The organism is Kitasatospora sp. NPDC127035 (genome assembly GCF_042726075.1).
Lineage (GTDB): Bacteria > Actinomycetota > Actinomycetes > Streptomycetales > Streptomycetaceae > Kitasatospora.
In genome coordinates this window covers 110249-165365 of record NZ_JBHXDN010000015.1, presented here as the reverse complement: position 1 = coordinate 165365, position 55117 = coordinate 110249, and the positions used below count along the sequence as shown (strand labels likewise).

Below are 55117 nucleotides of genomic sequence, written 5' to 3'. Positions count from 1 at the left end.
CACGAGCGCGCCCGCAAGGAGAACGCGCAGGCCATGAAGTCGGCCGGCGAGCGGGTGGACGCGCTGGTGACGGCCGCCCAGGAGCAGCTGACCGAGGCCGAGGAGCAGGCGGTCGCCACCGTCGCCGAGGCCGAGGAGCGGGCGGCGGCGCTGGTCACGGGCGCCGAGGACCGCGCCAACGAGCTGACCTCGGTGGCGTCCGCGGAGGCCAGCAAGGTCCGGATCTCGGCCGTGCGCAAGGCCGAGGGCCTGCTCAAGGAGGCCGAGACCAAGCTCTCCGACTCGACCAGCCGCGCCGAGGCACTGATCATCAAGGCCGAGGCGAAGCTGAAGTCCTCCCAGGACGAGGCGGAGGAGCGGCTCGACTCGGCGGCGGCCGAGGTGGAGAAGCGGCTGCGGGCCGCCGACGAGGCCGCGGACGAGCAGGTCGAGCTGGCGAAGGCGGAGGCCGAGCGGCTGCTCGCCGAGGCACGGGCCGAGGCGAAGCGGGTCACCGACGAGGGCCGTCGCGAGTTGGACGAGCTGGTGCGCCGCCGCAAGGACATCAACACGGAGATCTCCCGCGTGCAGGACGTGCTGTCCGCGCTGGAGGCCTTCGAGGCGCCGTCGCCGGTCGCGCAGGCAAACGGGGGAAGCACCACCAAGAAGGACGGGGGTGCCAAGGCCGGTGCCGGAGTTGGCGCTCCCCGGTCGAGTGGCAATCGCTCCAAGAGCGCACCACCCGATTGAGCGGACATTGTCCGCGAGACAACGGCGTTTCGCCGTCGACACTCCGGTACCGTGTCAGGATTCCCTCAACCACCTCAGCGGTTTGACGACAGGAAGCCCAGAACCCCATGAGCGACAGTCACTCCCCTCACGGCTTCGACCTGGTGCGCCGTGGGTACGAGCGCGCCCAGGTCGACGAGCGGATCACCAAGCTGGTGGCCGACCGTGACAGTGCCTTGACCCGGATCAGCGCACTCGAGAAGCGCATCGAGGAGCTCCACCTGGAGACCCAGACCGCCCAGGCGGCGGTCGCCGAGGCGGAGCCCTCGTACGCGGGTCTCGGCGCCCGGGTCGAGAAGATCCTGCGGCTCGCCGAGGAGGAGGCCAAGGACCTGCGCGACGAGGCGCACCGCGCCGCCGAGCAGCACCGCGAGCTGGCCGAGGCGGCCGCCCAGCAGGTCCGCACGGAGGCCGAGAACTACGCCAAGGACCGCAAGGCCAAGGCGGAGGACGAGGGTCTGCGGATCGTCGACAAGGCCAAGAGCGACAGCGCCCAGCTGCGGGCCGAGGCCAACAAGGACGCCCAGAACAAGCGCGAGGAGGCGGACGCCCTCTTCGAGGAGACCCGCACCAAGGCCGCCCAGGCCGCGCTGGAGTTCGAGACCAACCTGGCCAAGCGCCGCGAGCAGTCCGAGCGCGACCTCGCCGCCCGTCAGGCCAAGGCCGAGAAGCGTCTGGCCGAGATCGAGCACCGGGCCGAGCAGCTCCGCCTGGAGGCCGAGAAGCTGCGGACCGACGCCGAGCGCCGTGCCCGTCAGACCGTCGAGACGGCCCAGCGCCAGTCCGAGGACATCGTGGCCGACGCGAACGCCAAGGCCGACCGGATCCGCAGCGAGTCCGAGCGCGAGCTGGCGGCGCTCACCAACCGCCGCGACAGCATCAACGCCCAGCTGACCAACGTCCGCGAGATGCTGGCGACGCTGACCGGCGCGGCCGTGGCCGCCGCCTCGCTGCCGGGCGACGACTCCCTGGGCGTGCCCGCCCAGCAGTCGCGCTGACGCCCTGACCGACGGGCCCCCACCCTCCGGGGTGGGGGCCCGTCGTGCTGTCCGGGACCGGCTCCCCCGTTTCCGGGGCCGCCTCCGGGGGCCGCCTCCGGGACCGGCGTGACCGCCGGCGTCACAGGGGCCCCGGAGGCCCCCAGGAAGCCCGGGAGACGGCCGGGGGCTTCCCGGGCCGCCCCGGGGCGCGTTCAGCGCGGGTACGCGCCGTCCGGCCGCTGGTGCCCGCAGCTCAGTTGGTTGCCGTCGTCGTCCGAGACGGTGCCGAACCACGAGGTGCACCAGACCGACACCGAATCGGGCCAGTACTGCACCTCGAACGGGTGACCCGAGCCGAAGTCCCCGTACGAGGAGACGATGAACGTCTCCCCCGGACGCATCCAGTAGTCCTCTCCCAGCGGCTCCAGGGTCAGTTCGAGCAGTCCCTCGCCCCGGTTGGTCACCGGCATCCGGCCGGTCACCTCCAGCGCCGAGAAGTCCCAGCGCTCCCGCTCGTCCTTCATCCGGCGGCCACCCGGACCAGCAGCCGGCGCACGGCCGCGTTGAACGCCTCCGGCGCCTCGATCGCGCTCAGGTGACCCACCCCGGGGAGCACCGTCAGCTCCGCGTCCGGCCGGGCCCGCGCCATCAGCTCCGCCTCGGCGAGCGGCACGAGGCCGTCCTCCGCACCCGCCACCACCGTGGTCGGCACCCGCAGCCCGGCCAGGACGTCCAGCGTCTCCGGCCGGGCCGCCATGGCCCGCTGCGCCCACGCGACGGCGGCCGGCGGCGCGGCGGCGATCAGCGTCTGCACCCGGTCGGCCAGGTGCTGCGAGTCCGGGCCGAGCTGGCCGGCCGCCATCCGTTCGTCGAGCAGCAGCCGGACGCTGTTGCGGGCCAGCACCGCGGAGGCGATCCGTTCCCGGTTGGCCCGGGCGGCCTCCGTGTCGGCGGTGGCCTTGGTGTTCGCCAGCAGCAGGCCCGCCAGCCGGTCGGGGTGGCGGCGGGCGAAGGCCAGCGCCACGTACCCGCCCATCGAGAGGCCCCCGAGCACCGCCCGGTCGACCCCGGCCGCGTCCAGCAGCAGGGCGACGTCGTCGGCGACCGCGTCCAGCGAGGGCTCGTCGGTGCCCAGCACGGTGCCTCCGAAGCCGCGCTGGTCGGGGGCGATCACCCGGGCCTCGTCCCCGGTCGGTCCGGGCAGCTCGTCCAGTTGGGAGGACCACATGGCGGCGTTGAGCGGAAAGGCGTGCAGCAGCACGAGGGGAGTTCCGGTACCGCTCTCGCGGACCGACACTGCGGAGGGGAGCTGGGTCATGGGCACACCGTATTCCGGTGCGCCCGGCGGGCCCACTCAGCGGGCCGCATTGTCCCCTTTGTCATAGCCTGACGGAGAGTAAGGGAGCGCGAATGATCGAGTTGCACGAGCTGACAAAACGTTACGGCAAGACCCTCGCCGTGGACCGGCTGAGCTTCAAGGTCCCCCAGGGCGTGGTCACCGGGTTCCTCGGCCCCAACGGCGCCGGCAAGTCCACCACCATGCGCATGATCCTCGACCTGGACCGGCCCACCGGCGGCCGCGTCACCATCGACGGCAGACGGTACGGGCAGCTCAGCGAACCGCTCAAGTACATCGGCGCGCTGCTGGAGGCCAAGGCCGTCCACCCGGGGCGCACGGCCCGGGACCACCTGCTCTGGCTCGCCCAGAGCAACCGCATCCCCACCCGCCGGGTCGACGAGGCGCTCGCCCTCGTCGGTCTCACCCCGGTCGCCCGCAAGCGCGCCCGGGGCTTCTCGCTCGGCATGGGCCAGCGGCTCGGCATCGCCTCCGCCCTGCTCGGCGACCCGGAGATCGTCATGTTCGACGAACCGGTCAACGGACTCGACCCGGAGGGCATCCTCTGGATCCGCAACCTGATGAAGCGCCTCGCCGCCGAGGGCCGGACCGTCTTCGTCTCCTCCCACCTGATGAGCGAGATGGCCGTCACCGCCGACCACCTGGTGGTCATCGGCAGGGGCCGGCTCCTCGCCGACCTGTCGATGGCCGAGTTCATCCGCCGCAACTCCCGCTCCGCCGTCCGGCTGCGCACCCCCCAGCCCGAACGGCTGCTCGACGTCCTGGCCGGCGCCGGAGTGCGGCACGAACCGGGCCCGGACGGCTCGTACGAGGTCGTCGACGGCAGCCTCGCCGCACTCGGCGAGCTGGCCGCCGCACAGGGCGTGGTGCTGCACGAACTCAGCCCGCAGCAGGCCTCCCTGGAGGAGGCCTTCATGCAGATGACGGCCGACTCGGTGGAGTACCACGCCGGGGACGGCCCGGGCCGCGACGCGGCCGGCGCACCCGGCGTCTGGGGCGCCGACTGGCAGGGAGGCAAGGCGGCGCAGCCGGCGGCCCCCCGTACCGAGGAGAACTGAGATGGCGTCCTTCCCCGCGATCCTGCAGTCCGAGTGGACCAAGATCCGCAGCGTCCGCTCGACGATCTGGACGCTCGCCCTGACCTTCGTGATCACGCTCGGCATCGGCGCCCTGCTGTCGCTGCTCACCCGCAACAACTTCGAGGAGTTCCGGAGCGACGACAGCCCCTTCGACGCCACCGGCACCGCCTTCTCCGGCATCATCCTCGGCGAGCTGGCCATCATCGTCTTCGGGGTGCTGGCGGTCGGCAACGAGTACAGCACCGGGATGATCCGGGTCACCCTGGCCGCCGTCCCCCAGCGCGGCACGCTCCTCACCGGCAAGGCGGTGGTGCTCGGCGGACTCGCCCTGGCGGTCTCGCTGGTGACGGCGTTCCTCACCTTCTTCGTCGGCCAGGCCCTGCTCGGCGACCACTCCACCGACCTCGGCGAACCGAACGTCCTGCGCGCGGTGTTCGGGGCCGCGCTCTACCTGACGATGCTCTGCCTCTTCTCGGCCGGCGTCACCGCGATGCTGCACAACCAGACGCTGGCGCTGGGCGTGCTGGTCCCGTTCTTCTTCCTGCTCTCGCCGATCCTGTCGGCGGTGCCGAAGGTCAAGACGCTGGCCCACTACTTCCCCGACTACGCGGGCTCCCGGATGATGCTGGTGTACGAGCAGAACGGCCAGCCGTACGGGCCGTGGACCGGCTTCCTCATCTGCCTGGCCTGGACGGTCGCCGCCCTGGCCGGCGGCGCGCTGGTGCTGAAGCGGCGGGACGCCTGACGGCGCGCGCCGCCTCCACCGCCGCCCCCGCACGGTCCACGCCCCTTCCCCCTCCCGAGCCGCGGCCGGCCGGGGGGAAGGGGCGTCGCCGTCAGTACCGGGGCGCGCCGCGGCCGCGGAGCAGGTTCGAGGCCCGGCGTTCCCTGGCGCCCCAGCACGCCCGGTGCCAGTGCCGGCGGTCGTCCACCCCCGCGCCGTGCATCGGCCAGGCCACCACATGGCCGACACCGGGCGGGATCTCCTGGTCGCACCCCGGGCAGCGGTAGTGCCGGCCCGCCGTACCCGCCACCGTCTGCACCACCCAGTCCTCGCCCTGGTAGTTGTCGGTGCGGCGCAGCGCACCCCCCGGCGGGGCGGCCTGCTCGGCCGGCTCGCGGTCGGCTGCGATCTTGATCCGGTTACGGCGGGGCGACACGGCGGGCTACCTCTCTACGGTGGTCGCGGAACCGTTCAAGCCTACGGCCGGGGGCCGCCCGCCGGGTCTCTATCACGGCATCGGACCGTGCTCCGGTGTTTCCCGTGATATCCACCCGTTCTTCTGGGAAATTGGTGGTTCGGCGTGCCATTGGCACATGACATGGGCTACTCACGAGGGGACAGGCGGGGCCCGCAGACCCTGCGCGCACCCGAGGAGGCTCTCAGTATGACCAGAACCAGCGCCCGCGCCGAGACCCGCCGACCCGTCGGGGTCCGCCCGCCGGCACCCGGCCCGGCGCTGACCACCACCGCCGCGACGGGCACCGCCGGCACTCCCCTGCCGACCGTCCAACGGGCCGGTGCCGCACCCGCGGACACCGCTCCCGTGCTCGTCGGCGCCTTCCTGCTCTCCGCACAGTTCCCGGGCCAGACCCACGGCGAGGCGCTGGACCGCACCGTCCGCGCCGCCGTCGAGGCCGAACGCGCGGGGCTGGACAGCGTCTGGCTCGCCGAACACCACTTCGTCCCGTACGGGGTCTGCCCGAACGCCGCCACCCTGGCCGCGCTGCTGCTCGGCCGCACCCGGCGGATCGGCATCGGGACGGCGGTCAGCGTGCTCTCCACCGCCCACCCGGTGGCCCTCGGCGAACAGGCCGCGCTGCTCCACCTCACGTCCGGCGGGCGGTTCACGCTCGGCGTGGGGCGCGGCGGGCCCTGGATCGACCTGGACGTGTTCGGTGGCGGCGTGGAGGCCTTCGAGCAGGGGTTCCCGGAACGGCTCGACCTGCTGCTGCGCTGGCTGCGCGGCTCCCGGGTGGGCGCGTCCGGACCGCAGTTCGAGTTCCCCGAAGTGGCCGTGGTGCCCCGGGCCACCGAGCCGCCCCGCCGCCCCGACCTTGGCGCCTGGCTCGGCGTCGACGAACGCAGCGGGCTGCTCCGGTTCCCCCGCCAGCGTCAGGACGCCGACGGCCCCGGCGAGGAGCTCACCGCCGTCGGCCGACCGGTCGCCGGCCCGCCGGTGGTGGTCGCCTGCACCTCGCCGGGCGGGGTGCGGAACGCCGCCGAACGCGGCCTGCCGATGCTGCTCGGCATGCACTCCGGCGACGACGACAAGCTGCACATGCTGGAGCTGTATCGTTCCGCCTGGCTGGCCGCCGGGCGCAGCGAGGAGCAGCTGCGGCGGGTCGGCCGCCAGCACGTCGCGGCCGGCGTGGCCCAGGTGGACGACCGGACCTCGGCGGCCCGGGCCACCCTGCTGCGCGCGATGCCCGGGTGGTTCGAGTACGGGCTCGGCGCCCACCGCACGGTGGACGGCCGGGAACGCAAGATGCGCGACCCCCGCGAGTACACCGAACTCCTCTGCGACCTGCACGCGGTGGGCACGCCGAGGCAGTGCGCGGACCGGCTGCTGGCCACCGCCGAAAGGACCGGCATCCGCCGCTTCGCGCTGCTCGCCGAGGGAAGCGGCGACCACGAGGCCACCCTGCACAACATCGCCCGGCTGGGCTCCGAGGTGCTGCCGCAACTGAGCTGAAGCCGGTCGGACCCGGCCGCGCGCACCGAACCGAAGCAACCCGGAGGCGAGCGGGCGACACCCGCCCCGAGCAGGCCCGAGGCGAGCGGGCGACACCCGCCCCGAGCAGGCCCGGAGGCGAGCGGGCGACACCCGCCCCGAGCAGGCCCGGAGGCAAGCGGGCGACAACACGGCCCGGGCCGCCCGTCCCCCTTCGTGGGGGCGGGCGGCCCGGTGGCGTATCCGGCGCGAGCCGACCGGTGCTCAGCAGTCCCGCAGTTCCTCGGACTGGTTGAGCAGCTGCGCCCGAACGGAGGTGAACCGCTCGTACCGCTTCTTGTTGGCGGACGACGGCACGAAGACCGCCACCCGGTGACAGTTCTGGAAGGCCAGCTGGACACCGAAATGCCGCTGCAGGGCACCCCGGATGGCGTCACTGGCGAGCGCCCGAAGGAGCTGGCCGCGGGCCTGCTCGCTGGGCGGAGGTACCTGGTTGTCGGCGAAGTCGGTGCCGTCGACCTTCGCCTGGGCGACCAGCGAGCTGATCAGGTCCCAGGCGTACGGCAGGGAGACGCGGACGCAGTCGACGAACTCCCGCTCGTCGACCTCGTCCCGCTCGGCCTTCTCCAGCAGGGCCGGTGAGACGTCGAGCGACATGGATTCTCCTCTCGCGGTCCACCCGCGCGGCGCACGGGTGGTGGTGCGTAGTCCAAGTCCGAGCTGAGGGTGAGGGTGAGGGTGAAGCGCGGGATGTCCGGAACACCGTCGGACGGGTGTGACGCCGTCGGACGGCCTTGTTTCCGGCACCGCGCCGAGGCGGGGGCGCCGAGGACCCGTTGAGGGACGTGGTCGGGGGCGCCAACCGCTCAGAACAGCGTGGCAGTCAACGGCGGACCGGACCGGTGGTTCCGGCTGATTGCTCCGGGAATGAGCCCCGGTGCACCAGATTGGCCGGATCCCGTCGGATCGTTCATCTGAAGTCTCCATCCCCGTTGACAGCGATCCCGCAAGCAAGCCGTCACACACCGTAGCTGCCAATGGTGGTGGCCGCCAGGGTGCCGACAGGCTTTCGAGGGATCGCAGGGCATCCATGTTCGCGGGGTTCGCGGATTCTTCACCCGGCCGTCGCGGAATCGCATCAACTGGCCCCGGTGGGCTAGCGTGGTCGACCGTGCGTCTCGTAATTGCCCGCTGCTCAGTCGACTATGCCGGTCGGCTCTCCGCCCATCTGCCCTCCGCCACCAGGCTCATCCTGGTCAAGGCCGACGGCAGCGTCAGCATCCACGCCGACGACCGCGCCTACAAGCCGCTCAACTGGATGTCCCCGCCGTGCGCCCTCAAGGTCGCCGACGGGGTCTGGACGGTGGAGAACAAGGCCGGCGAGAAGCTCATCATCACGCTGGAGGAGGTGCTGCACGACTCGTCCCACGAACTCGGAGTGGACCCGGGTCTGATCAAGGACGGTGTCGAGGCACACCTCCAGGAGCTGCTCGCGGACCGGATGGAGGTGCTCGGCGCCGGCTGGTCCCTGATCCGCCGCGAGTACCCCACCGCGATCGGACCGGTCGACATCCTCTGCCGCGACTCGGACGGCGCGACCGTCGCCATCGAGATCAAGCGGCGCGGCGAGATCGACGGTGTGGAACAGCTCACCCGCTATCTGGAACTGCTCAACCGGGACCCCCTGCTGGCCCCGGTGAAGGGCGTCTTCGCCGCGCAGGAGATCAAGCCGCAGGCCCGTGTGCTGGCCACCGACCGGGGCATCGGCTGCGTGGTCCTGGACTACGACGCGCTGCGCGGCATCGACGACGACAAGCTGAAGCTGTTCTGACCCGCACCTGACCTGACCCCACCCGCAGACCCGACCCGGCGTCGCCGACCGTCAGCCGGTCGGCGACGCGGACGTCGTGGACGCCGTCGGACTCCCCGAGTCCGGCGGCGTCGTCGTGGTCGAGGGGACCGTTGTCGTCGGGACGGTCGTCGGGGTCGCCGGGGGCTGGGTGGCCGGCGGCGTGCCGCCTCCGGGGGGCTGCGTGGACCCTCCGCCCGCCGTTCCCCCGTTCGTGGTGCCGTTCCCGCCGGTGCCGCCTCCGCCGCCCGTGCCGCCGCCCGGGGGCGGCGGGTTGCCGCCCGTTCCCCCCGCGCCGCCCGCCGGCTGCGACTGGCCCGGGGCCGTGGACTGCGGGGCGGTGCTCGTCGTCCCCGTGCTCGGCGACCGGCTCGGCCGCTTCGACGCCGACGGCGAGGCCGACCGTGACCGCGAGGCGACGGCGCCCGTCGAGGGCCCGTCCTCGGGCTCCTCGGCCGTGGGCGGGGCCGTCGGGGCGGAGGTCTCGGGCGCGGCCGTGGAGGAGGGTCCCGAGGCGGTCGGCCGGGGGCTGCCGGAGCGGGGCGACGGCCGGGTGCCGGTCGGCAGGGAGCCGTCGTCGCTGCTGCTGTGCGGATCCGTTCCCTTCGGCTCCCCGTCGGCCGTCATCGCGACCGCCGTACCGAGGACGCCCAGCGCGAGCACGGCCGCCGAGGCGGCGATCACCGTGCGCCTGGTGCGGCCGGGGCCCGTGGTGGTGGCCCTGAGCCGCAGGGGCACCTGGGCGATGGCCCGGATGACGGGCCGGCGGGCGGACCCGGAGCCGGCCGGCGCGGCGGGCGGCAGCTGCCGGCCGTCGGCGCGCAGCAGGTCGAGCATCCGCCGGGCGCCGGGCGCCCCGCGCTGCTCGCCGAGGGCGGCCCGCAGGGCGAGTGCGGCCTCCAACTCGGCCGTGGCCCGGCCGGGTTCCCGCACGCAGATCGCGTAGACGCCCAACTCGTGGTGGAACCACGCCTCGTCGACCCGCGCGCCGGTCTTCCGGGCGGCTTCCAGACCCAGTTGCAGGGCGCGTTCCCAGGCCCCCCAGCGCAGCGCCAGCGCCAGCGCCGGGGCGGCCGCCCGGGCCAGCCGCAGTACGGAGGCGTGCCGTCCCGCGGCCCGGTCGGCCAGGAGTACGCCGATCACCACCTCGGCCTCGGCGGCGATCTGCGCCAGCGAGACCGAGGAGTGGCCGACCCACCAGGCGAAGTGCTGCGCGGCGCCGTCGACGCTGCCGCGGGCGGGCCAGTGCGGGGCGAGCAGCTCCAGCGCCCCGGCGGTGAGCCGGTGGTGGCCGCCGATGGAGACGGCGAGCCCCGCGTCGGCGAGCTCGGCGAGCGCGTTCTCGCCCTGGCCGACGTCGATCAGCGCGGGCAGGTGCGGGGCGGTCGGGCACTCGCCGCCGAGCGCCACGGCGAGCCGCAGTACGGCCTGGGCGGTCTCCCCGAGGCCCTCGGCGAGCCGGACGGCGGGGAGCGTGGACTCGGCGACCGAGGGCAGTGGGACGTTCCCGCGCAGCGCGGCTTCACGGACCGCCGGGTCGGGGTCGTGGACCGGCTCCCGGACTGCTCCGAAGACGTCCATGCGGTCGTCCTCGGCGGCGACCAGGGCGTCCACCGCGACGTCCCGCTGCCGCAGCAGCGCGGCGGCCTGGACGAACCGCAGCGGCAGGCCCTCGGACTCGAACCAGAGGTCCACCGCCCAGGCCTTCTCGGCCGCGTCCAGGGGCCGCCCGGCCAGCCGGGCGGCGAGTGCCAGGCAGGCGGGCCGGGAGAGGCCGGCGACCAGGTGGTCGCGGAGCCGGGAGTCCGGCGTCAGCTGCGGGCTGTCGGGGGCGACGGAGATCAGGAAGGCGCAGTCGGGCGCGGCGGCGAGGAACTGCTCCAGTTCCGGCCCGGAGGGCTCCACCTCGTCGACGACGACGATCGCGCCGACCCGGGCGAGGTGCTCGGCGAGCTGGGCCGGGTCGGGGCGGAAGCCGGGGGCGTGGTGGGTGGCCGCGAAGAGGTCCTGGAGCAGGTCGGCGGCGGTGCGGCGGTGGCCGCAGAGCTGGACGACGCCGCCGGGGGCGAGGTCGCCGGCCGACTCGGCGACGGCCGACAGCAGGGCGCTGCGGCCGGATCCGGCCTGGCCGACCAGGCGTATGGAGCGGCCCTCGGCGAGCAGGCCGAGCAGCTGGGCGACGTCGGCCTCGCGGTCGAGCAGCGGCAGGTCGGCGGGCCCGGCGCCGAGGGCGAGCGGACCGACCTGGCGGCCGGCGTCACCGGACGGGCCGCGGGCGGGGCCGCTGCGCTCGGTCCGGCGGGGGCTGGGGCGCCACTCGTCGGGGCAGGGGCGCACCTCGGATCCCTCCGGGGTGCCGACGGTCACCAGCAGCCCGCCGGTGACCAGCTCACCGCTCCGGGCCCGTACGGCCTCCTGCCGGAACTCACCGGATGGCTGTCCCACGATCTGCTCCGCCCCACGCTCGCGCCGACGACTTCGTCCGGCCGCCCGCGGACCGGGGGCACCTCCCGGTCGAAGGCCGGGGGGGCCGGGCTCGGCCCCGGCGGCCGTTTCCTGACGCCAGACTCTCGCACATCCGCGCCCGCCCGCACAGCGGCCTCCCGGCACCGGGCGTCCGCGGCCGCGCGACCGCCGGTCAGAGCACCGGCAGGGTGGCACCGCGGGGTTCGGCGATCATGCCCTCGACGGCGAGGATCCGGTGCAGCCGGGTGGCCACCAGCAGCCGCTGGAGCTGGGCCGGGACGGAGCGGAGCACCAGGCGGCGGCCGATCCGGCCGGCCCGGCGGTGGGTGCCCATGATCACGCCGAGGCCGGTGGCGTCCCAGAACTCGAGCCGGGCGAGGTCGAGCACGAGGTCGCCCAGGCCGCCGTCGACGGCCTGGTGCAGCCGGGCCCGCGCGTCGGCGGCGGTGCGCACGTCGAGGCGGCCTTCGATGGCCAGCGCCACGTGGTTGCCGGTGATGCGCATGCTCTCCTCCTCCGCGTGGCGGACCTGCGTGGCGGATCTGGTCGGGGTCGTCCCGCTGCGTCCGCCCCGGCCGTGCCGGGTCAGGATGCGGGGGTGTCGGTGTCGGTCGGTGGTCGATGTCGGTATCGATGACGGTGTCGATTCGGGCGGGCCTTCGGCCCCACGCCCGGCCCCGGCCGGAATCCCGGGTTCCCCCTCATCTGACGGCGAACCAGCCCCGCGGGTTGCTGGTTCCGGCCAGATCTGAAGCAACTTCACTCGTCCGAGGGAATATACGCAGGAACTCTCCACACCTACGCTCGATTACCGCCCAAATCACCCGTCTGCGACACCGGCGTGAGGAAACTCACCCACCCCGGAGCGGGGCCGTGCGGTGCTCCGACCGCACGGCCCGCGGGCTCAGCGGCGCCGACCGGTCACTTGGCCGGGTACGGGTAGAAGCCGCGGCCGCTCTTGCGGCCCAGGTCGCCGGCGGTGACCATGCGGGCCATGATCTCGGGGGCGGCGAACTTCTCGTCCTGGGTCTCCTCGTAGATGTTCCGCGCGGCGTGCAGCAGGATGTCCACGCCGGTCAGGTCGGCGGTCTCCAGCGGGCCCATCGGGTGGCCGAAGCCGAGCCGGCAGGCGGCGTCGATGTCCTCGGCGCTGGCGACGCCCGACTCGTACAGCTTGGCGGCCTCGACGACCAGCGCGGTGATCAGACGGGTCGTGACGAAGCCGGCCACGTCGCGGTTGACCACCACGACGTCCTTGCCGACGCCCTCGGCGAAGGCCCGGGCGGTGGCCAGCGTCTCGTCGCTGGTCTTGTAGCCGCGGACCAGCTCGACCAGCTTCATCAGCGGCACGGGCGAGAAGAAGTGCACGCCGACGACCGACTCCGGGCGGCCGGTGGCGGCGGCGATGCGGGTGATCGGGATGGCGGAGGTGTTGGAGGCGAGCACCGCACCCGGCTTGGCGAGCTTGTCGAGCTCCTTGAAGACGCCTTCCTTGACGTCCAGCCGCTCGAAGACCGCCTCGACCACGATGTCGGCCTCGGAGACCGCGTCCAGGTCGGTGGTGGTGGTGATCCGGCCGAGCGCCGCCTCGGCGTCCTCGGCGGTCAGCCGACCCTTGGAGACGAACTTGTCGTACGAGGCGCGGATGCCCGCGAGGCCGCGCAGGAGCGCCTCCTCGGTGACGTCGCGCAGGACCACGGGGTGCCCTGCCTGCGCGGAGACCTGGGCGATGCCGGCGCCCATCAGGCCGGCACCGATCACGGCGATCCGCTTACTGGACACATTGCTCATGGCTTGGTCTCCCGATGCCGTCGCCGCCCTGGCGGGCGGGCCCTGAAGGCGGCTCAGGGCAGGGATCACCGGCGCCGAGCCGCGTCGCTCATGGGCCGGACTTTAGTGCCCGAACGGTCGGCATGGGGCGATCCGAAGGTGTGATCTGCGCCGGACCCGAGCGGGCGAGAAGGTCAGCTGATCAGATCGTCAGCCCAAGGTCCTGGGCGAGGATCGCCGCCTGCACCCGGCTGCGCAGACCCAGCTTCGCCAGGATCCGGCTGACGTGCGTTTTGGTGGTCGCCTCCGCCATCTCCAGCCGCCGGGCGATCTCACCGTTCGGCAGGCCCGCACCGATCAGGGTGAGCACCTCCCGCTCCCGCGGGGTCAGCCCCGTCACCGCCGCCCGGACCGCCGGCCCCACCTGACGCTCCGGACGGGCGAAGGTGCCGATCAGCCGCCGGGTCACCGAGGGGGCCAGCATGCCGTCCCCGCGCGCCACCGTCCGGATCCCCTCGACCAGGGTGTCCGCCTCCAGGTCCTTCAGCAGGAACCCGGCCGCCCCGGCCCGCAGCGCCCCGTAGACGTACTCGTCGAGGTCGAAGGTGGTCAGCACCAGCACCTGGGCCGCTCCGGCCGCCACCACCTCGCGGGTCGCCGACACGCCGTCCAGCCGGGGCATCTGGACGTCCATCAGGACCACGTCCGGCCGCAGCTCCAGCGCCAGCCGGACGGCCTCCTCGCCGTCCGCGGCCTGCCCGACCACCTCCAGGTCCGGCTCCGCCCGCAGGATCATCACCAGCGCCGCCCGCACGGCCGCCTGGTCCTCCGCCACCAGCACCCGGATCGTCATGCCCGCCCTCCCTCTCCCTCGGTCACCAGCGCCCGCGGCAGCACCGCCCGGACGGTCCAGCACTCGCCCTCCGGACCGGCCTCGAAGCCGCCTCCCAGCAGCGAGGCCCGCTCGGCCATGCCGACCAGCCCGGCCCGCGCACCCGGCAGCGACTGCCCCGCGCCGCGGCGGAACGGGCTCGACACCACGATCCGCAGCTCCTCCGGCAGGAACTCCAGCAGCACCCGGACCTCGCCCGGCCCCGCGTGCTTGAGCGCGTTGGTCAGCGACTCCTGGACGATCCGGTACGCGGCCAGACCCACCGGCACCGGCAGCGAGCCGCGGTCGCCACGCTCGGTGAGCTCGAAGCCCAGCCCGACGTCCTGCCCGGCCGCCCGGGCCTTCGCCAGCAGCGCGTCCACCGCGTCCAGGTCGGGCGCGGCGTACGACGCGTCGGCCTCTCCCCCGCCGCTGTCCCGCAACAGGCCGATGATGCGGCGCATTTCGGTCAATCCCTGGACGCTGTTCTCCCGGATCACACCCAGCACCTCCACCAGCGGATCGTCCTCCGGACGCCGCTGGCGCCGGGCGACCGACTGCGCGCCGGTGGCGTGGATCGCGATGGCCGACAGGTGGTTCGCCACCACGTCGTGCAACTCCCGTGCCATCCGGGCCCGTTCGACGACGACGGCCTCCCGCCGGTCCATCTCGGAGAGCAGCGCGGTCTGCTCGGCCCGCAGCCGCTGGGACTCCGCCTCCTCGCGGTGCTTGCGCACGATGTCGCCGGTCCAGACCGGCGCCAGGTAGACCAGCGTGGTCAGCACCACGACGGCCACGGCCGTCGGCGCGTCGCTGTAGATCAGCACCAGGGTGGACAGCACCAGCACCGAGGCCGCACCGGTCAGGTGCAGCACCCGCGACATCTTCGGGTTGCCGTAGAGCACCGCGGCGTACAGCAGGTCGGTGTACATCAGGGTGGTCGCCAGGAGCGCGCCGTTGAAGATGCTGACCGCGAAGACGATCCCGCCGACCGTCGCGATGAGGACCGGCCTGCTCCGGCGGACCAGCTCCAGCGAGGCCATCACCACCAGCGGCGGGACGACCGCCCAGCGGGCGACGTGCTCGGAGCCGTCGTAGACCTTGACGGAGATCAGGAACAGCCCGCCGAGCAGCCCGAAGACCGCGATCGCCCGGTCTTCCTGCCGCGGGGTGAGAGTGGGTCTGCGCACAGCCCCATCAGATCATCCCCGGCCGGACCGGCGGCTCGGGTCCGGGGAGGAGTGCGCGTACATCGAAAGGTGCAGCCCGGACTCGGCTCCGGCGACGACGACGCGCGGACCGGCGCGCGGAAGGCTGGTAGCACCACCGAACAGCCCGGAGGCCCGCCATGATCGTCACCCTCATCCTCGCCGCCGAGGTCGCCTTCTGGGTCGTCCTCGGGCTGGCCCTGACCGCCCGCTACGTGCTGCGGCTGCGCACGGTGAGCACGGCCCTGCTGATCGGCCTGCCGGTCCTGGACCTCACCCTGTTCACCCTCGCCGTGCTCGACCTGCGCGGCGGCGCCACCGCGAGCTGGACGCACGCGCTGGCGGCGAGCTACGCGGGCTTCTCCCTCGGGTTCGGGCCGTCCCTGGTCCGCTGGGCCGACCGGCACTTCCAGTACCGCTTCGCCGGCGGCCCCAAGCCCGCGCGCTCCCCCAAGTACGGCTCGGCGCGGACCCGCTACGAGTGGCAGGTCGCCGGCCGCACCACGGTCTCGGCGGGCGTCACGCTCGGCCTGATCACCCTCATGGTGCCGCTCTCCGCCGGCGCCGCCGCCTTCTCCACCTTCACCGCCTGGTACCTGCGGCTGAGCATGGTGGCCGGGATCAACCTGATCGTGGCCGCCTGCTACGCGATCTGGCCGAAGGAGCCGCCGGCCGGCGCGATCGTCGAGGACGGCCACGTGGTCGGCTGGGAGATCCCGCGGCAGCACCAGCAGCTGTAGCGGCAGCCGTACCGGCGGCCGCGGGTCAGCGGTTGTCGCCCGGCACCCAGAGCACGTCGCCGCGCTCCTTGTTGGCCGCCCGGGCCAGGATGAACAGCAGGTCGGAGAGGCGGTTCAGGTACTTGGCGGTCAGCGGGTTGACGCTCTCCCCGTGTGCCTCGATCGCCGCCCAGGTGGCCCGCTCGGCCCGGCGGACCACCGTGCAGGCCAGGTGCAGGTACGCGGCGCCCGCGGCGCCGCCGGGGAGGATGAAGCTGCGCAGCTTCTCCAGCGACTCCAGGTAGTGGTCGCAGTCCCCCTCCAGCTTGTCGATGTAGGACTGGAGCACCCGCAGCGGCGGGTACTTCGGGTCCTCCACCACCGGGGTCGCCAGGTCGGCGCCCACGTCGAAGAGGTCGTTCTGGATCCGGGTGAGCACCGTGACGACGTCCTCCGGCAGCGCACCCGCCGCGATCGCCACACCGATCGCGGCGTTGGCCTCGTTGGCGTCCGCGTACGCGACCAGGCGCGGATCGGTCTTGGTCGTACGGCTCATGTCGCCCAGCGCCGTGGTGCCGTCGTCGCCGGTCCTGGTGTAGATACGCGTCAGATTGACCATGGCGCCAAGACTAGCCGCGGGGTTAGGCGACGTTAACCCTCTGCCCGGGGGGTGCGGCTTCGAGCCAGGCGAGGAAGCCGGTCAGCGCGTCGTCGCTCATCGCGAGCTCCAGCGGCGCGCCGTTGTGGAGGCAGCGCAGCACGACCGAGCCGGAGAGCAGGGCCAGCTCCTCCTGCCCCTCGGGGTAGCGCCGGCCCAGCACCTCGATCTCCCGGCGCGGCAGGACCTTGCGGGGGCGCGGAGCGTACGAGAAGACCCGGAACCACTCGATGGAGTCGCCGCTGTACCGGCCGATACCAAAAACCCACCCCTTGCCGTCGGTCTGGGGGACCGGGGCTGAGGTGGGTTTGCCGTTCTCGTCGAGGTCGGGCTGAGTCGAGGCGTCGGCGGGCATTTTGAGCCGGTAACTGCAGTCGAACGTTCCGCCGACCCGCTGGATCACACGGCGGCGTACCGCGAACGCGACCAACCCGATCACACCGAGCGCCACGACCGCCGCACACACCACAAGGGCGAGGACCATGCTCACCTACCTCCTCGCTACCCGCGTTCCCCGTTTCGGTCGTACCAGGCGACCGCGTTGACCTACCAACTGAGACGACAGTCCCGGGGTCACGCTCAGGCGTCCCCGGGACCGTCGGTCGACCCCGCTCAGGCGGGGTCCGGCGCACTCAGGCGTGGGCCTTGAGGCCGCGCGCCGCGAACAGACGCACCTCGGCGCGACGCTCGGCGTGCGCGTCGAGGTCCGACTTGGCCTTGTCCAGTGCGCGCTCGGCACGCGCGACGTCGATCTCGTCCGCCAGCTCGGCGATCTCCGCGAGGAGGGACACCTTGTTGTCGGCGAAGGAGATGAAGCCGCCGTGCACCGCGGCGATCACGGTGCCGCCGTCCGTGGTCCGGATGGTGACCGGACCGGTCTCCAGCACGCTCAGCACCGGGGTGTGACCCGGCATGATGCCGGTGTCACCGGAGGCCGTACGGGCGACGACGATGGTGGCCGCACCGGACCACACCTTGCGGTCGGCTGCGACCAGCTCGACGTGCAGCTCAGCCAACGTGGGCTCCTAGGCTCATGCAACCCCCGATTACTCGGGAGTTTCGGTAAGAATAACGGGCCCGCGCCCCCGGCATGAAACCGGCGGCACGGATTTGACCGGAATCACAGCCGGTGCGACGTGAGGGGTGGGTCCCAGGGCTGGGGCCCACCCCTCACGATCACGCTCGACTGCTACCGGCCGCGATTACTTCTTCGCCAGCTGAGCGGCGTTGCGCTCCAGGTCCTCGATGCCACCGCACATGAAGAAGGCCTGCTCCGGGACGGAGTCGTACTTGCCGTCCGCGATCGAGTTGAAGGCCTCGATGGTCTCGGACAGCGGCACGGTCGAACCCTCGATGCCGGTGAACTGCTTCGCCACGTAGGTGTTCTGCGAGAGGAAGCGCTCGATGCGACGGGCACGGTGGACCGTGATCTTGTCCTCCTCCGACAGCTCGTCCATACCGAGGATGGCGATGATGTCCTGGAGGTCCTTGTACTTCTGCAGGATCCCCTTGATACGGATGGCCGTCTCGTAGTGGGTCTGCGCGATGTACCGCGGGTCGAGGATGCGGGACGTGGAGTCCAGCGGGTCGACGGCCGGGTAGATGCCCTTCTCCGAGATCGGGCGCGACAGAACGGTCGTCGCGTCCAGGTGGGCGAAGGTGGTGGCCGGGGCCGGGTCGGTCAGGTCGTCCGCGGGGACGTAGATCGCCTGCATCGAGGTGATCGAGTGACCGCGGGTCGAGGTGATGCGCTCCTGGAGGAGGCCCATCTCGTCGGCCAGGTTCGGCTGGTAACCCACCGCGGAGGGCATACGGCCGAGCAGGGTCGACACCTCGGAACCGGCCTGGGTGAACCGGAAGATGTTGTCGATGAAGAGGAGCACGTCCTGCTTCTCGACGTCACGGAAGTACTCCGCCATGGTCAGCGCGGAGAGCGCGACGCGCAGACGGGTGCCCGGCGGCTCGTCCATCTGGCCGAAGACCAGCGCGGTCTTGTCCAGAACGCCCGAGTCGACCATCTCGTCGATGAGGTCGTTGCCCTCACGGGTACGCTCGCCGACGCCGGCGAAGACCGACACACCACCGAAGTTCTCGGCGACGCGGTAGATCATCTCCTGGATCAGAACGGTCTTGCCGACACCGGCACCACCGAACAGACCGATCTTGCCACCGGTCACGTACGGGGTGAGGAGGTCGATGACCTTGATGCCGGTCTCGAACATCTCGGTCTTGGACTCGAGGTCCTTGAACTCCGGGGCCTTGCGGTGGATCGGCCACCGGACCTGGACCTGCGACTCGAACTCGTCCTTGTCGACGTTCAGCACCTCACCGAGGGCGTTGAACACCTTGCCCTTGGTGATCTGGCCGACCGGCACCGAGATCGCGGCACCGGTGTCGGTGACCTGCGAACCGCGGACCAGGCCGTCGGTCGGCTGCATCGAGATGCCGCGGATCAGGCCGTCGCCGAGGTGCTGGGCGACCTCGAGAGTGAGGACCTTCTTGCCCGTGCCGTCGGGGTTGTCCACCTCGACGCGCAGGGCGTTGAACATGTTCGGGATCGCGTCGACGGGGAACTCCACGTCGACGACCGGGCCGATGACCCGCGCGACGCGGCCCGTCGCCGTGGTCGGCTCAACAGTGGTAGTCATACTCATTCGCTCCCGCGGCTCGCGTCAGCGAGCGCGTTCGCGCCACCGACGATCTCGCTGATTTCCTGGGTGATCTCGGCCTGACGGGCCGAGTTGGCAAGCCGCGTGAGCGACTTGATGAGCTCGCCGGCGTTGTCCGTCGCGCTCTTCATCGCGCGGCGGCGGGCGGCGTGCTCGGAGGCAGCCGACTGCAGCAGCGCGTTGTAGATCCGGCTCTCCACGTACCGCGGCAGCAGGGCGTCCAGGACGCCCTCCGCCGACGGCTCGAAGTCGTAGAGCGGGAAGATCTCCGCCTTGGCGGACGACTCGTCGCTGAGCTGGACCTCGTCGAGCTTCAGCGGCAGCAGCCGGGCGTCGACCGCGGTCTGCGTCAGCATCGACTCGAACCGGGTCGAGATCACGTGGACCTCGTCCACGCCACCGGTCTCGGCCGTGAAGGCCTCGATCAGCGCGGCCGAGACGGCCTTGGCGTCCCCGTAGGTCGGCTTGTCCGAGAAGCCCGTCCAGGTCTCCGCGACGGCGAGGTCACGGAAGCCGTAGAACGAGACGCCCTTGCGGCCGACGACGTACGTCACCACGTCCTTGCCCTCGGACCGCAGACGCTCGGAGAGCGCCAGCGAGGCCTTGATGGCGTTGGACGAGTAGCCGCCCGCCAGACCGCGGTCCGCCGTGATCAGCAGGACTGCGGCACGCGTGGCGTTCGGGTTCTCGCTGGTGAGCGGGTGCTTGGCGTTGGACCGGGTGGCCACCGCCGTCACCGCCCGGGTGAGCTCGTCGGCGTACGGGGTGGAGGCGGCCACCGAGCGCTGCGCCTTGCCGATGCGCGCTGCGGAGATCATCTCCATCGCCTTGGTGATCTTCTTCGTCGCGGTGACAGAGCGGATCCGGCGCTTGTAGACCCGAAGCTGTGCTCCCATGGGTCGTTACGTCCTTTCCCTCGCTACCGGACTCAGGCCTGCTCGGAGAGCAGCTTGCCGTCAGCGGTCTGGTAGCCCTGCTTGAAGGCACCGATCGCGGTGGCCAGCGCGTCGACGGTGCCGTCGGCCAGCAGGCCGGTCTCGACGATGCCGGCGAGCAGGTCCTTGTGCTGCAGACGCACGTGGTCCAGGAACTCGCGCTCGAAGCGGCGGATCTCGGCGACCGGGACGTCGTCCAGCTGACCGGTGGTGCCGGCCCAGATGGAGACGACCTGCTCCTCGACCGGGAACGGCTGGTACTGGCCCTGCTTCAGCAGCTCGACCATGCGCGCACCGCGCTCCAGCTGGGCCTTGGAGGCCGCGTCCAGGTCGGAACCGAAGCCGGCGAAGGCCTCCAGCTCACGGTACTGGGCGAGGTCCAGGCGCAGACGGCCGGCGACCGAGCGCATGGCCTTGATCTGGGCGGAGCCACCGACGCGGGAGACCGAGATACCGACGTTCACGGCCGGGCGGATGCCGGCGTTGAACAGGTCGGACTCCAGGAAGCACTGGCCGTCGGTGATGGAGATGACGTTGGTCGGGATGTACGCCGACACGTCGTTGGCCTTGGTCTCGATGATCGGAAGACCGGTCATCGAGCCGCCGCCGAGCTCGTCGTTCAGCTTCGCGCAGCGCTCCAGCAGGCGGGAGTGCAGGTAGAAGACGTCGCCCGGGTACGCCTCGCGGCCCGGCGGGCGGCGCAGCAGCAGGGAAACGGAACGGTAGGCCTCGGCCTGCTTCGACAGGTCGTCGAAGATGATCAGGACGTGCTTGCCGTCGTACATCCACTCCTGGCCGATGGCGGAGCCGGTGTACGGAGCGAGGTACTTGAAGCCGGCCGGGTCGGAGGCGGGAGCGGCCACGATGGTGGTGTACTCCAGCGCGCCGGCCTCCTCCAGGGCGCCACGGACGGACGCGATGGTGGAGCCCTTCTGGCCCACGGCGACGTAGATGCAGCGGACCTGCTTCTCCGGGTCGCCCGAGCGCCAGTTGTCGCGCTGGTTGATGATCGTGTCGACGGCCACCGCGGTCTTGCCGGTCTGGCGGTCGCCGATGATCAGCTGACGCTGGCCGCGGCCGATCGGGGTCATCGCGTCGATGGCCTTGATGCCGGTCTGCAGCGGCTGCTTGACCGACTTGCGGGCCATGACGCCGGGGGCCTGCAGCTCCAGGGCACGGCGGCCGGTGGAAGCGATGTCGCCCAGACCGTCGATCGCGTTGCCCAGCGGGTCCACGACGCGGCCGAGGTAGCCGTCGCCGACCGGAACCGAGAGGACCTCGCCGGTGCGGCGCACCGTCTGACCCTCCTCGATGCCGCCGAACTCACCGAGGATGACGACACCGATCTCGCGGGTGTCGAGGTTCAGCGCGAGGCCGAGCGTGCCGTCCTCGAACTTCAGCAGCTCGTTGGCCATGACCGAGGGCAGGCCCTCGACATGGGCGATACCGTCCGCTGCGTCAGTGACCGTGCCGACCTCTTCCACAGAGGCGGCGTCCGGCTGGTACGACTGGACAAAGTCGGCCAGCGCGTCCCGGATCTCCTCCGGACGGATCGTAAGCTCCGCCATCAGGCTTCCCTGCTCTCCTAGTTTGCGATCCTCGGCCCGCCATTGAGGGCCGCAAGTACTCGACTCTCGGCCGGGTCGTATGAACCGGCCGTACGATTTGCCGACTCCGGTGGAGCCGGTTCCCGACCGAGGGTCGGATGTGCTGCTTGGGTGTGTTCAGCCTTCGAGCGACTGGCGAGCGCCCTCAAGGCGGCTCGACACGGTGCCCTCGATGATCTCGTCACCGATCTGCACCCGGACACCGCCGACGACCTCGGGGTCGACGTCGATGTTCAGGTGGACCTGGCGGCCGTACAGCCGGCCGAGAGCACCCGACAGGCGCTCCTTCTGGCTGTCCGACAGCGGCACCGCGGTGGTGACCAGGGCCACCACTCGGCCGCGCCGCGCGGCGGCGAGCTTCGAGTAGGACTCGAGGCCCTGCTCCAGGCTACGGCCACGCGGGTTGTTGACCAGGCTGGTGACCAGCCGGACGGTGCCCGCGTTGGCGCGGCCGCCGAGCAGCTTCCTGATCAGCGCAGCCTTGGCGGCGGCGCCGGCCTTCGGCTCGGTCAGCGCGGAGCGCAGCTCGTTGGAGCCGCTCACCACCCGGCCGAACCGGAACAGCTCGTCCTCGACGTCGTCCAGGGCACCGGCCTTCTCGGCGGCGATGACCTCGGCGTACGAGGACAGCTCCTCGACCGCGTCGACCAGGTCACGCGCGCCCGACCAGCGGGAGCGGACCAGGCCGGAGACCAGGTCGACAGCCTCGCCGGAAACCTGGCCGGACAGCAGCGAGGTGACCAGCTGCGCCTTGTCCTGACCCGACCGGGACGGGTCGGTCAGCACGCGGCGGAACGACACCTCACGGTCCAGCAGGGCCGTGACGGCGGTGAGCTCCTCGGCGAGCTTGGCCGCGTCCACCGAGGTGGAATCGGTCAGGCTCTCCAGGTTCTGCCGCCCGGCGACGAGGGCCTCGCGGCTGGCGCCGATCACTTGGCCGCGCCCTGAGCAACGGCGGCCTTGGACTCCAGCTCGTCCAGGAAGCGGTCGATGACACCGCTCTGCCGGGCGGAGTCCTCAAGGGACTCGCCCACGATGCGGGACGCCAGCTGGGAGGCCAGCGAGCCCACGTCCTGGCGCAGGGCGGCGGACGCCTGCTTCTTGTCGGCCTCGATCTGGGCGTGGCCGGCGGCGACGATGGCCTCGCGCTGACGCTGGCCCTCCTCGCGCATCTCGGTGAGCTGGGCTGCGCCCTGCTCGCGAGCCTGCTCGACGATGCGGGCAGCCTCGTGACGCGCGTCGGCGAGCTCGGCGCGGTACTGCTCAAGCAGGGCCTGGGCCTCGGCCTGGGCGGCCTCGGCGCGCTCCATGCCGCCCTCGATGGCGTCCCGGCGCTCCGACAGCACCTTCTCGATGCTGGGGAGGAGCTTCTTGCCGAGCAGACCGAAGACGATGAAGAAGCAGATCAGGCCGATGATGATCTCGGGCCACGCGGGGAGGAGAGGATTCATCTTCTCCTCGGCCGCGAGCTGCGCCGCGATGCTCATATCTGGACCTTCCTCGAAAGGGTCTTCGGCGGGATTACTTGTTGCCGAAGACGAACGGCATGACGATGCCGATCAGAGCGAGGGCCTCGGTGAGCGCGAAGCCGATGAACATGTTGGCGCGGATGAGACCGGCCGCCTCGGGCTGGCGGGCCATGGCCTGGACACCGTTACCGAAGATCAGACCGACGCCGATGCCGGGGCCGATGGCGGCGAGGCCGTAGCCGATCGAGGCGACGGAACCGTAGACAGTGCCCTCAGCGAGGAAGCTCATTGCAGTTGTCCTTTGCAGGGGTGGTGAACCGGTGGTGATTGGCCACCGGGCATTCCGGGAGGTGTGGTTCGGGGGTGGGGCCGGGGGCCCCAGGCTCAGTGCGCCTCTTCGAGGGCACCGGCGATGTAGCTGCTGGCCAGCATCACGAAGATGTAGGCCTGCAGGAACTGGACCAGCAGCTCGAAGGCGGTCAGCGCGATGGTCACGACGAAGGAGGCCGTGCCGTACAGCGCGCCCAGGGTCGGGCTGAGCAGGTACCAGGAGGCGATGGAGAACATCACGATCAGCAGGTGGCCGGCGAACATGTTCGCGAAGGCTCGGACCGCGAGCGTGAAGGGGCGCACGAAGATGTTCGAGAAGAACTCGATCGGCACCAGGATGAACATGACCCAGCCGGGGATGCCCGACGGCCAGCAGAGGTTCTTGAAGCCGCCGACGAAGCCGTGCTTCTTGAAGGTCAGCGTCATGTAGGTGAGCCACACGACGGCTGCGAGGCCGGCCGGGAAGGCGATCGCCGCGGTCACCGGGAACTGGGCGAACGGGATGATCGACATGATGTTCATCAACCAGATGAAGAAGAACATCGAGACGAGCATCGGGACGTACTTCTCGCCCTTCTTGCCGATCGTCTCCAGAACGATGGAGCGCTTGACGAAGTCGTAGCCGATCTCACCGACCAGCTGCAGCTTGCCGGGGACGAGCCGCGGCTTCGCGAAGGCGGCCCAGAAGAACAGAACGACCAGTACCGCAACGATCATCGACAGCAGCATCGGCTTGTTGAACTCGAAGCTGCCGATCGTGAAAATCGGCTCGAACTGGAACTCGTTCAGACCCGGGGCCGGGAAGCCGCAGCCAGCGTCCCCGAAGTGGCAACTGCCTGAGGCGAGGGACGTGAGTTCAGCACTCACCACGGACTCCTTCGTCGTGACGCATGGTTACGGCAACCTCGGTGTGTCGGCGTGGCCTGCGACCACGGAGCGGCACTGGAACTTGATGGGTTTCTCGCCGACCCCGCCCGGCAGTGCGCTGCACCGCCGCGGGATCATCGAAGACTGCGCGGATCCGGGGGGCGATCGGTCCGCCGTGCGGACAGACCTGGCCTCTTCCCGTACTCCGTTGTTGCGACGGACGATAGCAGCCCGTCAGCGCGGCATAAACACCGCCCCCCTCGTTGGGGGGACAGAGGGGCGCCGTCACTGTTGACGCCCCTTGTCGGACGGCTTGTTGCCCTTGTTTTCAGAGGCGTTGGGGTCGACGTAGAACATCTTCGCCTTCAGTGCGCCGCGCACCTGGAAACCCGTCCAGATGAGTGCGCAGCCGAGCAGCGTGAAGGCGAAGGCCTGCCGGTTGAAGAGCTCGGTGTCCTTGAACACGGCCAGCACGATGCCGACCAGCAGGATCTGCGTCGTGTACACGAGCAGCGCCGCGGCCATCATGATGTGCGGGTTCGACCTGGTCAGCCGGTCGAGCGCGACCTGACCCGAGGTGAAGAAGGCCATCACCAGCAGCGTTCCGAAGAGGGCGCCGAGCAAGCCCTTGCCACCCGCGACTGCAAAGGAGATCGCCATGGCGAGGACTCCGGCGACCGCAGTGGGGATCGCGGCGCCTCGGAGGATCCGGGCGTCGTTGGACGGCATGTCGGCAACTCCGGCGGCATGTCGATGGCGGGGGGACGGGCACAGAACGTGATGGTGACACCGGACCGGAACCGCCGCGGACCGGCCGCTCTGCGGCGAGTCCGTCGAGGGAGACCGGCCAGGGACGGAAGTCATCCACCTGTGAGGTCTTTCGGCGTGTTCTCGGTACTCGTGAACGGTATCACAAACTATTTGATGAGAGCTTTACCATGAATGTGTGGTACCTGTCACACTGATGGCCCAACAGTGCCGCCGAACGGGTGAGGCGGCTTGACAGGACGTCACTTCGCCCTACCGGCCGCGCCCGTGGCCGTGGCCACGGCTTCCGGTCGCGGAGGAGCCCTTCGGCAGCCCCCCGAGCAGACGCTTGTCCTCGGCGGACAGCTCGGCCATCGGTTCGGTGGCGGACTCCGAGGCGGACTCGGCGGTCAGGGCCGTGCCCTCCTCCTCGCGCACCGCCGCCGGGGCGGGCTTCCGGCCCGCCGGACGGCGGCGGTAGCGCGGCGGGACGAAGGCCTGCACCGCGCGCGGGGCCCGCGGCCGGAACCGCGGGGTCAGCAGCACCACCAGGCCGACCAGGCAGAGCCCGGCCAGCATCAGCACCAGGGTGCGGCCGGTGTTGGTGACCGAGAAGGCGACGGTCCCGAAGGCGATCAGCGCGGCCCAGAAGTACATGATCAGCACGGCGCGGCTGTGCGAGTGGCCGACCTGGAGCAGTCGGTGGTGCAGGTGCCGCTTGTCCGCGGCGAACGGCGACTGGCCGGCCCAGGTGCGGCGGACCACGGCGAGCAGCAGATCCGCCAGCGGCAGCGCGATGACCGTCAGCGGCAGCAGCAGCGGGATGTAGATCGGCACCAGGGCGTGCACGGTGAGGGTCTGCGAACCCGTCTCGCTGGTGATCAGGTCGGGGTCGACCCGGCCGGTGATCGAGATCGCCGCGACGGCCAGCATCAGGCCCAGCATCATCGAACCGGAGTCGCCCATGAAGATCCGGGCCGGGTGCATGTTGTGCGCCAGGAAGCCCAGGCACATGCCGATCAGCAGCACGCTGAAGAGCACGGCGGGGGCGGCGTCACTGATCGTGTAGCCGTACCAGAGCCGGTAGGAGTACAGGAAGAAGGCCATCGCGGCGATGCAGACCATGCCGCCGGCCAGGCCGTCCAGGCCGTCGATGAAGTTCACCGCGTTGACCATGACGACAACCAGGGTGACCGAGATGACCATGCCCTGGGTGGGGCTGACCGCGACCGGGCCGGAGCCGGGCACCGGCAGGGTGATCACCGTGACGCCCTGCCACACCATCACGCCGGCGGCGATCATCTGGCCGCCCAGCTTCACCAGCGCGTCCACGCCCCACTTGTCGTCCAGCACGCCGAGCAGCCACATGATCCCGGCGCCGGAGAGCAGCGCGCGGATGTCGGTGCCCTGCGAGAACACCTTGCTCAGGTTGTCCAGCTGGGAGGCGACCAGGATGCCGGCGCAGAGGCCGCCGAACATCGCGATGCCGCCGAGCCGCGGGGTGGGTTCGCGGTGCACGTCGCGGGCGCGGACCGGGGGCATCGCCCCCGCCGCGATGGCGAACTTCCGCACCGGGCCGGTCAGCAGGTAGGTGACGGCCGCGGTGCAGAACAGCACCAGCAGATACTCACGCACCACTGGCCTCCTGCTGCACTGTCCGACGGGTGGGTACCGAAGGTACGCCCGTGCCTGTCCGGGATTCGAGGTGCGTCGCCACGGCACACACCTTATTGAGTCGGACGCCGGGTGCGTGCATCGCGGTTCGCCCTACCGGGTAGGAGATCGGTTCATCCGGTCAGCGACGGCCCGCGAACGCCCCCGCCAGCTCCCGGACCCGCTCCCCCACCCGGACGTCCGTGCCCCCGGCGAGCAGCCGTCCGATCAGCCCGGCGATCTCCGTCAGCTCGCTCTCGCCCATGCCCTGGGAGGTCACCGTGCCGGTGCCCAGGCGGATGCCGGACGCCTCGGACGGCGGGGCCGGGTCGTACGGCAGCGCGCACTTGCCGAGCAGCAGCCCGGCGACGGCGCAGCGCCGCTCCGCCTCGGCGCCGCTCACCCCGAGCGGGCCGACGTCGACCGTCACCAGGTGGGTGTCGGTCCCGCCGGTCAGTGGACGCGCCCCCGCCGCTTCGAGCCCCGCCGCCAGCACCCGCGCCCCCGCGACGGTGCGGTGCGCGTACGCGCGGTAGGCGGGCGTGGCGGCCTCGGCCAGGGCGACGGCCTTGCCGGCCACCTCGTTCATCGCGGCGCCGCCCTGGGTGAACGGGAAGACCGCCCGGTCGATCCGGTCGGCCAGCTCGGCGGTGGAGAGCAGCAGGCCCCCGCGCGGCCCCCGGAGCAGCTTGTGGGTGGCGGCCACGGTGACGTCCGCGTACGGCACCGGGGAGGGCGCCAGGCCCGCCGCGATCAGGCCGGTGGTCTGCGCGACGGTGGCGACCAGGTAGGCGTCCACCTCGTCGGCGATCTCCCGGAAGGCGGCCCAGTCCGGGTGCCGGGGGTGCGAGATGGAGCCGGCCACGATGGCCTTGGGGCGGTGCAGGCGGGCCAGTTCGCGGACCTGGTCGAGGTCGACCAGCCCGTCCTCGCGGCGCACCCCGTAGCCGACGAACTCGAACCACCGGCCGGAGAAGTTGGCCCGCGAGCCGCAGCTGAGGTGGCCGCCGTGCTCCAGCGACATCGCCAGCACCGCGTCCCCCGGCCGCAGCAGCGCCGCGTAGGCGGCCAGGATCGCCGAGGTGGCCGAACGCGGCTGGACGTTGGCGTGCGGCGCCGTGAACAGCGCGCGGGCCCGGTCGACGGCCAGCAGTTCGGCGGCGTCGGCCAGCGCGCAGCCGGTGTGGTGGCGCCGGCCCGGGTAGCCCTCGGCGTACTTGTCGATCAGCGGGCCGGCGAGCGCGGCCAGCACGGCCGGGCTGGTGAGGTTCTCCCCGGCCAGCAGCTGGATCGTCTCGGCCCGCCGCTCGGCCTCGGCGGCGAGCAGGTCGGCGATCTGGGGGTCGGCCCGGTGGAGGACCTCGTCGGGCGCCCCGGACGCCCACCGGCGCCCCGTCGTCTCGGTGGAACCGGTCGCGGCATCGGTGACGGTCATGGCGGGGCTCCCGGGCGCATGGGGCCACCTCCCGGTCGGAGGCCGGGAGAGGGTGAGGGTTCCTCCAGCGTAGGACCGGCCCCCGGGAGCGGCGCGGCGGCGCGGGCCGGGATGCACCCGCCCGGGCGCCCGGACGGTCACGGCCTACGGGGCCGCCCTGCTCAGTAGCGCGCGGGAACCCCGGTGAGCGCGGTGACCACCGGGTCGACCGCGTGGAATATCTCCTCGCCGCAGTTGCGGAACATGCCGATCGGCGCGCCGTACGGGTCGTGCACCTCGTCCGACTCGGGGGTGGCGGCGAGCAACCAGCCGCGCAGCGAGGCGGCGGCCCGGACCAGCGCGCGGGCGCGCTCGGTCACGTCGGCGCCGCGTCGCGGGTCCGGGAGGGTGCCGGGGTCGATCGTCCGGACCAGGCGGGTGAACTCCTTCATGGTGAAGGTGCGCAGGCCGGCCTCGTGCCCCATCGAGATGACCTGGGCCCGGTGGTCCAGGGTCGCGGTGAGCACCAGGTCGGCCTCGACCACGTGTTCGTCCAGCAGCTCACGGCCGGTGAAGCCGCCGCTGTCGGCGCCGTACTCGTCCAGCACCGTGGCGGCGTGGTCCTCCATCGGTGCGCCCTCGTGGCCCCAGGTGCCGGCCGACTCCACCAGGATGCGGCCGGCCACCCGCGGGTTCAGCCGGGTGTCCAGCTCACGCCTGGTGAGCCGCTCGGCGATCGGCGAGCGGCAGATGTTGCCGGTGCACACGTACAGGATCCGGAAGTGGTCCAGCGGCCTGGGGCCCACGGCCAGGTACGGCGATATGCCGGGCCCGGCATGGAGGGAGGCGGCCGTCAACTGCCGGCCTCCAGGTCGGGGACGACCTCCCTCAGCTGCTCGGCGGTGATCGCGCCGGCCCGCAGCAGCACCGGGACCTTGCCCGTGACATCGACGATCGACGAGGCCTTCGCGTGGTCGGCCGTGCCGCCGTCCAGGTAGACCGAGATGGCGTCGCCGAGCTGCTGCTCGGCCTCGCCACAGGTGGACGGCGACGGCCCGCCGGTCCGGTTGGCGCTGGAGACCGCCAGCGGGCCGGTGGTGTTCAGCAGCTCGATGGCGACCGGGTGCAGCGGCATCCGGACGGCGACCGTGCCCCGGGTCTCGCCGAGGTCCCAGCGCAGCGAGGGCTGGTGCTTGGCGACCAGGGTGAGCCCGCCCGGCCAGAACGCGTCGACCAGCTCCCAGGCCTGCTCGGAGAAGTCGGTGACCAGCCCGTGCAGGGTGGTCGGCGAGCCGACCAGGACGGGTGAGGGCATGTTGCGGCCGCGGCCCTTGGCGGCGAGCAGGGCGGCGACGGCCTCCGGCGAGAAGGCGTCCGCACCGACCCCGTAGAGGGTGTCGGTGGGCAGCACGACGAGTTCGCCCCGGCGGATGGCAGAGGCGGCCTCGCGCAGGCCCGTCGCGCGGTCCCCTGCGTCGGCACAGTCGTAGCGGCGGCTCATCGGTGCGGTCCCCTTCCGAGACAACTCATCACGTGGACGGACGCGGTCACAGCGACGCCTTGCGCGCCGTGGTGAATCGCGGCCGGTTGTTCAGATCGCGGTGGTCGGCGGTGTCGGTCCAGCCGGCTTCCTCGTTGAAGATCCACGGGACCTGGCCGCCCTGGGTGTCGGCGTGCTCGATCACCACGGCGCCGCCCGGGCGCAGGAGCCTGGCGGCGACCCGCTGGATGCCCCGGATGGTGTCCAGGCCGTCCTCGCCGGAGAAGAGCGACATCTGCGGATCGTGGTCGCGGGCCTCCGGCGCGACGTACTCCCACTCGGTGAGCGGGATGTACGGCGGGTTGGAGATGACCAGGTCGAAGCGGCCGTCCCAGCCGTGGTCGCCCTCGAAGGCGCGGGTGGCGTCACCCTCGTGCAGGGTGATCCGGGCGCGGTCGGGCGAGGCCCCGATGTTGCGCCGGGTGTAGGGCAGCGCGCCCTCGTCGAGCTCGAAGGCGTGCACGGTGGAGCGCGGCAGCTCCTGCGCCAGGGCGAGCGCGATGGCGCCGGATCCGGAGCAGAGGTCGACCACCAGCGGCTCGGCCACGTCCATGTCGCGGACCGCGTCTATGGCCCACTCGACCACGGACTCGGTCTCCGGCCGGGGTACGAAGACACCGGGGCCGACCGCCAGCTCCAGGTAGCGGAAGAACGCCCGCCCGGTGATGTGCTGGAGCGGCTCGCGCGCCTCCCGCCGGGAGACGGCCTCCCAGTAGCGGGCGTCGAAGTCCGCGTCCTTGACCGTGTGCAGTTGGCTGCGCTTGACGCTGTGGACGTGTGCGGCGAGCTCCTCCGCGTCGAAGCGCGGCGACGGCACGCCGGCCGCGGCCAACCGCTGGGTGGCCTGGGCCACCTCGGCGAGTAGCAGGTTCATCCGTACGACCTCTTGCTTCCGCTCTCCGGCCTCGACGTCGGTCTCGCTGCCGCAGGTGTCAGTTCTGTTGGGCCGCGGCCAGCTTGGCCGCCGCGTCCGTGTCGACGCAGGACTGGATCACCGCGTTCAGGTCGCCGTCCAGGACCTGGTCCAGGTTGTACGACTTGAAGCCCGTGCGGTGGTCCGAGATGCGGTTCTCCGGGTAGTTGTACGTCCGGATCCGCTCGGAACGGTCCACCGTGCGGACCTGGCTGCGACGGGCGTCCGAAGCCTCCCGCTCGGCCTCCTCCTGCGCGGCGGCCAGCAGCCGCGAACGCAGGATGCGCATCGCCTGCTCCTTGTTCTGGAGCTGGCTCTTCTCGTTCTGGCAGGAGGCCACGATACCGGTCGGCAGGTGGGTGATCCGGACCGCGGAGTCGGTGGTGTTGACCGACTGCCCGCCGGGGCCGGACGAACGGTAGACGTCGATCCGCAGGTCGTTGGCCACGATCTCGACCTCGACCTCCTCCGCCTCGGGGGTGACCAGCACGCCGGCCGCCGAGGTGTGGATGCGGCCCTGCGACTCCGTGGCCGGCACGCGCTGCACGCGGTGCACGCCGCCCTCGTACTTCAGCCGGGCCCAGACGCCCTGACCGGGCTCGGTGCTGCCCTTGGTCTTGACGGCGACGGAGACGTCCTTGTAGCCGCCGAGGTCGGACTCGTTGGAGTCGATGATCTCGGCCTTCCAGCCGATCCGCTCGGCGAAGCGCAGGTACATCCGGAGCAGGTCACCGGCGAAGAGCGCCGACTCCTCGCCGCCCTCACCCGCCTTGATCTCCAGGATGACGTCCTTGTCGTCGTTCGGGTCGCGCGGGACCAGCAGCAGCCGCAGTTCCTCGGTCAGTTGCTCCCGGCGGGCCTCGGAGTCCTTCACCTCGGCCAGGAACTCCGGCTCCTCGGCCGCGAGTTCACGGGCGGCCTGGATGTCCTCACCGGCCTGCTTCCACTCCCGGAAGACCCGGGTGATCGGGGTCAGCTCGGCGTACCGCTTGGCCAGCTTGCGCGCGTTGGCCTGGTCGGCGTGGACGGACGGGTCGGCCAGCCTCGTCTCGAGGGCGGCGTGCTCGACGAGGAGCTCTTCGACTGCCTCGAACATGGGGTGGCCTTCTTCCCGGGGTGTGGGTGGGTGGGATCGCTGAGGCTGCGGGGGGACGCGAACGGCGCCGGTCCCCAGCGCCCCCGGAACGAGTACGGGGGCGCCGGGAACCGGCGCCGAGGGAGCGCTAGGCCTTCGCGCTGTGCTGCTTGCCGAAGCGGGCCTCGAAGCGGGCCACGCGGCCACCGGTGTCGAGGATCTTCTGCTTGCCGGTGTAGAACGGGTGGCACTGCGAGCAGACCTCGGCGCGGATCTCGCCACTGGTCTCGGTCGAGCGGGTGGTGAACTCGGCGCCGCAGGTGCAGGTCACACGGGTGACCACGTACTCGGGGTGAACGTTGGGCTTCAAGGGGTTCTCCTAGGTTCGGGAGGGCACCGGGTCGGCGGCTGGGACGCCGCACGTGAACCGGGACCGACGGACCAGTCTGCCAGGACGGGTCGCTTCTTCCCAAACCGGGGCGCGTTCCGGGATATTCCGGGCCCCCGGCCGGGCGCGTTCACCGCCGTGCGGGAGCCGTCGGGACGGTCCCGGTGGCGGCCCCGGTGGCGGTCCCGGTCGCGGTCCCCGCGGGGGCACCGGCGGGAGCCGTCGCAGGGGCGGTGGCCGTGGCACCGGGCGCCTTGGCGCGGCCGGTGGGGCCGGTGGGGCCGGTGGCGCCGGCGGGGCCCTTGACGGGGGCCTTGGGGGCGCCGGTGGGGGTGGCCGTGGGCGTGGCCTGCGCCGGGTTCTGCGGCTGCGCCACGACGACCGCCGACGGCAGCGGCCGGTCGCCCTTCAGGGCAGCCCAGACCTGGTCGGCCTGCGGCTGCTGCTGGACCACCCGGTCCGGGTCGCTCGGCGCGGTCACCACGGGCAGGGTGACCATGGTGAGCCGGTCCGGCCCGATGCCCTTGAGCTCCTCGGCGAGCCCGACGAGGGAGTTGACCGAGGCGAGCGCGGAGTCGGTGGTGATGCTGCGGGTCAGGGTGTCGCCGGTCGACCAGAGCTTGGCCGGGTTGGTCAGCAGCCCCGCCCCGCCGGCCTGGTCGAGCAGTGAGCGCACCATCTGCTTCTGCAGCTCGATCCGGCCGAGGTCGCTGCCGTCCCCGACGCCGTGCCGGGTGCGGACGAAGGCCAGCGCCTGCTCGCCGTCGAGGCGGTGCTCACCGGGCGGGAGGTCCAGCCCGCTGTCCTTGTCGCGGATGGCCACCGTGGTGGTCACGGTGACCCCGCCGATCGCGTCCACGACCCGGGCGAAGCCCTCGAAGTCCACCTCGACGTAGTGGTCCATCCGCAGCCCGCTGATCTGCTCCGCGGTCTTCACCGCGCACGCCGCGCCCCCGGTCTCGTACGCGCTGTTGAACATCGCGCGTTTCGCCGCCGGGGCGGTCCGCCCCCCGGCGTCGGTGCACTCGGGGCGCGGAACGAGGGTGTCGCGGGGTATCGAGACCACGTCGGCGCGCGAGTGGTCCTGGTTGACGTGCACGACCATCGCGGTGTCCGAGCGCGCCGTGCCGTCGGCGTCGCCGCCGGCCAGGCCGCCGTTGCCGCCGGCGCGCGAGTCCGAGCCCAGCACCAGCAGGTTGAACGACCCGTCGGTGGCCGTGGGCGGCCGGGAGGTGCCCAGCCGGGCGTCGATGTCGACGCTCCTGATGTTGGCGTTCAGCCGGTGGTACGCGTAGCCGGCCGCTCCGGCCCCGAGGACGACGAGCGCGGCGAACGCACACGCGGCCACGCGCAGGAGCCTGCGGCGGCGGTTCGGAACCCTCTTGTGCTCGGCCATACGATCCAGAATAAATCGGACAAGATGCAGTAAAGACCTCAAGATGTCCCGACTCTGGAACAAACCACCGAAATGGATCTTCCCGACAAACCTCCGGAGACCCCGCAGCCCCCGGAACACGACGAACCCCGGCCCGCTCGCGCGGGCCGGGGTTCCGTGTCGAGAAACCGTCTCGCGACGGTCAGTCGCCGGACCCGGGGGTCGTCTTGGCGATCTGCATCAGGAACTCGGCGTTGGACTTGGTCTGCTTCATCTTGTCCAGCAGCAGCTCGATCGCCTGCTGCGAGTCGAGCGCGTGCAGCACCCGGCGCAGCTTCCAGACGATCGCCAACTCCTCGCTGCCGAGCAGGATCTCCTCCTTGCGGGTGCTGGAGGCGTCCACGTCGACGGCCGGGAAGATGCGCTTGTCCGAGAGCTTCCGGTCGAGCTTGAGCTCCATGTTGCCGGTGCCCTTGAACTCCTCGAAGATCACCTCGTCCATCCGCGAGCCGGTCTCGACCAGCGCGGTGGCCAGGATGGTCAGCGAGCCGCCGTTCTCGATGTTGCGCGCGGCGCCGAAGAACTTCTTCGGCGGGTACAGCGCGGTCGAGTCGACACCACCGGACAGGATGCGGCCGGAGGCCGGCGCCGCCAGGTTGTAGGCACGGCCGAGACGGGTGATCGAGTCCAGCAGGATCACCACGTCGTGGCCGAGCTCCACCAGGCGCTTGGCGCGCTCGATGGCCAGCTCCGCCACCGTGGTGTGGTCCTCCGCCGGGCGGTCGAAGGTCGAGGAGATGACCTCGCCCTTCACCGACCGCTGCATGTCGGTGACCTCTTCCGGACGCTCGTCGACCAGGACGACCATCAGGTGGCACTCGGGGTTGTTGTGGGTGATCGCGTTGGCGACCGCCTGCAGCACCATCGTCTTACCGGTCTTCGGCGGCGCGACGATCAGACCGCGCTGGCCCTTGCCGATCGGCGACACGAGGTCGATGATCCGGGTGGTCAGCACGCCCGGGTCGGTCTCCAGACGGAGCCGGTCCTGCGGGTACAGCGGGGTGAGCTTGTTGAACTCGGGGCGGCCGCGGCCGCTCTCCGGGTCCATCCCGTTGACGGAGTCCAGCCGCACCATGGCGTTGAACTTCTCGCGGCGCTCGCCGTCGCGCGGCTGACGCACCGCACCGGTGATGGCGTCGCCCTTGCGCAGGCCGTTCTTGCGGACCTGGGCGAGCGAGACGTAGACGTCGTTCTGGCCCGGCAGGTAGCCGGAGGTCCGCACGAACGCGTAGTTGTCGAGGATGTCCAGGATGCCCGCGACCGGGATCAGGACGTCGTCCTCGCCGACCTGCGGCTCGGCCGGGCCGGCCTCGAAGCCCTCGCGGCGGCTGCTGCCACGGCCACGGCGGTCGCGGTAGCGGCCGCGCCGGCCACGGCGCCCGTCGCCGAACTCGTCGTCGTCGAAGCCGCCCTGCGGCTGCGCCTGCTGCACCTGCTGCGGCTGGGCCTGCTGGCCGCCGCTCGGGCGGCTCTGCTGGCTGTCGCCCTGGGTGCTCTGGGCGCCCTGCTGCTGGGGGCGCTCGGTACGGTCCCGGCGGTTGCGGCGGTCGCGGCGCGACTCGCGCCCGTCGCCGTCCTGGCCGGCCTGGGCCTCGCCGGCCTCCTGGCGGCCCTCGCGCTCGCCGGCCTCGCGGCCACCGCGGCGGTCACGACGGTCGCGGCGGGTCTCGCTGCGACCCTCCTCGCGGTTCTCGAAGGCGCGGGCGCCCTCGGGGCGGGCCTCGGCCTGCTTGGCCTCGGTCGCCACGGCGGCGGGCGCCTCGGCGGCCTCGGCCACCGGGGCGCCGGCGGCCGAGGTGGCCCGGCGGCGGGTCCGCTCGGTCCGGGCGGGCGCGGCGGTCTCGGCGGCGGCCTGGACCGGGATCTCGATCTGGGCCTGCGCCTCGGCGGCGGCGGCGGGGGCCTCGGCCGCAGCAGCGGCGGCGGCCTTGGTGCGGCGGGCGGGCTTCTCGGCCGGCTCGGCGGCCTCGGCCTTGGCGGCGCGCTTGGCGGCCGGAGCGGCCGCGGCGGCGGTCCCGGCGCCGGCGAGCAGCGGGTCTCCGCCGCTCTTCTCCTTGATGGTCTCGATCAGCTGGCTCTTGCGCATGCGTCCGGTACCGGTGATGCCAAGGTCCGCGGCGAGCTTCTGCAGCTCGGCCAGGACCATGCCGTCCAGGCCCGCGGCAGCGGTACGACGGCGTCGCGCCGGAGCCGCGGGGGCGGCGGCTGCGTCCGACGCCTCGGCGTCCGGGCGCGCGCCCATCAGATCGGTGGTGTCGCTCACTAAGGGTCCTTCCCTGGAGCGGACGTCGGCCTGTCTGGCTCGGCGACCGGTTGTGCTGTCCTGACCAACGCTCGTCTGCGTCGGTCCGAGGCGGTGATCCCCCGGATGGCGGTGTGCCGGTCGGGGGAGAGCTGCGAGGTGCGGTGCATGAAGCACGGTGGTGCTGAGTGGCGTGGTGGAACGGTCGAACGTCGACCCGCCCCCAGCCTTCGGCCGGGTGGTACCCCCACCCCAGCTTTCGGCGGGGAGATATCCCCACGCTGCCTGCGAATCCCGGGCCCCCGTCGCGTGACGGTGGCCCGTGCTCCGCCCGTCCTGTGCCTCAAGGTGGGAGGCCGCGGGTGGGAGTCAGGTGCCGTCACGGCTTCGGGATGCGGCCGCAAGTCGCGCAGGCAGGCTGCGTACGCGCTGCGGTGGGCTCCCGGAGAATCGTCGCCCCGTATATCGCCGGGACTCCGCTGGTGCGGAGTGCTGGGATCGGGACGCGGCGCACCTAGCCCCGGAGGGCACCTGGTGCAGCAATGAGGTTAACACTACCGACCCCCTCAGACATTCCCCAGCCTTGCGCTTGCCAATCGTGTCCGGACGGCCCGGCTCCGGCGCACCGGTCCGGGCCCGCTCCGAACGGGTGCTCAGACGTCGAGCGGGAGCACCGTGGCCCCGGTCCGGTCGAGCTCCAGCCGGTGCGCGGCGAACACCGGGCCGCCGGAACCGTGGCCCTCGGCGAAGGACAGGACCTTCTGCACGCCCGCCTCGTCGGTGAGCGCGAGCACGGTCGGGCCCGCGCCGGAGATCACCGCGGCGACGCCCTCCGCGCGGAGCGCGCCCACCAGGGCGGCGCTGTCCGGCATCGCGGAGGCCCGGTAGTCCTGGTGCAGCCGGTCCTCGGTGGCGGCGAGCAGCAGCTCGGGGCGCCGGGTCAGGGCCTCGACCAGCAGCGCGGCGCGGCCCGCGTTGACGGCGGCGTCGGCCAGCGGGACGGTCTTCGGCAGCAGGCCGCGGGCGGTCTCGGTGAGCACCTCGGTGGCCGGTACGAAGACCACCGGGACGACCTGGTCGGAGGGCTCCAGGGCGACCGCCCGGGCGGTGTCCTCCTCGGTCCAGGCCACCGTGAAGTTGCCGCGCAGGCAGGCCGCGACGTTGTCCGGGTGGCCCTCCAGCTCGGAGGCGAGGGCGAGCAGGGCGTCGTCGTCCAGCGCGGACGGGCCGCCGATGGTGACGGCGCGGGCCGCCACGATGCCGGCGCAGATCGCGGCGGACGACGAGCCCAGGCCGCGGCCGTGCGGTATGCGGTTGGCGCAGACGACTTCGAGGCCGCGCGGCTGGCCGCCGAGACGGTCGAAGGCGGCGCGCATCGAGCGGACCACGAGGTGGCGCTCGTCGCGGGCCAGGCTGTCGGCACCCTCACCGGCGATGTCGACGGAGAGCCCGGAGTCGGAGACCCGGACGACCACGTCGTCGTACAGACCCAGCGCGAGTCCGAAGGCGTCGAAGCCGGGGCCGAGGTTGGCACTGGTCGCGGGGACCCGGACCCGGACGGCGGCGGCACGGAACGCAGGACCGGCCATGCGGTGGACTCTCCTGGGGAAATCGGGCGGCGCGAAGCGCGTCGGTGCGAGGGTGGGAGGGGGCCGCGGGCCCCGGCCGGGGCGGTCGGTCACAGTCGATGGTGCGGCTCCCGCGGTGGGGCCGGACCCGGGGCATGTGCCACACGGCCGGACCCAGAGTATCGAAGAGAGGTTCCACAGCGGTACACCCCGTGGGCCTTCCGTCTGGTGTGTTGCCGGTTCTGGCCGGAATCCATGCCGGAATCGGATCGGAATGCGCCGTGGAATTGACACAAAAGTGTCAGTCGAGAACGACGCAGGGCCGACCCCCGAAAGGGTCGGCCCGGCGTTCGGTCGCGGGTCAGTCGAGCAGGCCGAGGCGCTGCGCGGCGGTCTCCGGGTCGATCGGGACGATCTGCGGCTGCGGCGCGCCGGCCACCGCCCAGTCCGGGTCCTTGAGGCCGTTGCCGGTCACCGTGCAGACGATCCGCTGGCCCGGGTCGACCAGGCCGGCCTCCGCCTTGGCCAGCAGACCGGCCACCGAGGCGGCCGACGCGGGCTCCACGAAGACGCCCTCCTGCGAGGCCAGGAGCCGGTAGGCGGACAGGATCTGACGGTCGGTCACCTTGTCGATCAGGCCGCCCGACTCGTCCCGCGCGGCGAGCGCGTAGTCCCAGGATGCCGGGTTGCCGATCCGGATCGCGGTGGCGATGGTCTGCGGCTTGAGCACCGGGGCGCCGTCCACGATCGGGGCGGAGCCGGCGGCCTGGAAGCCCCACATCCGCGGGGTGCGGGCGGCCAGGCCGTCCGCCGCGTACTCGCGGTAGCCCTTCCAGTACGCGGTGATGTTGCCCGCGTTGCCGACCGGCAGGACGTGGATGTCCGGCGCGTCGCCGAGCATGTCGACGATCTCGAAGGCCGCGGTCTTCTGGCCCTCGATGCGAACCGGGTTCACCGAGTTGACCAGCGCCACCGGATACTTCTCGGACAGTTCACGCGCAAGGGTGAGGCAGTCGTCGAAGTTCCCGTCCACCTGAAGGATCTTGGCGCCGTGGACCAGCGCCTGGCCCATCTTGCCGAGGGCGATCTTGCCCTGCGGGACCAGCACCGCCGACACCATCCCGGCCCGCACCGCGTAGGCGGCGGCGGAGGCCGAGGTGTTGCCGGTGGAGGCGCAGATGACGGCCTGGGCGCCGTCCTCCTTCGCCTTGGAGATGGCCATCGTCATGCCGCGGTCCTTGAAGGACCCGGTCGGGTTGGCGCCCTCGACCTTGAGGTAGACCTCGCAGCCGGTGCGCTCGGAGAGCACCTGGGCGGGAACCAGCGGGGTGCCGCCCTCCAGCAGCGTGACCACCGGGGTGGCCTCGCTGACCGGCAGGCGGTCCCGGTACTCCTCGATCAGGCCGCGCCACTGGTGGGTGTGGGTGCCTCTGGCCGCGTTCTCGGCAACGCCGCTCATCATCTGTTCCTACTCCCCTTCGACCCGCATGATGCTGGCCACGTCGCGCACGCTGTCCAGTGCGCGGAGCTTGTCCACCGTCGCCGACAGGGCGGCGTCGGTGGCCCGGTGGGTGACCACGACGAGCGAGGCGTCGCCGTCGCGGCCCTGCTGGCGCACGGTGTCGATGGAGACCCCGTGCTCGGCGAAGACCGACGCGACCTGGGCGAGCACGCCCGCGCGGTCGTCGACGTCCAGGCTGACGTGGTAGCGGGTGACCACCTCGTCCATCGGCTTGGCCGGCAGCTGCGTGTACACCGAGTTGCCGGGGCCGGTGGCACCGGCGAGCTTGTTGCGACAGACCGCGACCAGGTCGCCGAGGACCGCCGAGGCGGTCGGCGCGCCGCCCGCGCCCGGGCCGTAGAACATCAGCCGTCCGGCCGCCTCGGCCTCGACGAACACCGCGTTGTACGCCTCGCGGACGGACGCCAGCGGGTGCGACAGCGGGATCATCGCCGGGTGGACGCGCGCGGTGACCGACTCGCCGTCGGCCGCCCGCTCGCAGATCGCCAGCAGCTTGACCACGCAGCCCATCTTCTTGGCGGAGGCGATGTCGGCGGCGGTCACCTCGGTCAGGCCCTCGCGGTAGACGTCCGCCGCGGTCACCTTGGTGTGGAAGGCGATGCCGGCCAGGATCGCGGCCTTGGCGGCGGCGTCGAAGCCCTCCACGTCGGCCGTCGGGTCGGCCTCGGCGTAGCCGAGCGCGGTGGCCTCCTCCAGCGCCTCCGAGTAGCCGGCGCCGGTGCTGTCCATCTTGTCGAGGATGAAGTTGGTGGTGCCGTTGACGATGCCCAGCACCCGGTTCACCCGGTCACCGGCCAGCGACTCGCGCAGCGGGCGGATCAGCGGGATCGCACCGGCCACCGCGGCCTCGTAGTAGAGGTCCACGCCGGCCTCGGCCGCCGCCGCGTGCAGTTCGGTGCCGTCCTTGGCGAGCAGCGCCTTGTTGGCGCTGACCACCGAGGCGCCCTGCCGGAACGCCGACAGGATGAGGTGTTTGGACGGCTCGATGCCGCCCACCACCTCGATCACCACGTCGATGTCGCCCCGGTTGACCAGGGCCTCGGCATCGGTGGTGATCAGGTGGTCGGGCACGCCCGGCCGGGGACGGCCCGCCCGGCGGACCGCGACACCGACGAGCTCGACCGGCGCGCCGATGCGCGCGGCGAGGTCGGCGGCGTCTGTCGTCATGATGCGCGCCACCTCGGAGCCCACCACACCACAGCCCAGCAACGCCACCTTCAGCGGCCGCGTACGCATCATCCGACTCCGCTCTGCATTCATCGTGCTTCGGTTCGTCCGGCGGGATTTCATGCCCCCGCCGGACCTTCGGTCCGTACCAGTCTCCGGGACTTTCCGTACGGATCTACGGTCGTTCCATGATCTGAGACAAGGATTTCGTCATCCGATATCGAGACGCAGGAGATCCTCCTCCGTCTCGCGCCGGACGATCACCCGGGCCGCACCGTCCTTGACGGCCAGCACGGGAGGCTTCAGGGCGTGGTTGTAGTTGCTCGCCATCGAACGGCAGTAGGCGCCGGTGGCGGGCACCGCGATCAGGTCGCCCGGGGCCAGGTCGGCCGGCAGGAAGGCGTCCCGGACGACGATGTCGCCGGACTCGCAGTGCTTGCCGACCACCCGGACCAGCATCGGCTCCGCGTCGCTGGTGCGCGACACCAGGGCCACCGAGTACTCGGCGTCGTAGAGCGCGGTCCGGATGTTGTCGGACATTCCGCCGTCCACGCTGACGTAGGTCCGCAGGCCCTCCAGCGGCTTGACCGTCCCCACCTCGTACAGCGTGAAGGCGGTCGGGCCGACGATCGCCCGGCCCGGCTCGACCGACAGCCGCGGCACCCGCAGGCCCGAGGCGTCGCACTCGCGGCGGACGATGCCGGCCAGCGCGGCCGCGATCTCGGCCGGCTCGCGCGGGTCGTCGTCGCTGGTGTAGGCGATGCCGAGGCCGCCGCCGAGGTCGATCTCGGGCAGCTCGACACCGTGCTCGTCGCGGATCTCCGCCAGCAGGCCCACCACCCGGCGGGCGGCCACCTCGAAGCCCGCGGTGTCGAAGATCTGCGAGCCGATGTGCGAGTGGATGCCGCGCAGCTCCAGGCTCCCGCCGTGGGCGAGGACCCTGCGGACCGCCTCGGCGGCCGCGCCGCCGGTGAGCGAGAGGCCGAACTTCTGGTCCTCGTGCGCGGTGGCGATGAACTCGTGGGTGTGCGCCTCGACGCCGACCGTGACCCGGATCAGCACCTGCTGGCGCACGCCCTGGCGGGCGGCGATCGCGGCGAGGCGCTCGATCTCCTCGTAGGAGTCGACCACGACGTGGCCGACGCCCGCCTTCACGGCCTGCTCCAGCTCGTGGACGGACTTGTTGTTGCCGTGCAGCGCGATCCGCTCGGCGGGCATCCCGGCGCCCAGCGCCACCGCCAGCTCGCCCGGGCTGCAGACGTCGAGGTTCAGCCCCTCCTCGTGCAGCCAGCGCACGACCGCCTTGGAGAGGAACGCCTTGCCGGCGTAGTACACGTCCGCGTCGTCGCCGAAGGCGTCCCGCCAGGCGCGCGCCCGGGAGCGGAAGTCGGCCTCGTCCAGGACGTAGGCCGGGGTGCCGAACTCGGCCGCGATCCGGTTGACGTCGAGGCCGGCGACGGTGACGACGCCGTCGGCACCGCGGGCGACCGTCTCCGACCAGACCTTGGGGTCGAGCGCGTTCAGGTCGGCCGGCGGGGCCTGGTAGTGGCCCTCGGGGAGCACGTCACCGTGCCGGGGGCCTGCGGGGTGTGCGGAGCGACTCATGTCCCTTGTGTCCTTGACCTATGGCGAGGGGCGGCGACGGTCCCCGTTGACCGTCCGCCGCCCCCGCTGTGCGCTTGGGGGTGGTGCTACATCCGCTCGGGCGCCGTCACGCCCAGGAGCGTGAGGCCGTTGGCCATGACCGTGCGGGTGGCCTCGACCAGCCAGAGCCGGGCCCGGTGCGTGTCGTTGAGCTCCTCGTCGCCCTTGGGCAGGAACATGCAGTTCTCGTACAGGCGGTGGTACTTGCCCGCGAGGACCTCCAGGTACCGCGCGACCCGGTGCGGCTCGCGCAGCTCGCCCGCCGTGGCCAGGACCTTCGGGAACTCGCCGAGCACGCCGAGGATGTCGTTCTCCCACTGGGTGACGAGCAGCTCGGGTTTGAAGTCGGCGGCCGCGCCCTTGTCGACGCCGAGCTCGACGGCCTTGCGCGCGACACCGCACATCCGCGTGTGGGCGTACTGGACGTAGTAGACCGGGTTCTCGTTGGTCTGGCTGGTCAGCACGTTGATGTCGAGCGTGATGGTGGAGTCGGTGGGGGTACGGCCGAGGGTGTAGCGGGCCGCGTCCACGCCGATCCAGTCGACGACGTCGTCGATCGTGATGATGTTGCCGGCCCGCTTGGACATGCGGACCTCCTCGCCGTCGCGAATCATCTTCACGAACTGGCCGATCTTGACCTCGATGTTGCGGTCCATGTCGTCGCCCGCGCAGGCCGCGATGGCCTTGAGGCGGTTGACGTAGCCGTGGTGGTCCGCACCCAGCATGTAGACCGAGACCTCGGAGCCCCGGTCCCGCTTGGAGAGGTAGTACGCGGCGTCGGCGGCGAAGTAGGTGGTCTCGCCGTCGGCCTTGACCAGGACGCGGTCCTTGTCGTCACCGAAGTCGGTGGTGCGCAGCCAGATCGCGCCGTCCTGGTCGAAGACGTGGCCCTGCTCGCGCAGCCGCTCGATGGCCTTCTCTACGGCGCCGGAGTCGTGCAGCGACTTCTCCGAGAACCAGACGTCGAAGTGGGTCCCGAACTCCTCCATCGAGCGCTGGATCTCGGCCACCATGAGCTTGAGGCCCTCGACGCGGAAGGCCCGGAGCTGCTCGGCGTCGGGCAGGTCGAGCACGCCCGGGACGCCGTCCACGATCGCCTTGGCGATGTCCGCGACGTACTCGCCGACGTAGCCGTCCTCCGGCACCGGCAGCCCGTTGGCGGCGGCCTTCAGCGAGCCGGCGAACTTGGAGATCTGCACGCCGGCGTCGTTGAGGTAGTACTCGGTGGTGACGTCGGCCCCGGTGGCGCGCAGCACCCGGGCCAGCGAGTCGCCGACGGCGGCCCAGCGGACGCCGCCGATGTGGATCGGGCCGGTCGGGTTGGCGGAGACGAACTCCAGGTTGATCTTCAGGCCCTTGTGGGCGTCGTTGTGCCCGTACGTGGCGCCGGCCTCGACGATGGTGCGGGCCAGCTCGCCCTGGGTGGCGGCGTCGAAGGTGATGTTCAGGAAGCCCGGCCCGGCGATGTCGACCTTGGCGACCCCGGGCAGCTCTCGCAGGCGGGCGGCCACCAGGTCGGCCACGGCTCGCGGCGGCCGGCCGGCCGACTTCGCGAGCTGGAGGGCCACGTTGGTCGCGTAGTCGCCGTGGTCCCTGTTCTTGGGCCGCTCGACCGTCACGTGCTCGGGCACGGCGACGGCCAGCTCGCCCGCCTCGACGGCGGCGCTCACTGCGGCCTGGACTGCCTGGGAAAGCTCTGCGGGGGTCACGACGCCAAGCGTAGGCGAGGTGGGAGGGGCGTCCGCCACTCGGTTTGCCGGTCGAGACGCCCGGGCGCCGTGCTCAGCCCCGATCGATACCGTCTGTTCGCTGAGGGCGAAATCCAGCCGCCTCCCCGGCGCCGTCGCCCAGCTCCCTCAACCGCCGCACCAGCGCGACCAGGTCCGCCGGATCGAAGGGCTTGCCCAGGTAGCCGTCCACCCCGACCGACTCCCCCAGGTCCAGGTCCGCCGGCGTGCAGGCGCTCACGATCGCGATCGGCAGCCGCCGCGTGCCCGGCGCCGCCCGCAGCCTGGCCGCCGTCCGCAGGCCGTCCAGCCGCGGCATCACCACGTCCAGCGTCACCACGTCGGGCTTCACCCGGCGGACCACCTCCAGGCACTCGGCACCGTCGGCGGCGGTCACCACCTCGAAGCCCTCAAGCTCCAGGTTGACCCTGATCAGCTGACGGATCACCTCGCTGTCGTCCACCACGAGGACCCGCCCGGACACTCCCGACACCTCACCGAGGGTATCGGCGGGCCCGCCGCCCCGTCCGGCCTTTCCGCACTTCCGCTCCCCCCTGGCCGCCCCCTGTCCGCCCCCTCCCGCCCCGCCGACCCCACCGGTCCCCCGACCCGTCACCCCGCCTCCCGCCCGACCCCCCGTCCGACCTCCTGCGAAACCCGTGCACGGAGCACGGCCGGAGCCTGGTAATGTTCTCCACGTCGGAGCGAAGGCGACGACAACAAGCAGGCCCCCGTAGCTCAGGGGATAGAGCACCGCCCTCCGGAGGCGGGTGCGCAGGTTCGAATCCTGCCGGGGGCACTTCGCAAGAAGTGCTGAACAGGCCCAGGCCAGCGGTAAGTTACCGCGGGACTGGGCCTGATTCGTTTTCAGGACGCGCGGTGGGGCGGGGGCTTCATGGGCAGGCGCCGCTACGTGGCCAGGGGCGTGCCGGGCGGCTACCGGATCCGGGACAACAAGGTGCAGCGGTGGTGGGGTGACCACTACGAGCTCTGCCCGGACGACCTGCTCGTCGAGCTGAACGGCGCGGCGAACCCGGCCCGGCTCACCGCCCTGCTCAAGCGGTACCGGTCCCTGAAGCGCTAGTCGGGGCCGCTCCGGGCGGGGTGCGGATCCGGGTGGGGTGCGGATCCGGGTGGGCGGTCGGGGCCTGTCAGGGCCGGTCGGCGGTGTCGGCCAGGCGGTCCATCAGACGCGCGGCGAGGCGGAGGACCTCGCGTTCGGTCTCGGTGAGGGCCTCCAGGGCGTCCGCCAGCCAGGCGTCCCGGCCCGCCATGTCGTGGGCCAGCGCGGTACGGCCGTCCGCGGTGAGGTGGAGGACGGACTGGCGGCGGTCCCGCTCGTCCGGGACCCGGCGGAGCAGGCCGTCGCGCTCCAGTTCGGCGAACACCCGGGTGAGCGACTGCGGCTGCTGGTGGTCGGCCGCGGCGAGCGCCCCCGGCGACATCGGGCCGTACCGGAGCAGGTGCCCGAGCACGCTCAGCTTGTTCAGGCTGAGGCCCTCCCCCGCACGCTCGGACCGCAGTCGGCGGGCCAGTCGGGTGGTGCCCTGGCGGATCTCCGCCGCCTCGCTGAGCCATGGCTGGTCGATCTCCATATTGCTACGCTAACACTTACCACTTCGCGTGGGAGAACTCCGTCGGTTCCTCGGTCAGCGTCAGCAGGCAAGGGAGAAATCCGTACGTGATGAGTAAGTATTTCTCCGGGTTACGCCGGGCCGTCCGCTTCGACCCGGGGCTGCTGCTGCTCCGCGAGACCGCCGTCACCACGGCCGCCATGCTGGCCGCCTACGGCTCCGCGCTCCTGATCGAGCACCTCGCGCACCTGCGGGTCGACGTGGTCGTCCAGGCCGTGGTGCTGGCGGCCACCGCCGCACGGGTCCAGCTCACCGCCGACCGGTACGACCGGCTGCTGGGGCTCGCCGTCCTGCCGGCCGCCGCCGCGGGCGCCGCCGAGGTCGGGCGGCTGATGACCCTCCACCCGAACCTCGGCGACGTCCTCTTCACCCTCGGGACGGCGCTGCCGATCTGGGTCCGCCGGTTCGGCCCGCGAGCCGGGCGGGCGGGCGGCCTGCTGGTGCTGCCGCTGATCGCCCTGCTGGTCATGCCGCCGGACGCCGGGCCGCTCCCCGGCCACGACCACACCCTGTGGGTCGCGTTGATCGCGCTGGTCTCCGGCGCCTGGGTGGCCACGGCCCAGGCCGTCGCCGTCCGGACCGGGCTGGTGCCCGCCCCCGTCCGGCCGCCCGCACCGGCCCCGGAACCGGCCGACCCGGGCGGCGCGGCACCGGAACCCCGACCGGCGGCCCGGTGGCGGCCACTCGTCCACACCCGGATGGCCCTCCAGATGGCGGGCGCCGTGGGCGGGGCGTTCCTCGCCGGGCGGGCCGTCTGGCCGGACCACTGGGCCTGGGTGGTGCTCACCGCGTTCATCGTGTGCAGCGGCGCGCGCGGCCGGGCCGACGTCCTCTTCAAGGGACTGCTGCGGGCGGTCGGCGCGGCTGCGGGCACGGTCGTCGCCACGGCCGTCGCGGGCTCCTTCGGCCCGCACGAGGACGCCGCCGTCGTGCTCATCTTCGCGGTCCTGGCGCTCGCCACCTGGCTGCGCGAACTCAGCTACGCCTACTGGGCCGGGTGCGTCACGGCCGTGCTCTCGCTGCTGTACGGGTGGTTCGGCCAGGGCTCGGACGACCTGCTGCGCACCCGGCTGGCGGCGATCGGCCTCGGCGCGGCCGTCGGCATCGCGGCGGCCTGGCTGGTCCTCCCGCTCCGGACCCGGGACGTGCTGCGGCGGCGCACCGCCGACGCGCTGGCCGCGCTGACCGACCTGCTGGGTGTCGCCGGTACCGACCGGCCCGCCCTGCTGCGCGGCCGGGCGCGGTTCGCGTACGGCGTCGAGCAACTCGGGCTGATGGCCCGCCCGCTGCGGGCCGAGCGGAGCGCAGGCCGGCTGACGCGGCGGCTGACCGGGCGCGGGGGCGGGTCGCCGGCCGACCGGCCCTACCGGGCGGACGTGGTGGACGCCGTCAGCGCCTGCGAGGCCCCGCTGCGCGTGCTGGTGGACGGGGCGGTAGCCGACCCGGCGCTCTGGTCGGATCCCCGGGTGGCCCGGCTCAACCGGGCGGTGGCGGCGAACACCGCGGCGGTCCGGCGGTCGATCGGACGCCGTCCCGGAGCGGGCTACCAGGCGGTCCGCGCACGGATCCCCCGACAGGCCGGGGAGGTGCCGACGGGCACTCCCGAGCAGCTGCGGATGCTGGCGGCGCTGCTCACCGTCGACGACGCGCTCGGCACCATGGCCGGCGTGTTCGGCGACCCACCTCCGGCTCCGCCCGAGGACGGGGGCGCCGCCGAGCCGGGGGCCTCCTGACGCTCCACCCCGCCGGAGGACTCCGACGGGGCGAGGAGGGCGGTTCGGTCAGCGGGGTATGCGGTGGCGGCCCCGGGGGTTCTGTCGCTGGTAGGGGTGGGGGCGGGTTTCGGGGCTGAAGTGGCCGGCCTGGCGGGCGATCCAGGCGTATTCGGTGGTGCCGTCGGGGTGGTGGCGCAGTTCCCAGCGGCCGTGGCGGGTGATGGGGGGTGGGGGTGGGGTGTCCTCGATCCGCAGGCTCGTGACCACGCCGACGACGACGGTCGCGAGGGCGAGGGCGAGGAGGACGGCGAAGGCGGTGGCGACGAGGTAGTCGGTCATCGGAGGTATCCGAGGTGGTGGGCGAGGCTTTCGAGGAGGTCGCGGGCCTGGGCGCGGGTGAGGGGGACGGCGAGGTGGTCGCCGGGGGCGGCGTTGATGTCGAGGTCGACGGGGAAGCGGAGCTGGAGGTCGGCGTCGGGGACGGACTCGACGGTGAGGTAGGGGACGGTGGTGCGCTCGATGTGCGGGCGCGGGATGGGGACGACGACGCCCATCGTGGGGCGGCCCCTTCCCGAGGGGGGCGGGGTCGGTCGACGGCTCACGCGGCGGCGTCCAGCTCGAACCAGACGCGCTTGCCCGACTTGCGGGGGTCGGCGCCGAAGCGGTGGGTGAGGGAGCGGACGAGGTGGAGGCCGCGTCCGGAGAGCTCGTAGGGGTCGGCGGAGGTGCGGGGTTCGGGGAGGGTGGGGCTGTCGTCGGCGACGGAGACGCGGACGGTGCGGGTGGGGAGGAGGACGACCACGACGGTCGGGGCCTGGCAGCCCGCGTGGCGCCAGGCGTTGACGTACAGCTCGTGGAGGGCGAGTTCGGCGTCCGCGATGAGGTCGTCGGGCCAGGAGGAGAGGGTGAGCGCGGTGCGCAGCTCCTCGCGGGCGGCGGACCAGTCGGGCGGGTTGAAGGCACGCATGGGGAACCTCCGAGTGAGGTCGTGCGAGTGGGGAGGAGAGGCGAGGACGGAGACGTCACCGTGAGCCAGGCCCGGCCATGGCTGCTCTGCGGTGCAAGAGGGCAGCAGGCACCTACCGCCCGGATGAGCAAGCGTTACTGACGATCCGTCGGATTGCCATGAGGCAGACCCTAGCCCATGTCGCCACAGATTTGTGGCGCAGATCGGGAAGTTCCCTCTACCGTGGTATCCGGCCCGGATGGACCCGCTCACTGTGAGCGCGGCACACTGGCCCTGCGCTATCCAGAGAGGACGCCATGGCCCTTCGCTCCAACCCAACTCTTCGCCAACGCAGGCTCGGCACAGAGCTGCGGCGGATGCGGGAGCAGGCCGGCTTCGGAGGCAGTCAGCTCGCTCGCGACCTCGGTATCAACCCCGCTCACGTGACACAGATGGAAGCAGGGAAGACCGGCATCAGTGTCGAGCGGCTGCACACCATCGCCGCACTGTGCATGTGCGTCAATCAACCCTTGATCGACGCTCTCGCCGACATCATCACAACGCGAGGGAAGAGTGGGTGGTGGGAGGAGTATCGCGGAGAGCTCGCCACGGACTTCCTGGACGTGGCGGAGCTGGAATCTGATGCGCGGAGGCTCGTCACCTACACAACCACCTTCGTTCCTGGGCTGCTTCAGACGGCCGCCTACGCCTCGGCTCTCTTCTCCCAGGCATACCCGCCCCTACCTCCCCACGAGGTCAGACTCAGAACGTCCTTCCGCATGAGAAGGCAGCTCATGGTGCAATCCGGCGCCACGTCGTTCTGTGCGTTCATACACGAGGCAGCCCTGCGGATGCAGTTCAGTGGGCCGAAGGACCTCACCGAACAGCTCGAAGCGCTTCTCATCGAATCAGAGCGTCCGAATGTCTCCCTCCGAGTCGTTCCGTTCGGAGTCGATTCCGTCCCGAGCCCGAGCGAGAACTTCACATACGCGGAGGGACCCGTCGTCGACCTGGACGCCGCACAGATGGACACCGGCCACGGTGGCCAGCTCTTCGACGCGCCCGCGCACCTGGCGAGATTTCGTGCGCTCATTGCCCAGATGGAATCCTCAGCGCTGTCCGAGGAAAAGTCCCGAGACCTCATCCAGTCCATCATGAAAGAAAGTGAACGCAAGCATGGCTAGCCAGACCTGGCAGAAGTCCAGCTACTCCGCAGCAAACGACAACTGTGTTGAGGTGCGTGCTGTAGGCGGGCTGGTCGAACTCCGGGAGTCCGATGACGGCGAACTCATACTCCGCACCACCGCCGCCACCTTCGCCGACCTCCTCCGCACCATCAAGGCCGGCGAACTCGACCACCACGCCTGAGCATCGGCGGCCCCCTGAACAGGCAGGGGGCCGCCCCTTCGCCCCTACCAAATCACCGCAGCAACCCCGCCCACTCAAGAAGTCGGCCGGACCGACTTCCTGCGCGCACCAGTCTGCCGCGTCAAGCGCGGATCCGTCGGCGGGAGCTCGTCGGTCGGTCCCGGGCGGTGTGGCATGTGGACTCCGGAGCTCCTGTTCGAAGTCAGGCCAGTTTCCAGTGCCGGAAACACAAGCCTCTTGCCTGCACCCCGGTCACCTCGGGAACATCGTCATGACACCGGGCGAGCGGGAGGCACCAGTGAAGCTGACGCGGCTTGTAGGTTCCTGCGACGAAGGCGATTGCCCCACGCTGTACTTGACGGACCGGGGCACACTCGCCGTCCAGGGTGAGCGAGTGACTGAGCACGACCTCCGGATTCCGGCTCATGAGACGCTGGTCGAAATCCCCGTCGAACTCATCCGAGAGGCGATCCGTGACAACCTCATCTAGGACCCTCGGCGACTGGTTCTCGGAGTTCGACCATGAGGCCTTCCGGCTGGAGACCTTGGACGACTACAGCCAGTCGGGCGGAGTGGACGCCTACCGGGCGTTCCTCGCCGGCGAGGAGCAGCCGGAGGCGTACAGGACGGCCGGCTGGGTCGGGACGGTGGCCGACGCCACCCAGTCCGGTAAGCGCATGTACCGGGTTCACATCCTCGCGCGCCCGCTCACCGACTACCTCCGGTTCGAGCTCGCATGGGGGTACCACCGGAACATGGCGGCCGGCGAGGAGTTCTACATCCTCGACACCACCGACCAGGAGAACCCCGTTCCGGAGGCGCCGGACTTCTGGCTGTTCGACAACGACGCCGTGGCGGCGATGAGCTACGACGACAACGGGAAGTACCTCGGGCTCGAATTCCTTGACAGCAGCAGGCTCGCCGAATTCAAGGCGTACCGCGATCTCGCGATGGCACGCTCCGTACCGTTCACCGAATGGTGGGCACAGTACAGCGAGTGAACAGATCACGGCTCGGGGCGGCACTGCGGGAACTCCGGAAGGCTTCCGGCAAGGAAGCCAAGGCGGTGGCCCGTGGCGCTGTCATGTCTCCGAGCAAGTTGAGCAAGATCGAGACCGGCAAGGTGTCGCCCGCCATCGTGGACGTGGAGCGCATCCTCACGGCCATAGCCGTCTCGGACGAGGTCAAGGCCGAGTACATGGACGCCGCGCGGGCAGAGGCCACGGAAGCGACGGCGTGGCGTCTGATCCGGCGCCTGGGCCACTACCGCAAGCAGCAGCAGATCAAAGCCCTGGACGACTCCACCCAGTTGCTTCGCGTGTTCCAACCTTCCCTTGTCCCCGGCCTGTTGCAGACCCCGGAATACGCGCGAGCGGTGTTCGGGAGAAGAGATCTCAGCGAGGAGCAGTTGTCGCGGGCCGTCGCAGCACGACTGGCAAGGCAGCAATCTCTCTACGACACCACCAAGACCCTGCGATTCGTCATGACCGAGCCTGTTCTCCGGTGGCGCCTGGTGCCTGCCGCCATGATGGCCGGGCAGCTGGACCGCATCATTTCCGTATCCCGCCTGTCCCATGTGGATATTCGGATTGTGCCACTGGCCGCACCTCAGACCGATGTGCCGGCGCACTCCTTCGTCATCCGAGATGATCGCATGGTCACGGTCGAAACCATCCATGCCGAGGTAGTGGTCACCGACCCGCGAGACACTGAAACGTACGTCCAGAAATTCGATGGATTCGCAGCCAGAGCTTTGTCCGGCGATGATATGCGGCGCATGGTCGAAGGAATTCGGGACGAGTTCTTGAGGGAACAGGAAATCACCTCGTAGCACCTGCCTTTCGCCCATACATTGGTGGCCAGCCCGACAACAGGAGCCACCGCCTGGCTCCTGGCGACGACAGGAGCCAATACGTTGCAGCACTTCGACCTGTACGAGATCGAGATCCCGCCGGACGCGGCCGCATACAGGGCCTGTGGCGGCAACCCGCAGTCGGAGCACGAGACCTGCGCGACCCTGCGCGAGGTGCCGGGTGTTGACGGCGGGCTGTGGGTGATGGGTGACACCAAGCGGCCCGGTGCGGAACTGAGGTTCAGCACCGCCGAACTGGCCGTTGCCGGTATCGACCCGGCCCGGTTCGACACGGCGGTCTGACACTCTCCGGGCACGAATCGGCCCCGCTCCCAGTGGAATCGGGAGCGGGGCCGGCTCATTCACCAACGGTAGGCGCGAATGGATCACTGGCACAGGCCCGGCCTGCACTGGCACTGCTACACCTGGGTGGGCGGCAGGCGCCCCGAGGACACCGAACGACGGCCGCCCGCATTCCAGAACGGCGCCCGCTCGGTCTGGCACAGCCCCGCCCCGCCGCTGGAGGTCATGCACTGGCTGGCCAAACCGGCATCCCAGATCGGGCACACCACCGACGACCCAGCCGATGCCCTCGTCTGGCTCGGCAAGCAGCTCGCCGAAGCCCCCGCCCTGGACACCGACCTCTCACCCGCACTCCGCCTGAAGCACGCCGATGCCTTCCTCCGCAGCTATCCCCACGACGTGGTGTGGAACTACTGGACACCCGGCCGGCAGCTCCGGGCCACCGCCGCCGTCTCCTGCCCCCGAATCCACAGTCCGACCTCCGAGCCTCCCCCGCCCTGCCCCGGTCGGCAACGGTGATCCCCCGCGCAGGAAGTCGGCCGGACCGACTTCCTGTGCGAGGGATCGCGCCGCAGGGGCCGGACTTCGAGAGGAGTCTCGAAGCCCGGCCCCCGTTCGGGCCCGCCGGTCAGCCCCCGGCGGGGCCGAGCACCCGGTCGAGGAAGGCGGGCAGCCCGCGCTTCACCCCACCGAACGCCTCGTGGCCGGCCCGGTACCGCTGCCAGCGCACCGGGTGCCCCCAGTCCGCCAGCACGTCCCGCACCTTCGCCCCGCTCTGCTCCGGGATCACCCAGTCGAACGCGCCGTGACCGATCCAGACCGGCAGGTCCGCCGCGACCGCCGACCGGCGGGAGGCCAGCAACGGGACGGCCTCCTCCGGGAGGAACGGCGCGTACAGCGCCAGCCCGGCCAGCCGCTGCGGGTACCGCAGGGCCAGCACCAGCGACATCAGCGCCCCCTGCGAGAACCCGGCGACCACCGTCCGCCCGGCTCCCACCCGGGCCGTCTCCTCGTCCAACACCGCGCGCAGCCGCCGCTCCACCGCGAGCACGCTCGGCAGCGACTCCGGACCGGGGTGGTCCAGCGAGAAGACGTCCTGCTGGAACCAGGCCCGCGCCGGATCGCCGGAGACCCGGCCGATCGGCCGCAGCGGCGCCCGCGGGAAGACCCCGCGGATCCCCGCCCGGTCCAGCCCCATCCGGTCGGCCACCTCGATCAGGCTCTCCGGCTCCTGACCGAGACCGTGCAGCCACAGGACGGTCGCACGGTGCCCGCCGACCGGCTCGATCACCTCGACCGGCAGGTCCACCGCGGGCACCGCCCTCCCGCCGCTCACCGGACCGGCGCCGGGCGCGGTCGTTCCGGGCGCCGGAAGACCATCGACGCGTACTGCCCGCCGAAGCCGAAGGAGTTCTTCAGCACCGTGCTCACCGGGCGCTCCACCGGGGTGAGCGAGGTCTTCACCGCGCAGGCCGGGTCGGGCTCGGTGCAGGTCACCACCGGTGGGATGACGCCCCGCCCGAGGGTGAGCGCCGCCGCCACCGTCTCCACCACCCCGGACGCGGCGGAGCCGTGCCCGGTGAGCGACTTCACCGCGCAGACGTCGAGTTCCGCCGTCCGCTCGCCGAACACCCGGTGCAGCGCCCGGGCCTCGGTGATGTCGTTGAGCTTGGTGGACGTCCCGTGCGCGTTGACGGTGTCGATGTCGTCCGGTGTCAGTCCGGACCCGGCGATCGCGGTGCGCATCACCCGCTCGACCATGCCGACCTGCGGCGCGGTGATGTGGGTGGTGTCCACCGCCAGGCCCCAGCCCCCGACCACGGCGTGCGTCTCGGTCACGCCCCGCCGGGCGGCGTGGGCCGCCGTCTCCAGGACCAGCGCGCCGGCCGACTCGTTGATCACCATGCCGGAGCGGCGCCGGTCGAACGGCATCGAGGAGTGGGCCGGGTCGCCCTTCCAGCGGGACAGCGCCATCAGCTGCCCGTACTGGGAGAGCACGTACTGGGTGTTGCGGGACACCGAGACCGCCACCACGGCGACCTCCACCCGGCCCAGCCGCAGCAGCCGGACCGCCTCGGCGATCGAGCGCAGGCCGCCCGAGCAGGTGGCCTCCACCCGGGAGGCGATCAGCGGGACGCCGAGGCGTCCGGCCAGTTCGACCGGGAAGGCCGAGTGGTCCGAGGCCTCCGCCGACAGCCGCCGGTTCCGCAGGTTCTCCAGCACGACGGCCGGGTCGTTCCCGATCCTCCGGTACCGCTCGCCGAGCTCCCGGAAGTGGACGGCGTAGTCCTGCGGGAAGGAGCCGCTCGGCCCGGGCCAGACCCGGGACCAGACCAGTCCGGCGGCCTCGCCGCCGATCGGGCCGGTGATCCCGGCGTCCCCGAGCGCCTGGTCCACCACGCAGTGCAGCAGGGTGTCGCCCCAGGTGCGGTCCGGGCCGCCCCAGCGTTCGGCGACCTCCTTCCGGACGTCGTCAGGGATGAGCCCGGCGGCCCAGCCGCAGGGCAGTCCGCCGAGGTCCATCCGGGTCTCGGCGACCACGCCCGACCGGCCGGCCAGGTTGGCCTCCCAGAAGTCCTCCACGGTCGCGCCGATCGGGGTGACCACGCCCATCCCGGTGATCACGATGTCGTCGTCCGTCATTGCTCCTCCTCCCGCCGTGCGTGGTGGTCGCCCGGGGCTCCCGTGACGCCGCCGAGCACCAGGGCGCCCGCCGAGGCGGTGCCCCGGCCGTGGTCGACCCCGGTGATCAGCGCGGTGCCCAGGCCCGGCACCGGGCGGGCCGTCCCGGTCACCGTGTCCGGGCCTCCCAACCGGGGGTCGGGACGCCGCAGCAGGCCGACCGGCGGCAGCTGGCCGCGCCGCAGCGACTCCACCGCGAGCGCGGTGTCGATCAGCGCCGAACACTCGGTGGCGAGGCCCAGGGTGCCCTTGCTGCTGGTCACCGGCACCGCGCCGACCTGCGGCAGGACGGCCGAGCACTCCTCCCGGTCGGCCGTCTGCGAGCCCGAGCCGTGCGCCCACCAGAGGTCGGGCCGGCCGCCGGACCGGCGGAGCGCCGCCCGCACCGCCAGGCCGGTCGCGCTCGCCCGGTCGGCGGCGACCACCGTCTCGCAGGCGAGCAGCCGGGCCAGGGCCCGGGGCGCCGGGGCGTCCGCCGGAGCGGCCCGCTCCAGCAGGACGGCGGCGGCGCCCTGGCCGAGCAGCGGACCGGCCCGGTCCTCGTCGAACGGGCCGCGGCCGGGGACGGCCTCGGTGCCGATCGGCTCGTCCCGGTCGAAGGAGGCGAGCGCGGTGACCGAGGACGGCGGAGCCACCCCGACCACCAGCACCCGCTCCAGCTCACCGCTCTCCAGCAGCCGCAGCGCGAGCGCCAGGGCGCCGAGGCCACCGGCCGCCACCTCGCCGTAGGCGGCGACGTTGGAGCCCCGGAAGCCGGTCGTCATGCAGACGAACTGGCCCAGCTGGGAGGGGATGCCGCGGATGTAGGAGTAGTCCGGCACCTCCTCGTAGAGCAGGGTGGCGAGGGGGCGCGGGTCGTCCAGGGCCATCCCGGCGAGTCTGGGCATCACGTCGCCCAGCTCGTCCCCGGTGCTGCCGACGGCCATCACGGTGCCGCCGCGCTCCGGGTCCCCCCAGCCGGGGTGGTCCGGGGCGTCCGGGTCGCGGCCGGCCTGCCGCAGGGCGAGCCGGGCCGCCTCGACCGCCCAGTAGGCGGCCAGGTTGGCGTACTTGCGGTTGTCCACCCAGGGCTTGCCGGGCGGCCACCCCACGGTGCCGCGGTCGACGGCGGCCACCGGCCAGGGCAGCGGCCCGTCCGAGTCGAAGAACGACCGGCCGGCGGCCATCGCGGACCAGAGCGGTTCGGTGCCCAGACCGGCCGGGGAGACCACCCCGGTACCGGTCACGATCACCTCGGACATGGCGACTCCCCCCTTCCCGGTGTCACTCCCCCACCCGCAGCGGACTGTTGAGGTTGCCCCAGAG

59 protein-coding genes and 1 tRNA gene (2 of these 60 cut by a window edge) are annotated in these 55117 nt (G+C 72.0%); 17 read left to right on the top strand and 43 right to left on the bottom strand.

Going from position 1 to position 55117, the window contains the following annotated elements; genetic code table 11:
• A protein-coding gene (locus ACFWIC_RS13685; protein ID WP_380518344.1) for a hypothetical protein crosses the window boundary here: on the top strand, window positions 1–729 show its 3' portion. It extends 3987 nt beyond the left edge of the window; only the last 729 of its 4716 coding nucleotides appear in the window; the start codon falls outside the window, past its left edge; it ends in the stop codon at window positions 727–729.
• A gap of 107 nt (window positions 730–836) precedes the next feature.
• Window positions 837–1766 carry a cellulose-binding protein gene (locus tag ACFWIC_RS13680; protein ID WP_327680760.1) on the top strand — a complete coding sequence of 310 codons (930 nt, stop codon included), beginning with the start codon at window positions 837–839 and terminating at the stop codon, window positions 1764–1766.
• Between the two features lie 194 nt (window positions 1767–1960).
• Here ACFWIC_RS13680 and ACFWIC_RS13675 read toward each other — a convergent pair whose 3' ends face one another.
• Entirely contained in the window at window positions 1961–2272 is a 312-nt protein-coding gene (locus tag ACFWIC_RS13675) for a hypothetical protein (protein WP_329948542.1), read from the bottom strand.
• Window positions 2269–3066, bottom strand: a complete 798-nt coding sequence (locus tag ACFWIC_RS13670) for an alpha/beta hydrolase (protein ID WP_329882999.1) — start codon at window positions 3064–3066, stop codon at window positions 2269–2271. The genes ACFWIC_RS13675 and ACFWIC_RS13670 overlap by 4 nt, the downstream gene beginning before the upstream one ends.
• A 92-nt stretch (window positions 3067–3158) precedes the next feature.
• On the opposite strand from ACFWIC_RS13670, the gene ACFWIC_RS13665 reads away from it, so the two are divergent.
• The gene (locus ACFWIC_RS13665) at window positions 3159–4163 is read left to right on the top strand and encodes an ATP-binding cassette domain-containing protein (RefSeq protein WP_329883000.1); all 1005 of its coding nucleotides are present in this window, start codon (window positions 3159–3161) and stop codon (window positions 4161–4163) included.
• A 1-nt stretch (window position 4164) separates the two neighbouring features.
• Window positions 4165–4929: an ABC transporter permease subunit gene (locus ACFWIC_RS13660; protein ID WP_329883001.1), complete on the top strand. Its 765-nt coding sequence runs from the start codon at window positions 4165–4167 to the stop codon at window positions 4927–4929.
• 91 nt (window positions 4930–5020) lie between these two features.
• Here ACFWIC_RS13660 and ACFWIC_RS13655 read toward each other — a convergent pair whose 3' ends face one another.
• Window positions 5021–5344 (bottom strand): ATP/GTP-binding protein, encoded by a 324-nt coding sequence (locus ACFWIC_RS13655; RefSeq protein WP_380361044.1) that lies wholly within the window; start codon window positions 5342–5344, stop codon window positions 5021–5023.
• A gap of 387 nt (window positions 5345–5731) precedes the next feature.
• On the opposite strand from ACFWIC_RS13655, the gene ACFWIC_RS13650 reads away from it, so the two are divergent.
• A complete protein-coding gene (locus tag ACFWIC_RS13650; RefSeq protein ID WP_329948557.1) occupies window positions 5732–6880 on the top strand; it encodes an LLM class flavin-dependent oxidoreductase in 1149 nt (382 codons plus the stop codon).
• A 243-nt stretch (window positions 6881–7123) separates the two neighbouring features.
• Here the strand turns inward: ACFWIC_RS13650 and ACFWIC_RS13645 are convergent, their stop codons facing one another.
• Window positions 7124–7516 (bottom strand): SCO5389 family protein, encoded by a 393-nt coding sequence (locus tag ACFWIC_RS13645; protein ID WP_329883002.1) that lies wholly within the window; start codon window positions 7514–7516, stop codon window positions 7124–7126.
• Between the two features lie 514 nt (window positions 7517–8030).
• Between ACFWIC_RS13645 and nucS the strand changes: the two genes are divergently transcribed.
• Window positions 8031–8690 carry an endonuclease NucS gene (gene nucS / locus ACFWIC_RS13640; protein WP_329948544.1) on the top strand — a complete coding sequence of 220 codons (660 nt, stop codon included), beginning with the start codon at window positions 8031–8033 and terminating at the stop codon, window positions 8688–8690.
• A 51-nt stretch (window positions 8691–8741) separates the two neighbouring features.
• Here the strand turns inward: nucS and ACFWIC_RS13635 are convergent, their stop codons facing one another.
• The 5 genes from ACFWIC_RS13635 to ACFWIC_RS13615 all read right to left on the bottom strand — a co-directional run bounded on the left by ACFWIC_RS13635 (window position 8742) and on the right by ACFWIC_RS13615 (window position 15005).
• Entirely contained in the window at window positions 8742–11153 is a 2412-nt protein-coding gene (locus ACFWIC_RS13635; RefSeq protein ID WP_380518338.1) for an ATP-binding protein, read from the bottom strand.
• A gap of 193 nt (window positions 11154–11346) precedes the next feature.
• Window positions 11347–11679 carry an STAS domain-containing protein gene (locus ACFWIC_RS13630; protein WP_329883005.1) on the bottom strand — a complete coding sequence of 111 codons (333 nt, stop codon included), beginning with the start codon at window positions 11677–11679 and terminating at the stop codon, window positions 11347–11349.
• 416 nt (window positions 11680–12095) lie between these two features.
• Window positions 12096–12965 carry a 3-hydroxyacyl-CoA dehydrogenase family protein gene (locus ACFWIC_RS13625; RefSeq protein ID WP_329883006.1) on the bottom strand — a complete coding sequence of 290 codons (870 nt, stop codon included), beginning with the start codon at window positions 12963–12965 and terminating at the stop codon, window positions 12096–12098.
• A 181-nt stretch (window positions 12966–13146) separates the two neighbouring features.
• Window positions 13147–13797, bottom strand: coding sequence for a response regulator transcription factor (locus ACFWIC_RS13620; RefSeq protein ID WP_329883007.1), 651 nt, complete (start codon window positions 13795–13797; stop codon window positions 13147–13149).
• Window positions 13794–15005, bottom strand: a complete 1212-nt coding sequence (locus tag ACFWIC_RS13615; RefSeq protein ID WP_329948546.1) for a histidine kinase — start codon at window positions 15003–15005, stop codon at window positions 13794–13796. The genes ACFWIC_RS13620 and ACFWIC_RS13615 overlap by 4 nt, the downstream gene beginning before the upstream one ends.
• Before the next feature lie 158 nt (window positions 15006–15163).
• Here ACFWIC_RS13615 and ACFWIC_RS13610 point away from each other — a divergent pair, with 158 nt between their 5' ends.
• The gene (locus ACFWIC_RS13610) at window positions 15164–15763 is read left to right on the top strand and encodes a hypothetical protein (protein WP_355402135.1); all 600 of its coding nucleotides are present in this window, start codon (window positions 15164–15166) and stop codon (window positions 15761–15763) included.
• A 25-nt stretch (window positions 15764–15788) separates the two neighbouring features.
• Here ACFWIC_RS13610 and ACFWIC_RS13605 read toward each other — a convergent pair whose 3' ends face one another.
• The 26 genes from ACFWIC_RS13605 to ACFWIC_RS13480 form a co-directional block, all read right to left on the bottom strand.
• Complete coding sequence (locus ACFWIC_RS13605; protein WP_329883010.1) at window positions 15789–16361, bottom strand: cob(I)yrinic acid a,c-diamide adenosyltransferase; 573 nt, start codon at window positions 16359–16361, stop codon at window positions 15789–15791.
• A gap of 22 nt (window positions 16362–16383) precedes the next feature.
• On the bottom strand, window positions 16384–16884 hold the full coding sequence (locus tag ACFWIC_RS13600; protein WP_030302766.1) for a DUF2550 domain-containing protein: 501 nt from the start codon (window positions 16882–16884) through the stop codon (window positions 16384–16386).
• A gap of 148 nt (window positions 16885–17032) precedes the next feature.
• Window positions 17033–17416 carry a F0F1 ATP synthase subunit epsilon gene (locus ACFWIC_RS13595; protein ID WP_329883011.1) on the bottom strand — a complete coding sequence of 128 codons (384 nt, stop codon included), beginning with the start codon at window positions 17414–17416 and terminating at the stop codon, window positions 17033–17035.
• Window positions 17417–17602: 186 nt separating this feature from the next.
• The gene (gene atpD / locus ACFWIC_RS13590) at window positions 17603–19048 is read right to left on the bottom strand and encodes a F0F1 ATP synthase subunit beta (protein WP_329883012.1); all 1446 of its coding nucleotides are present in this window, start codon (window positions 19046–19048) and stop codon (window positions 17603–17605) included.
• 2 nt (window positions 19049–19050) lie between these two features.
• Window positions 19051–19965 (bottom strand): F0F1 ATP synthase subunit gamma, encoded by a 915-nt coding sequence (locus tag ACFWIC_RS13585; RefSeq protein WP_329883013.1) that lies wholly within the window; start codon window positions 19963–19965, stop codon window positions 19051–19053.
• Between the two features lie 32 nt (window positions 19966–19997).
• Window positions 19998–21572 (bottom strand): F0F1 ATP synthase subunit alpha, encoded by a 1575-nt coding sequence (atpA, locus tag ACFWIC_RS13580; protein ID WP_329883014.1) that lies wholly within the window; start codon window positions 21570–21572, stop codon window positions 19998–20000.
• A gap of 156 nt (window positions 21573–21728) precedes the next feature.
• Window positions 21729–22544, bottom strand: a complete 816-nt coding sequence (locus ACFWIC_RS13575) for a F0F1 ATP synthase subunit delta (protein WP_329883015.1) — start codon at window positions 22542–22544, stop codon at window positions 21729–21731.
• Window positions 22541–23098, bottom strand: coding sequence for a F0F1 ATP synthase subunit B (locus ACFWIC_RS13570; protein WP_329883016.1), 558 nt, complete (start codon window positions 23096–23098; stop codon window positions 22541–22543). Before ACFWIC_RS13570 ends, ACFWIC_RS13575 begins: the two co-directional genes overlap by 4 nt.
• 34 nt (window positions 23099–23132) lie before the next feature.
• Complete coding sequence (gene atpE / locus ACFWIC_RS13565) at window positions 23133–23369, bottom strand: ATP synthase F0 subunit C (RefSeq protein ID WP_329883017.1); 237 nt, start codon at window positions 23367–23369, stop codon at window positions 23133–23135.
• A 95-nt stretch (window positions 23370–23464) separates the two neighbouring features.
• Window positions 23465–24277 carry a F0F1 ATP synthase subunit A gene (gene atpB / locus ACFWIC_RS13560; RefSeq protein WP_329883018.1) on the bottom strand — a complete coding sequence of 271 codons (813 nt, stop codon included), beginning with the start codon at window positions 24275–24277 and terminating at the stop codon, window positions 23465–23467.
• Window positions 24278–24562: 285 nt separating this feature from the next.
• Window positions 24563–25006 (bottom strand): hypothetical protein, encoded by a 444-nt coding sequence (locus ACFWIC_RS13555; protein WP_329883019.1) that lies wholly within the window; start codon window positions 25004–25006, stop codon window positions 24563–24565.
• Window positions 25007–25297: 291 nt separating this feature from the next.
• The gene (locus ACFWIC_RS13550; RefSeq protein ID WP_329883020.1) at window positions 25298–26659 is read right to left on the bottom strand and encodes an MraY family glycosyltransferase; all 1362 of its coding nucleotides are present in this window, start codon (window positions 26657–26659) and stop codon (window positions 25298–25300) included.
• 160 nt (window positions 26660–26819) lie between these two features.
• Window positions 26820–28112 (bottom strand): serine hydroxymethyltransferase, encoded by a 1293-nt coding sequence (gene glyA / locus ACFWIC_RS13545; protein ID WP_329948547.1) that lies wholly within the window; start codon window positions 28110–28112, stop codon window positions 26820–26822.
• A 161-nt stretch (window positions 28113–28273) separates the two neighbouring features.
• Window positions 28274–28915, bottom strand: coding sequence for a protein-tyrosine-phosphatase (locus ACFWIC_RS13540; RefSeq protein WP_329883206.1), 642 nt, complete (start codon window positions 28913–28915; stop codon window positions 28274–28276).
• A 29-nt stretch (window positions 28916–28944) separates the two neighbouring features.
• The gene (locus ACFWIC_RS13535; RefSeq protein ID WP_380358312.1) at window positions 28945–29592 is read right to left on the bottom strand and encodes an L-threonylcarbamoyladenylate synthase; all 648 of its coding nucleotides are present in this window, start codon (window positions 29590–29592) and stop codon (window positions 28945–28947) included.
• A 46-nt stretch (window positions 29593–29638) separates the two neighbouring features.
• Window positions 29639–30505 carry a peptide chain release factor N(5)-glutamine methyltransferase gene (gene prmC / locus ACFWIC_RS13530; RefSeq protein WP_329883023.1) on the bottom strand — a complete coding sequence of 289 codons (867 nt, stop codon included), beginning with the start codon at window positions 30503–30505 and terminating at the stop codon, window positions 29639–29641.
• 58 nt (window positions 30506–30563) lie between these two features.
• On the bottom strand, window positions 30564–31640 hold the full coding sequence (gene prfA, locus ACFWIC_RS13525; RefSeq protein ID WP_329948549.1) for a peptide chain release factor 1: 1077 nt from the start codon (window positions 31638–31640) through the stop codon (window positions 30564–30566).
• Between the two features lie 127 nt (window positions 31641–31767).
• Window positions 31768–31989: a 50S ribosomal protein L31 gene (gene rpmE / locus ACFWIC_RS13520; RefSeq protein WP_030057539.1), complete on the bottom strand. Its 222-nt coding sequence runs from the start codon at window positions 31987–31989 to the stop codon at window positions 31768–31770.
• 148 nt (window positions 31990–32137) lie between these two features.
• On the bottom strand, window positions 32138–33403 hold the full coding sequence (locus ACFWIC_RS13515; protein ID WP_380518326.1) for an LCP family protein: 1266 nt from the start codon (window positions 33401–33403) through the stop codon (window positions 32138–32140).
• Between the two features lie 181 nt (window positions 33404–33584).
• Entirely contained in the window at window positions 33585–35705 is a 2121-nt protein-coding gene (rho, locus tag ACFWIC_RS13510) for a transcription termination factor Rho (RefSeq protein ID WP_380358320.1), read from the bottom strand.
• 632 nt (window positions 35706–36337) lie between these two features.
• Complete coding sequence (gene thrB, locus ACFWIC_RS13505) at window positions 36338–37273, bottom strand: homoserine kinase (protein ID WP_329883027.1); 936 nt, start codon at window positions 37271–37273, stop codon at window positions 36338–36340.
• 340 nt (window positions 37274–37613) lie between these two features.
• The gene (gene thrC, locus ACFWIC_RS13500; protein WP_329883207.1) at window positions 37614–38711 is read right to left on the bottom strand and encodes a threonine synthase; all 1098 of its coding nucleotides are present in this window, start codon (window positions 38709–38711) and stop codon (window positions 37614–37616) included.
• Window positions 38712–38720: 9 nt separating this feature from the next.
• The gene (locus ACFWIC_RS13495; protein WP_329948552.1) at window positions 38721–40013 is read right to left on the bottom strand and encodes a homoserine dehydrogenase; all 1293 of its coding nucleotides are present in this window, start codon (window positions 40011–40013) and stop codon (window positions 38721–38723) included.
• Window positions 40014–40151: 138 nt separating this feature from the next.
• Complete coding sequence (lysA, locus tag ACFWIC_RS13490) at window positions 40152–41546, bottom strand: diaminopimelate decarboxylase (protein ID WP_329883029.1); 1395 nt, start codon at window positions 41544–41546, stop codon at window positions 40152–40154.
• An 86-nt stretch (window positions 41547–41632) separates the two neighbouring features.
• Window positions 41633–43294, bottom strand: coding sequence for an arginine--tRNA ligase (gene argS, locus ACFWIC_RS13485; RefSeq protein WP_380518321.1), 1662 nt, complete (start codon window positions 43292–43294; stop codon window positions 41633–41635).
• Between the two features lie 73 nt (window positions 43295–43367).
• Entirely contained in the window at window positions 43368–43796 is a 429-nt protein-coding gene (locus tag ACFWIC_RS13480) for a response regulator (protein ID WP_380358329.1), read from the bottom strand.
• 243 nt (window positions 43797–44039) lie between these two features.
• Here ACFWIC_RS13480 and ACFWIC_RS13475 point away from each other — a divergent pair.
• Window positions 44040–44111, top strand: a tRNA-Arg gene (locus tag ACFWIC_RS13475).
• 96 nt (window positions 44112–44207) lie between these two features.
• Window positions 44208–44396, top strand: coding sequence for a hypothetical protein (locus ACFWIC_RS13470; protein WP_380518318.1), 189 nt, complete (start codon window positions 44208–44210; stop codon window positions 44394–44396).
• 67 nt (window positions 44397–44463) lie between these two features.
• On the opposite strand, the gene ACFWIC_RS13465 is transcribed toward ACFWIC_RS13470, so the two are convergent.
• The gene (locus ACFWIC_RS13465) at window positions 44464–44907 is read right to left on the bottom strand and encodes a MarR family transcriptional regulator (protein WP_329948555.1); all 444 of its coding nucleotides are present in this window, start codon (window positions 44905–44907) and stop codon (window positions 44464–44466) included.
• A gap of 89 nt (window positions 44908–44996) precedes the next feature.
• On the opposite strand from ACFWIC_RS13465, the gene ACFWIC_RS13460 reads away from it, so the two are divergent.
• Complete coding sequence (locus tag ACFWIC_RS13460; RefSeq protein WP_380518315.1) at window positions 44997–46679, top strand: FUSC family protein; 1683 nt, start codon at window positions 44997–44999, stop codon at window positions 46677–46679.
• 48 nt (window positions 46680–46727) lie between these two features.
• Here ACFWIC_RS13460 and ACFWIC_RS13455 read toward each other — a convergent pair whose 3' ends face one another.
• The 3 genes from ACFWIC_RS13455 to ACFWIC_RS13445 are packed head-to-tail and all read right to left on the bottom strand — an operon-like array spanning window position 46728 to window position 47628.
• Entirely contained in the window at window positions 46728–47000 is a 273-nt protein-coding gene (locus ACFWIC_RS13455; RefSeq protein WP_380518312.1) for a hypothetical protein, read from the bottom strand.
• Entirely contained in the window at window positions 46997–47215 is a 219-nt protein-coding gene (locus ACFWIC_RS13450; protein WP_329883036.1) for a hypothetical protein, read from the bottom strand. Before ACFWIC_RS13450 ends, ACFWIC_RS13455 begins: the two co-directional genes overlap by 4 nt.
• Before the next feature lie 44 nt (window positions 47216–47259).
• A complete protein-coding gene (locus ACFWIC_RS13445; protein ID WP_380518309.1) occupies window positions 47260–47628 on the bottom strand; it encodes an ATP-binding protein in 369 nt (122 codons plus the stop codon).
• A gap of 296 nt (window positions 47629–47924) precedes the next feature.
• On the opposite strand from ACFWIC_RS13445, the gene ACFWIC_RS13440 reads away from it, so the two are divergent.
• From ACFWIC_RS13440 to ACFWIC_RS13410, 7 genes are all read left to right on the top strand, one after another.
• Window positions 47925–48791 carry a helix-turn-helix domain-containing protein gene (locus ACFWIC_RS13440; protein ID WP_380518306.1) on the top strand — a complete coding sequence of 289 codons (867 nt, stop codon included), beginning with the start codon at window positions 47925–47927 and terminating at the stop codon, window positions 48789–48791.
• A complete protein-coding gene (locus ACFWIC_RS13435; protein WP_380518303.1) occupies window positions 48784–48975 on the top strand; it encodes a DUF397 domain-containing protein in 192 nt (63 codons plus the stop codon). The genes ACFWIC_RS13440 and ACFWIC_RS13435 overlap by 8 nt, the downstream gene beginning before the upstream one ends.
• A 298-nt stretch (window positions 48976–49273) precedes the next feature.
• Window positions 49274–49465, top strand: a complete 192-nt coding sequence (locus ACFWIC_RS13430; RefSeq protein WP_329952293.1) for a hypothetical protein — start codon at window positions 49274–49276, stop codon at window positions 49463–49465.
• Entirely contained in the window at window positions 49449–49976 is a 528-nt protein-coding gene (locus tag ACFWIC_RS13425; RefSeq protein WP_380518300.1) for a DUF6879 family protein, read from the top strand. The genes ACFWIC_RS13430 and ACFWIC_RS13425 overlap by 17 nt, the downstream gene beginning before the upstream one ends.
• The gene (locus ACFWIC_RS13420) at window positions 49973–50806 is read left to right on the top strand and encodes a helix-turn-helix domain-containing protein (RefSeq protein ID WP_380364699.1); all 834 of its coding nucleotides are present in this window, start codon (window positions 49973–49975) and stop codon (window positions 50804–50806) included. Before ACFWIC_RS13425 ends, ACFWIC_RS13420 begins: the two co-directional genes overlap by 4 nt.
• An 84-nt stretch (window positions 50807–50890) precedes the next feature.
• Window positions 50891–51130 carry a DUF397 domain-containing protein gene (locus ACFWIC_RS13415; RefSeq protein WP_380364697.1) on the top strand — a complete coding sequence of 80 codons (240 nt, stop codon included), beginning with the start codon at window positions 50891–50893 and terminating at the stop codon, window positions 51128–51130.
• A 78-nt stretch (window positions 51131–51208) separates the two neighbouring features.
• Window positions 51209–51649: a hypothetical protein gene (locus ACFWIC_RS13410; RefSeq protein ID WP_329883044.1), complete on the top strand. Its 441-nt coding sequence runs from the start codon at window positions 51209–51211 to the stop codon at window positions 51647–51649.
• Between the two features lie 109 nt (window positions 51650–51758).
• On the opposite strand, the gene ACFWIC_RS13405 is transcribed toward ACFWIC_RS13410, so the two are convergent.
• The 4 genes in view from ACFWIC_RS13405 to ACFWIC_RS13390 are tightly spaced (at most 22 nt apart) and all read right to left on the bottom strand, a layout consistent with a single transcriptional unit that may run on beyond the window.
• Window positions 51759–52448, bottom strand: a complete 690-nt coding sequence (locus tag ACFWIC_RS13405; protein WP_329883045.1) for an alpha/beta fold hydrolase — start codon at window positions 52446–52448, stop codon at window positions 51759–51761.
• A 14-nt stretch (window positions 52449–52462) separates the two neighbouring features.
• Window positions 52463–53773 carry a beta-ketoacyl-[acyl-carrier-protein] synthase family protein gene (locus ACFWIC_RS13400; protein ID WP_329952230.1) on the bottom strand — a complete coding sequence of 437 codons (1311 nt, stop codon included), beginning with the start codon at window positions 53771–53773 and terminating at the stop codon, window positions 52463–52465.
• Window positions 53770–55053, bottom strand: a complete 1284-nt coding sequence (locus ACFWIC_RS13395; RefSeq protein WP_355402173.1) for a beta-ketoacyl synthase N-terminal-like domain-containing protein — start codon at window positions 55051–55053, stop codon at window positions 53770–53772. Before ACFWIC_RS13395 ends, ACFWIC_RS13400 begins: the two co-directional genes overlap by 4 nt.
• Before the next feature lie 22 nt (window positions 55054–55075).
• Window positions 55076–55117: the 3' end of an SDR family oxidoreductase gene (locus ACFWIC_RS13390; protein WP_329883048.1), read on the bottom strand. It continues 807 nt past the right edge of the window; the window shows 42 of its 849 coding nt (coding positions 808–849); its start codon lies off the right edge, out of view; it ends in the stop codon at window positions 55076–55078.

Bases quoted from the DNA above. Each gene is read 5' to 3' on its own strand.
- ACFWIC_RS13680 (WP_327680760.1), top strand. From the start codon at position 837: ATGAGCGACAGTCACTCCCCTCACGGCTTCGACCTGGTGCGCCGTGGG.
- ACFWIC_RS13675 (WP_329948542.1), bottom strand. From the start codon at position 2,272: ATGAAGGACGAGCGGGAGCGCTGGGACTTCTCGGCGCTGGAGGTGACC.
- ACFWIC_RS13670 (WP_329882999.1), bottom strand. From the start codon at position 3,066: ATGACCCAGCTCCCCTCCGCAGTGTCGGTCCGCGAGAGCGGTACCGGA.
- ACFWIC_RS13665 (WP_329883000.1), top strand. From the start codon at position 3,159: ATGATCGAGTTGCACGAGCTGACAAAACGTTACGGCAAGACCCTCGCC.
- ACFWIC_RS13660 (WP_329883001.1), top strand. From the start codon at position 4,165: ATGGCGTCCTTCCCCGCGATCCTGCAGTCCGAGTGGACCAAGATCCGC.
- ACFWIC_RS13645 (WP_329883002.1), bottom strand. From the start codon at position 7,516: ATGTCGCTCGACGTCTCACCGGCCCTGCTGGAGAAGGCCGAGCGGGAC.
- ACFWIC_RS13630 (WP_329883005.1), bottom strand. From the start codon at position 11,679: ATGCGCATCACCGGCAACCACGTGGCGCTGGCCATCGAAGGCCGCCTC.
- ACFWIC_RS13625 (WP_329883006.1), bottom strand. From the start codon at position 12,965: ATGAGCAATGTGTCCAGTAAGCGGATCGCCGTGATCGGTGCCGGCCTG.
- ACFWIC_RS13620 (WP_329883007.1), bottom strand. From the start codon at position 13,797: ATGACGATCCGGGTGCTGGTGGCGGAGGACCAGGCGGCCGTGCGGGCG.
- ACFWIC_RS13610 (WP_355402135.1), top strand. From the start codon at position 15,164: ATGATCGTCACCCTCATCCTCGCCGCCGAGGTCGCCTTCTGGGTCGTC.
- ACFWIC_RS13605 (WP_329883010.1), bottom strand. From the start codon at position 16,361: ATGGTCAATCTGACGCGTATCTACACCAGGACCGGCGACGACGGCACC.
- ACFWIC_RS13600 (WP_030302766.1), bottom strand. From the start codon at position 16,884: ATGGTCCTCGCCCTTGTGGTGTGTGCGGCGGTCGTGGCGCTCGGTGTG.
- atpD (WP_329883012.1), bottom strand. From the start codon at position 19,048: ATGACTACCACTGTTGAGCCGACCACGGCGACGGGCCGCGTCGCGCGG.
- ACFWIC_RS13585 (WP_329883013.1), bottom strand. From the start codon at position 19,965: ATGGGAGCACAGCTTCGGGTCTACAAGCGCCGGATCCGCTCTGTCACC.
- atpA (WP_329883014.1), bottom strand. From the start codon at position 21,572: ATGGCGGAGCTTACGATCCGTCCGGAGGAGATCCGGGACGCGCTGGCC.
- ACFWIC_RS13570 (WP_329883016.1), bottom strand. From the start codon at position 23,098: ATGAGCATCGCGGCGCAGCTCGCGGCCGAGGAGAAGATGAATCCTCTC.
- atpE (WP_329883017.1), bottom strand. From the start codon at position 23,369: ATGAGCTTCCTCGCTGAGGGCACTGTCTACGGTTCCGTCGCCTCGATC.
- ACFWIC_RS13555 (WP_329883019.1), bottom strand. From the start codon at position 25,006: ATGCCGTCCAACGACGCCCGGATCCTCCGAGGCGCCGCGATCCCCACT.
- glyA (WP_329948547.1), bottom strand. From the start codon at position 28,112: ATGACCGTCACCGATGCCGCGACCGGTTCCACCGAGACGACGGGGCGC.
- ACFWIC_RS13535 (WP_380358312.1), bottom strand. From the start codon at position 29,592: ATGAGCCGCCGCTACGACTGTGCCGACGCAGGGGACCGCGCGACGGGC.
- prmC (WP_329883023.1), bottom strand. From the start codon at position 30,505: ATGAACCTGCTACTCGCCGAGGTGGCCCAGGCCACCCAGCGGTTGGCC.
- prfA (WP_329948549.1), bottom strand. From the start codon at position 31,640: ATGTTCGAGGCAGTCGAAGAGCTCCTCGTCGAGCACGCCGCCCTCGAG.
- ACFWIC_RS13515 (WP_380518326.1), bottom strand. From the start codon at position 33,403: ATGGCCGAGCACAAGAGGGTTCCGAACCGCCGCCGCAGGCTCCTGCGC.
- thrB (WP_329883027.1), bottom strand. From the start codon at position 37,273: ATGGCCGGTCCTGCGTTCCGTGCCGCCGCCGTCCGGGTCCGGGTCCCC.
- thrC (WP_329883207.1), bottom strand. From the start codon at position 38,711: ATGAGCGGCGTTGCCGAGAACGCGGCCAGAGGCACCCACACCCACCAG.
- ACFWIC_RS13495 (WP_329948552.1), bottom strand. From the start codon at position 40,013: ATGATGCGTACGCGGCCGCTGAAGGTGGCGTTGCTGGGCTGTGGTGTG.
- lysA (WP_329883029.1), bottom strand. From the start codon at position 41,546: ATGAGTCGCTCCGCACACCCCGCAGGCCCCCGGCACGGTGACGTGCTC.
- ACFWIC_RS13470 (WP_380518318.1), top strand. From the start codon at position 44,208: ATGGGCAGGCGCCGCTACGTGGCCAGGGGCGTGCCGGGCGGCTACCGG.
- ACFWIC_RS13465 (WP_329948555.1), bottom strand. From the start codon at position 44,907: ATGGAGATCGACCAGCCATGGCTCAGCGAGGCGGCGGAGATCCGCCAG.
- ACFWIC_RS13460 (WP_380518315.1), top strand. From the start codon at position 44,997: ATGAGTAAGTATTTCTCCGGGTTACGCCGGGCCGTCCGCTTCGACCCG.
- ACFWIC_RS13455 (WP_380518312.1), bottom strand. From the start codon at position 47,000: ATGACCGACTACCTCGTCGCCACCGCCTTCGCCGTCCTCCTCGCCCTC.
- ACFWIC_RS13450 (WP_329883036.1), bottom strand. From the start codon at position 47,215: ATGGGCGTCGTCGTCCCCATCCCGCGCCCGCACATCGAGCGCACCACC.
- ACFWIC_RS13445 (WP_380518309.1), bottom strand. From the start codon at position 47,628: ATGCGTGCCTTCAACCCGCCCGACTGGTCCGCCGCCCGCGAGGAGCTG.
- ACFWIC_RS13440 (WP_380518306.1), top strand. From the start codon at position 47,925: ATGGCCCTTCGCTCCAACCCAACTCTTCGCCAACGCAGGCTCGGCACA.
- ACFWIC_RS13435 (WP_380518303.1), top strand. From the start codon at position 48,784: ATGGCTAGCCAGACCTGGCAGAAGTCCAGCTACTCCGCAGCAAACGAC.
- ACFWIC_RS13410 (WP_329883044.1), top strand. From the start codon at position 51,209: ATGGATCACTGGCACAGGCCCGGCCTGCACTGGCACTGCTACACCTGG.
- ACFWIC_RS13400 (WP_329952230.1), bottom strand. From the start codon at position 53,773: ATGACGGACGACGACATCGTGATCACCGGGATGGGCGTGGTCACCCCG.
- ACFWIC_RS13395 (WP_355402173.1), bottom strand. From the start codon at position 55,053: ATGTCCGAGGTGATCGTGACCGGTACCGGGGTGGTCTCCCCGGCCGGT.